General features: G+C 53.4%; 51 protein-coding genes, 1 other RNA gene, 2 pseudogenes and 1 riboswitch (2 of these 55 running past the window's edge). Of the genes and pseudogenes, 30 read left to right on the top strand and 24 right to left on the bottom strand.

Annotated features, from left to right (window positions below; genetic code table 11):
- Positions 1-144 carry the 3' portion of a tetratricopeptide repeat protein gene (locus G7064_RS19820; RefSeq protein ID WP_166074963.1) on the top strand. 1,584 nt of this gene lie to the left of the window's left edge, so 144 of the gene's 1,728 nt are visible here — the last part of the coding sequence; its start codon lies beyond the left edge, outside the window; it ends in the stop codon at positions 142-144.
- Between the two features lie 153 nt (positions 145-297).
- Positions 298-1,281 (top strand): pyruvate dehydrogenase complex E1 component subunit beta, encoded by a 984-nt coding sequence (locus G7064_RS19815; RefSeq protein WP_133273245.1) that lies wholly within the window; start codon positions 298-300, stop codon positions 1,279-1,281.
- Between the two features lie 68 nt (positions 1,282-1,349).
- Here the strand turns inward: G7064_RS19815 and G7064_RS19810 are convergent, their stop codons facing one another.
- Positions 1,350-2,744, bottom strand: a complete 1,395-nt coding sequence (locus tag G7064_RS19810) for a hypothetical protein (protein ID WP_166074962.1) — start codon at positions 2,742-2,744, stop codon at positions 1,350-1,352.
- Positions 2,745-2,899: 155 nt separating this feature from the next.
- On the opposite strand from G7064_RS19810, the gene G7064_RS19805 reads away from it, so the two are divergent.
- Positions 2,900-3,484 carry a DinB family protein gene (locus G7064_RS19805; RefSeq protein ID WP_166074961.1) on the top strand — a complete coding sequence of 195 codons (585 nt, stop codon included), beginning with the start codon at positions 2,900-2,902 and terminating at the stop codon, positions 3,482-3,484.
- Between the two features lie 2 nt (positions 3,485-3,486).
- On the opposite strand, the gene G7064_RS19800 is transcribed toward G7064_RS19805, so the two are convergent.
- The 3 genes from G7064_RS19800 to G7064_RS19790 all read right to left on the bottom strand — a co-directional run bounded on the left by G7064_RS19800 (position 3,487) and on the right by G7064_RS19790 (position 8,578).
- The gene (locus tag G7064_RS19800) at positions 3,487-3,939 is read right to left on the bottom strand and encodes a thioesterase family protein (protein WP_166074960.1); all 453 of its coding nucleotides are present in this window, start codon (positions 3,937-3,939) and stop codon (positions 3,487-3,489) included.
- A 191-nt stretch (positions 3,940-4,130) separates the two neighbouring features.
- Positions 4,131-5,474: a RagB/SusD family nutrient uptake outer membrane protein gene (locus tag G7064_RS19795; RefSeq protein ID WP_166074959.1), complete on the bottom strand. Its 1,344-nt coding sequence runs from the start codon at positions 5,472-5,474 to the stop codon at positions 4,131-4,133.
- A gap of 41 nt (positions 5,475-5,515) precedes the next feature.
- Entirely contained in the window at positions 5,516-8,578 is a 3,063-nt protein-coding gene (locus G7064_RS19790) for a SusC/RagA family TonB-linked outer membrane protein (protein ID WP_166074958.1), read from the bottom strand.
- Between the two features lie 193 nt (positions 8,579-8,771).
- On the opposite strand from G7064_RS19790, the pseudogene G7064_RS23350 reads away from it, so the two are divergent.
- Positions 8,772-9,976, top strand: a pseudogene (locus G7064_RS23350) (anhydro-N-acetylmuramic acid kinase).
- Between the two features lie 22 nt (positions 9,977-9,998).
- Here the strand turns inward: G7064_RS23350 and G7064_RS19780 are convergent.
- Both G7064_RS19780 and G7064_RS19775 read right to left on the bottom strand, forming a co-directional pair.
- The gene (locus G7064_RS19780) at positions 9,999-10,745 is read right to left on the bottom strand and encodes a class I SAM-dependent methyltransferase (RefSeq protein ID WP_166074957.1); all 747 of its coding nucleotides are present in this window, start codon (positions 10,743-10,745) and stop codon (positions 9,999-10,001) included.
- 330 nt (positions 10,746-11,075) lie between these two features.
- The gene (locus tag G7064_RS19775) at positions 11,076-11,225 is read right to left on the bottom strand and encodes a hypothetical protein (protein WP_166074956.1); all 150 of its coding nucleotides are present in this window, start codon (positions 11,223-11,225) and stop codon (positions 11,076-11,078) included.
- Positions 11,226-11,642: 417 nt separating this feature from the next.
- Between G7064_RS19775 and G7064_RS19770 the strand changes: the two genes are divergently transcribed.
- The 3 genes from G7064_RS19770 to G7064_RS19760 all read left to right on the top strand — a co-directional run bounded on the left by G7064_RS19770 (position 11,643) and on the right by G7064_RS19760 (position 17,337).
- Entirely contained in the window at positions 11,643-12,029 is a 387-nt protein-coding gene (locus G7064_RS19770) for a hypothetical protein (RefSeq protein WP_166074955.1), read from the top strand.
- A 449-nt stretch (positions 12,030-12,478) separates the two neighbouring features.
- Positions 12,479-16,636, top strand: coding sequence for a T9SS type A sorting domain-containing protein (locus G7064_RS19765; protein ID WP_166074954.1), 4,158 nt, complete (start codon positions 12,479-12,481; stop codon positions 16,634-16,636).
- 224 nt (positions 16,637-16,860) lie between these two features.
- Complete coding sequence (locus G7064_RS19760) at positions 16,861-17,337, top strand: nucleoside deaminase (protein WP_166074953.1); 477 nt, start codon at positions 16,861-16,863, stop codon at positions 17,335-17,337.
- 56 nt (positions 17,338-17,393) lie between these two features.
- Here G7064_RS19760 and ffh read toward each other — a convergent pair whose 3' ends face one another.
- Complete coding sequence (gene ffh / locus G7064_RS19755; RefSeq protein ID WP_166074952.1) at positions 17,394-18,743, bottom strand: signal recognition particle protein; 1,350 nt, start codon at positions 18,741-18,743, stop codon at positions 17,394-17,396.
- A 252-nt stretch (positions 18,744-18,995) separates the two neighbouring features.
- On the opposite strand from ffh, the gene G7064_RS19750 reads away from it, so the two are divergent.
- Positions 18,996-20,216 carry a glycosyltransferase gene (locus G7064_RS19750; RefSeq protein WP_240935613.1) on the top strand — a complete coding sequence of 407 codons (1,221 nt, stop codon included), beginning with the start codon at positions 18,996-18,998 and terminating at the stop codon, positions 20,214-20,216.
- Between the two features lie 4 nt (positions 20,217-20,220).
- Here G7064_RS19750 and G7064_RS19745 read toward each other — a convergent pair whose 3' ends face one another.
- Together G7064_RS19745 and G7064_RS19740 are read right to left on the bottom strand one after the other, a co-directional pair.
- The gene (locus G7064_RS19745) at positions 20,221-21,576 is read right to left on the bottom strand and encodes a hypothetical protein (protein WP_166074951.1); all 1,356 of its coding nucleotides are present in this window, start codon (positions 21,574-21,576) and stop codon (positions 20,221-20,223) included.
- Between the two features lie 89 nt (positions 21,577-21,665).
- Positions 21,666-22,094, bottom strand: coding sequence for a hypothetical protein (locus tag G7064_RS19740; RefSeq protein ID WP_166074950.1), 429 nt, complete (start codon positions 22,092-22,094; stop codon positions 21,666-21,668).
- A gap of 154 nt (positions 22,095-22,248) precedes the next feature.
- Here G7064_RS19740 and pseB point away from each other — a divergent pair, with 154 nt between their 5' ends.
- From pseB to G7064_RS19670, 14 genes are all read left to right on the top strand, one after another.
- Positions 22,249-23,268: a UDP-N-acetylglucosamine 4,6-dehydratase (inverting) gene (gene pseB / locus G7064_RS19735; protein ID WP_166074949.1), complete on the top strand. Its 1,020-nt coding sequence runs from the start codon at positions 22,249-22,251 to the stop codon at positions 23,266-23,268.
- A 144-nt stretch (positions 23,269-23,412) separates the two neighbouring features.
- The gene (pseC, locus tag G7064_RS19730) at positions 23,413-24,594 is read left to right on the top strand and encodes a UDP-4-amino-4,6-dideoxy-N-acetyl-beta-L-altrosamine transaminase (RefSeq protein ID WP_166074947.1); all 1,182 of its coding nucleotides are present in this window, start codon (positions 23,413-23,415) and stop codon (positions 24,592-24,594) included.
- On the top strand, positions 24,594-25,478 hold the full coding sequence (locus G7064_RS19725) for an aldo/keto reductase (protein ID WP_166074946.1): 885 nt from the start codon (positions 24,594-24,596) through the stop codon (positions 25,476-25,478). The genes pseC and G7064_RS19725 overlap by 1 nt, the downstream gene beginning before the upstream one ends.
- Positions 25,463-26,266 carry an SDR family oxidoreductase gene (locus tag G7064_RS19720; protein ID WP_166074945.1) on the top strand — a complete coding sequence of 268 codons (804 nt, stop codon included), beginning with the start codon at positions 25,463-25,465 and terminating at the stop codon, positions 26,264-26,266. Before G7064_RS19725 ends, G7064_RS19720 begins: the two co-directional genes overlap by 16 nt.
- Before the next feature lie 44 nt (positions 26,267-26,310).
- The gene (locus tag G7064_RS19715; protein WP_166074944.1) at positions 26,311-26,841 is read left to right on the top strand and encodes a cytidylyltransferase domain-containing protein; all 531 of its coding nucleotides are present in this window, start codon (positions 26,311-26,313) and stop codon (positions 26,839-26,841) included.
- 163 nt (positions 26,842-27,004) lie between these two features.
- The gene (gene pseG, locus G7064_RS19710) at positions 27,005-27,724 is read left to right on the top strand and encodes a UDP-2,4-diacetamido-2,4,6-trideoxy-beta-L-altropyranose hydrolase (protein ID WP_166074943.1); all 720 of its coding nucleotides are present in this window, start codon (positions 27,005-27,007) and stop codon (positions 27,722-27,724) included.
- An 8-nt stretch (positions 27,725-27,732) separates the two neighbouring features.
- Entirely contained in the window at positions 27,733-28,494 is a 762-nt protein-coding gene (locus G7064_RS19705; RefSeq protein WP_166074942.1) for a GNAT family N-acetyltransferase, read from the top strand.
- A gap of 100 nt (positions 28,495-28,594) precedes the next feature.
- Positions 28,595-29,629, top strand: a complete 1,035-nt coding sequence (gene pseI, locus G7064_RS19700; RefSeq protein WP_166074941.1) for a pseudaminic acid synthase — start codon at positions 28,595-28,597, stop codon at positions 29,627-29,629.
- Positions 29,630-29,820: 191 nt separating this feature from the next.
- A complete protein-coding gene (locus G7064_RS19695; protein WP_240935611.1) occupies positions 29,821-30,933 on the top strand; it encodes a hypothetical protein in 1,113 nt (370 codons plus the stop codon).
- Between the two features lie 207 nt (positions 30,934-31,140).
- Positions 31,141-32,778: a LamG-like jellyroll fold domain-containing protein gene (locus G7064_RS19690; protein WP_240935610.1), complete on the top strand. Its 1,638-nt coding sequence runs from the start codon at positions 31,141-31,143 to the stop codon at positions 32,776-32,778.
- A gap of 187 nt (positions 32,779-32,965) precedes the next feature.
- Positions 32,966-33,625 (top strand): DUF7033 domain-containing protein, encoded by a 660-nt coding sequence (locus tag G7064_RS19685; RefSeq protein WP_166074939.1) that lies wholly within the window; start codon positions 32,966-32,968, stop codon positions 33,623-33,625.
- A gap of 59 nt (positions 33,626-33,684) precedes the next feature.
- The gene (locus G7064_RS19680; RefSeq protein ID WP_166074938.1) at positions 33,685-34,137 is read left to right on the top strand and encodes a hypothetical protein; all 453 of its coding nucleotides are present in this window, start codon (positions 33,685-33,687) and stop codon (positions 34,135-34,137) included.
- 130 nt (positions 34,138-34,267) lie between these two features.
- Positions 34,268-34,693, top strand: coding sequence for a hypothetical protein (locus tag G7064_RS19675; RefSeq protein ID WP_166074937.1), 426 nt, complete (start codon positions 34,268-34,270; stop codon positions 34,691-34,693).
- Positions 34,675-35,745, top strand: coding sequence for a lipopolysaccharide biosynthesis protein (locus G7064_RS19670; RefSeq protein WP_166074936.1), 1,071 nt, complete (start codon positions 34,675-34,677; stop codon positions 35,743-35,745). Before G7064_RS19675 ends, G7064_RS19670 begins: the two co-directional genes overlap by 19 nt.
- Here G7064_RS19670 and G7064_RS19665 read toward each other — a convergent pair.
- The 5 genes from G7064_RS19665 to G7064_RS19645 all read right to left on the bottom strand — a co-directional run bounded on the left by G7064_RS19665 (position 35,742) and on the right by G7064_RS19645 (position 41,810).
- Entirely contained in the window at positions 35,742-36,605 is an 864-nt protein-coding gene (locus tag G7064_RS19665) for a CPBP family intramembrane glutamic endopeptidase (RefSeq protein WP_166074935.1), read from the bottom strand. The genes G7064_RS19670 and G7064_RS19665 overlap by 4 nt on opposite strands.
- Before the next feature lie 179 nt (positions 36,606-36,784).
- Positions 36,785-38,245, bottom strand: coding sequence for an amino acid permease (locus G7064_RS19660; protein ID WP_166074934.1), 1,461 nt, complete (start codon positions 38,243-38,245; stop codon positions 36,785-36,787).
- Positions 38,246-38,594: 349 nt separating this feature from the next.
- Positions 38,595-38,705, bottom strand: a riboswitch (SAM riboswitch).
- 94 nt (positions 38,706-38,799) lie between these two features.
- Complete coding sequence (locus G7064_RS19655) at positions 38,800-39,549, bottom strand: EcsC family protein (protein WP_166074933.1); 750 nt, start codon at positions 39,547-39,549, stop codon at positions 38,800-38,802.
- Positions 39,550-39,600: 51 nt separating this feature from the next.
- Positions 39,601-40,644 (bottom strand): Gfo/Idh/MocA family protein, encoded by a 1,044-nt coding sequence (locus tag G7064_RS19650; RefSeq protein WP_166074932.1) that lies wholly within the window; start codon positions 40,642-40,644, stop codon positions 39,601-39,603.
- Positions 40,641-41,810: a DegT/DnrJ/EryC1/StrS family aminotransferase gene (locus G7064_RS19645; RefSeq protein ID WP_240935609.1), complete on the bottom strand. Its 1,170-nt coding sequence runs from the start codon at positions 41,808-41,810 to the stop codon at positions 40,641-40,643. Before G7064_RS19645 ends, G7064_RS19650 begins: the two co-directional genes overlap by 4 nt.
- A gap of 164 nt (positions 41,811-41,974) precedes the next feature.
- Between G7064_RS19645 and G7064_RS19640 the strand changes: the two genes are divergently transcribed.
- The gene (locus G7064_RS19640; RefSeq protein WP_133273272.1) at positions 41,975-42,916 is read left to right on the top strand and encodes a hypothetical protein; all 942 of its coding nucleotides are present in this window, start codon (positions 41,975-41,977) and stop codon (positions 42,914-42,916) included.
- Between the two features lie 78 nt (positions 42,917-42,994).
- Here the strand turns inward: G7064_RS19640 and G7064_RS19635 are convergent, their stop codons facing one another.
- The 6 genes from G7064_RS19635 to G7064_RS19610 form a co-directional block, all read right to left on the bottom strand.
- Positions 42,995-43,894: a glycosyltransferase family 2 protein gene (locus G7064_RS19635; RefSeq protein WP_166074930.1), complete on the bottom strand. Its 900-nt coding sequence runs from the start codon at positions 43,892-43,894 to the stop codon at positions 42,995-42,997.
- A gap of 44 nt (positions 43,895-43,938) precedes the next feature.
- The gene (locus G7064_RS19630) at positions 43,939-44,643 is read right to left on the bottom strand and encodes a cell division ATP-binding protein FtsE (protein ID WP_133273274.1); all 705 of its coding nucleotides are present in this window, start codon (positions 44,641-44,643) and stop codon (positions 43,939-43,941) included.
- Positions 44,644-44,732: 89 nt separating this feature from the next.
- Positions 44,733-44,936: a fructose-6-phosphate aldolase gene (locus G7064_RS19625; protein ID WP_133273275.1), complete on the bottom strand. Its 204-nt coding sequence runs from the start codon at positions 44,934-44,936 to the stop codon at positions 44,733-44,735.
- Between the two features lie 86 nt (positions 44,937-45,022).
- Complete coding sequence (gene fsa / locus G7064_RS19620; protein WP_166074929.1) at positions 45,023-45,679, bottom strand: fructose-6-phosphate aldolase; 657 nt, start codon at positions 45,677-45,679, stop codon at positions 45,023-45,025.
- A gap of 83 nt (positions 45,680-45,762) precedes the next feature.
- Positions 45,763-45,859, bottom strand: an RNA gene (gene ffs, locus G7064_RS19615) — signal recognition particle sRNA small type.
- 143 nt (positions 45,860-46,002) lie between these two features.
- Positions 46,003-46,491, bottom strand: coding sequence for a carboxypeptidase-like regulatory domain-containing protein (locus G7064_RS19610; protein ID WP_166074928.1), 489 nt, complete (start codon positions 46,489-46,491; stop codon positions 46,003-46,005).
- A gap of 277 nt (positions 46,492-46,768) precedes the next feature.
- Here G7064_RS19610 and guaA point away from each other — a divergent pair, with 277 nt between their 5' ends.
- Positions 46,769-48,301 (top strand): glutamine-hydrolyzing GMP synthase, encoded by a 1,533-nt coding sequence (gene guaA, locus G7064_RS19605; RefSeq protein WP_166074927.1) that lies wholly within the window; start codon positions 46,769-46,771, stop codon positions 48,299-48,301.
- Positions 48,302-48,371: 70 nt separating this feature from the next.
- On the opposite strand, the gene G7064_RS19600 is transcribed toward guaA, so the two are convergent.
- Positions 48,372-50,255, bottom strand: coding sequence for a DUF4153 domain-containing protein (locus G7064_RS19600; protein WP_166074925.1), 1,884 nt, complete (start codon positions 50,253-50,255; stop codon positions 48,372-48,374).
- Between the two features lie 99 nt (positions 50,256-50,354).
- Positions 50,355-51,053, bottom strand: a complete 699-nt coding sequence (locus G7064_RS19595; RefSeq protein ID WP_166074924.1) for a DUF1361 domain-containing protein — start codon at positions 51,051-51,053, stop codon at positions 50,355-50,357.
- Positions 51,054-51,345: 292 nt separating this feature from the next.
- Here G7064_RS19595 and G7064_RS19590 point away from each other — a divergent pair, with 292 nt between their 5' ends.
- The 6 genes and pseudogenes from G7064_RS19590 (at position 51,346) to G7064_RS19565 (ending at position 57,130) form a co-directional block, all read left to right on the top strand.
- Positions 51,346-52,791: an ABC transporter substrate-binding protein gene (locus G7064_RS19590; protein ID WP_166074922.1), complete on the top strand. Its 1,446-nt coding sequence runs from the start codon at positions 51,346-51,348 to the stop codon at positions 52,789-52,791.
- The gene (locus G7064_RS19585; RefSeq protein ID WP_166074921.1) at positions 52,731-53,249 is read left to right on the top strand and encodes a hypothetical protein; all 519 of its coding nucleotides are present in this window, start codon (positions 52,731-52,733) and stop codon (positions 53,247-53,249) included. Before G7064_RS19590 ends, G7064_RS19585 begins: the two co-directional genes overlap by 61 nt.
- 63 nt (positions 53,250-53,312) lie before the next feature.
- Positions 53,313-54,640 (top strand): annotated as a pseudogene (gene hemL, locus G7064_RS19580) (glutamate-1-semialdehyde 2,1-aminomutase).
- Between the two features lie 259 nt (positions 54,641-54,899).
- Positions 54,900-55,760: a hypothetical protein gene (locus G7064_RS19575; RefSeq protein ID WP_166074920.1), complete on the top strand. Its 861-nt coding sequence runs from the start codon at positions 54,900-54,902 to the stop codon at positions 55,758-55,760.
- Positions 55,761-55,842: 82 nt separating this feature from the next.
- Positions 55,843-56,379: a dCTP deaminase gene (gene dcd / locus G7064_RS19570; protein ID WP_133273284.1), complete on the top strand. Its 537-nt coding sequence runs from the start codon at positions 55,843-55,845 to the stop codon at positions 56,377-56,379.
- A gap of 214 nt (positions 56,380-56,593) precedes the next feature.
- Complete coding sequence (locus G7064_RS19565) at positions 56,594-57,130, top strand: hypothetical protein (protein ID WP_166074919.1); 537 nt, start codon at positions 56,594-56,596, stop codon at positions 57,128-57,130.
- A gap of 76 nt (positions 57,131-57,206) precedes the next feature.
- Here G7064_RS19565 and gldC read toward each other — a convergent pair whose 3' ends face one another.
- Both gldC and dnaN read right to left on the bottom strand, forming a co-directional pair.
- Complete coding sequence (gene gldC, locus G7064_RS19560; RefSeq protein WP_133273286.1) at positions 57,207-57,545, bottom strand: gliding motility protein GldC; 339 nt, start codon at positions 57,543-57,545, stop codon at positions 57,207-57,209.
- A 107-nt stretch (positions 57,546-57,652) separates the two neighbouring features.
- A protein-coding gene (gene dnaN, locus G7064_RS19555) for a DNA polymerase III subunit beta (RefSeq protein WP_133273287.1) crosses the window boundary here: on the bottom strand, positions 57,653-57,671 show its 3' end. The gene runs 1,106 nt beyond the window's last position; only the last 19 of its 1,125 coding nucleotides appear in the window; the start codon falls outside the window, past its right edge — the gene reads right to left on this strand; its stop codon occupies positions 57,653-57,655.

Below are 57,671 nucleotides of genomic sequence, written 5' to 3'. Positions count from 1 at the left end.
GCCCGCGCCCGCAACGAGAGCGTTCTAGGGGAACGGCTACGACAGGCCGTAGCGCTGGATCGAGCCTATGCCCAGCGGGCCGTGGAAGATTTGGAATTTAGTAGCTATGCGAATTCCAAGACGTTTTTGGAGGCGCTGCGGTAAGGCTTTGATGAGATAGAATGCATTGCTTCTAATTAGGAGCATCGTTCTTATATCCTTCATTTGCCCCGGCGCCCTATGCGTTGTAGCTTTACGGGCCGGTGTAGCGCCGGCTTTTCTGTTTTTGACCTCTCGATTTCGTTAACCAGAATAACTATGCGGACCATCCAATTCCGGGAAGCCCTGCGCGAAGCCATGTCTGAAGAAATGCGTCGCGACCCGCGCGTGTTCCTGATGGGCGAAGAAGTAGCCGAATACAACGGCGCCTATAAAGTAAGCCAGGGCATGCTCGACGAGTTCGGTGCCGAGCGCGTCATTGATACGCCCATCGCTGAGTTGGGCTTTGCCGGCATCGGCGTAGGCGCGGCCATGAACGGCTTGTTGCCCATCATCGAGTTCATGACCTTCAACTTCTCGCTGGTTGCCATCGATCAGGTCATCAACTCAGCAGCTAAAATGTACTCGATGTCTGGGGGGCAATATTCTATTCCTATCGTGTTCCGCGGGCCAACGGGCAGCGCCGGTATGCTATCCAGCCAACACTCGCAGAATTTTGAGAACTGGTTTGCCAACACTCCCGGCCTGAAAGTGGTAGTGCCCAGCAACCCCTACGATGCGAAAGGATTGCTAAAAAGCGCCATTCGCGACGCTGACCCCGTAATTTTTATGGAGTCGGAGCAGATGTACGGCGACAAAGGCGAAGTACCTGAGGAAGAGTATCTGCTGGAAATCGGTAAGGCGAATATCGTTCGGCCCGGCACTAGTGTTACCATCGTGAGCTTCGGCAAAATGATGAAAATCGCTTTGGCCGCTGCCGATGAGCTGGCTAAAGAAGGTATCGAAGCTGAAGTCATCGACCTGCGCTCCGTGCGCCCCATCGATTACGATACGCTGATAGAGTCAGTTAAGAAGACCAATCGCATCGTTATTGTGGAGGAAGCTTGGCCGCTGGCCAGCATCAGCTCCGAGCTAACCTACACCATTCAGCGCCGCGCCTTCGATTACCTCGATGCACCCGTTATACGCATCACCTGCATGGACGTGCCCCTACCCTACGCACCTACTCTCATTGAGGCGTCGTTGCCTAATGTAGAGCGCACGGTGAAAGCAGTAAAAGAAGTTATGTATCAGAAAGCTTAGTTAGTCTTTCCTGTTATTTAGAAAAAAGCCCCCCAACAGCTATTGGGGGGCTTTTTTATGCGCTTTCCTCAATACAGCAGCTTACCAACGCAGCCAGGGCAAATTGTTTGCCCTACCGCTTCCGACAACCACCAACAACCCGCTACCCACAGTACCAGCCCAAGCGCAGCTAATACACCAACTGTCGGCCGCGAGCGTAACCGAAGCCACCACTCGACGGGCGAGAACAGGAAGGCGACCATACAGAGCAAAAGCAAGTGCAGCGGCAGCAAAAAACGATTCTCCATTGCAACAGGAATAGCCGCAGCGCAAGGCAACAAAAGCGCTAGCAATACCAGACAGTGTTGTGAGCGTAACTGCTTGGGGCGGATAGTCGTGAAGGCCAGCGCTATCAGCACATAATTCAGCAGCTTCAGAGGAAGTGATTCAGGGCTGTCTGCCGTCAGCCGGTAAGGAGTTGGAAACCGGATATCAAGCCCATTGAACAGGTGGCGGCCATAGCGCAGAAGAAAATCGACGGGCTGCTGAGCTACCGATTGTATATACTGCGCATACGATGTGTATTCGCGTTGCTTCAACCGCTCAAATAGCCTCACGCCCGACTCATCGGCGTAAGGCAAGGCGCTGGGATAAGCCAGAGCGCCGTTAAATAGCTGCACGCGTGTTCCCCAGGCAAGCTGATTCAAGTAAAATGATTCTGTCTGGCCTGGTATGCGAGCCAGAGTCAGGGGCGTATTTTCCTGAAAATGAATGCGGTTGATGGCCCACTGCGGACCGAGAGTAAGGGCCATGCCGACAATAAGAGCGCTCCAGCGCCAGCCGTTGGCGGGGGGCGAGTGCCGACGGCTCCACCACACTGCCAGACCCAGAAACGGCAGCAAGCTCACCAAATACACCGGTCGCATATTAAAGGTGGCTGCCATACTTAGGCCAGCCACCAACCACGCCAGCAGCCCCGGCCGGCTCAGCAACCACAGGCTCAGCAGCAATGTACCCAGCGCCGGCATATCGGTGAGCGTAAAACTGAAAAAGTCTCGCCAGAAAAGAAAGCCCAGCAACACCAACATAAGCCAGCGACCAGCCGCAATCTGACGACCAGTGATGCTTGTCCATACACCCGGAATGAGGAAGCCGAACAATACAGCGGCCCACACGGAGCCCAGCATCTTGGCGGCCGTGAGCATGGAGCAATCGGTAAAAAAGCGAAACGCCAGCGCCGGAAACATCATCAGCGGTCCTATATAGCCCCGAAGTGGGTCGTCGTAATACAGCAGTGAAAATGACTGATGCTGGCGCTGAAACTTCACCGCCATTACCCAGTATTGGACAGCGTCGTGCTGCAGATTGCCACCCTGAAAGTCGTTGAAGGGTAGGTAGGTCAGGTATAGAATCCACACAAAAGCTACTCGCCACCCAACGGCCAGCGGCGTATTCAGGAAATCTCGCACGTTATTCCAACTCATGGTTTAGTCGCAGGCTTTGCACGCGATGCTTCTTATTTAGCTCGGCTTGTGTCCCTGACAAATAGTGCATGACTTACTTGGGGGGCAGATTTTGCGTACCTTTTGCCAAAGCTACGCCGCTGAGCGACACATTCCCTTCCCGCGCACTTGCAACCATGAATCACCGTTTGAACATCCGTTTTGAGCAGCTTGAACGCGCTACTAATCAACTCTTAGCGCAGGTAGAATTGCTGGGCGAACGAGCGAGTACCTCGCCGGGACCCGGGCAATGGTCAGCAGTGCAAGTGGTGCACCATCTGTTGGTCGCCGAAACAGGTATCAATCAATATATCGACAAGAAGCTGGCCCAAACCGAAGACCTGGAGGAAGCTGGGGTGGGCGCATTTTTCCGGGCAAGCTTGCTGCGCCTGTTATTACGTCTACCTTTTTTACGCTTCAAGTCTCCCTCCAGGCTTAAAGCCCTAACCCCAGACGAAGTGCCGACCCTGGCTGTGCTCCAAGCCGAGTGGGAAACCGTGCGCCGCCATTTAGAGCGCACCCTGAATGAATTTCCCTCTAAGCTGCTGAACCGCGCTATTTTCAAACACCCTCGGTCCGGCATGCTCACCATCTACCAAACGCTGGATTTTATGGTAGATCATGTGCTGCACCACCAGCGCCAGATTAGCCGGATTGCGCATGCCGTGGCGCTCCTCCCGCCGCCCCTCGCGGTGGGCCATAATGCGAATCAGCCTACCTAGCGTTACTCTTTCTTCTCGCGCACGATGTCGACGTAGGTTTCGTGGCGGCTAATGTGCTCAAAGGCTGCTGCTATTTCAGCGGGCGGCACCGTGAGCTTGCGCTGCTGCAAATCGAGCCAGGCTCCATCAACTGTTACGGTGGCGGCTAGGCGGCCATCGGCTTTATAAATACTATGAAGGATGCGCCAGCGGCTACCGTCGGCGTTCAGGCCTGCCAGCTCGGCCGTCACCCGAATGGTTTCGCTCATGCCGATTTCTTTCAGAAAACGGGTGTCTTCGCGAAACAGAATAGGCCCAATGCGTAATTCAGCGAAGCGGCGCATAGTAAACCCCTGATCGGCGAGAAAGTCGAGGCGAACCTGGGCGGCGTAATCGGTATAAGCAGAGTGACGCATGTGCACATTGGGGTCCATATCGGCCCAGCGTACGGTGAAGGTTTTTTCGTAAATAGACATTCAGGTGTAGTTGTAAAGGGGTTTTGGTTGACTCGTTTGGGGCAAATTAGGAGCTTTTTGGTTGGCCTCGGTTATGACCTGCCCCAAGGGCATCGCACCGATAACCTGCTCACTAGTGATGGTTCAAGAAATCAAGAAAAAGCCCCCCAACATAGCTTTGGGAGGCTTTTTCAAAAACGATAATTGGCAAGCTAGATGGCCGGGTCGGCGGGCACGTTAGGATTGGTCAAACGCTCCTGCTGCGGATACGGGTAAAAATTGCGGTTGCGCTCGGCCGAAGCAGGCGGTGTGCCAGTGGTGGGCGGCGCCGGACGACCAAACCGACGGCTATCGGGCAGACGCAAACCCGTCAGATACAGCTCCGCGCTGCGCTGCCGGTAGATTTCCAGCAGCAGTGCATCGGCGGTTACGGGGCCACTATAAGCCGGCAAATTGGCGCCCACGCCGTATAGATCGGCGCCGGGAGCCTGGGTGCGCACGGCGTTGATGTCCTGCACGGCCGCCGTCAGGCTACCACCACTGCGCACCAGTGCCTCAGCCCTGCTCAGGCGAATCTCATCGGGCAGATAGGCTGGGATACTGGTATTAATGGTAGCAAAAAAGCCAGTTACTACCGGCTGGGGGGCATTATTGATGGTTTCCTGACCAATATAAAAAGCCACCCGCGCATCGTTGGGATAAGCCAGCGCGGCCGGCAGCCCGAAGCCCGTTAGCTCGCGGGGCCGAAAGTTGCGCGCTACCACCGCCGACTGATAGATTGGGTTGGGGTTTTGATTATTGAACTGGAAAACGGAGCGCTTAGTCAGATCGATAGAGTTGGCAGCGGCCAGCGTAGCGGCGTAAGTACCGGCTTGCAGCGTGTAGCGCACCTGGTATGCCTTGATGGTATTAGCTAAATCGAAGGTTGAGCCGAGTACTTTCGCATTAAAATCGGCGGAGGGCGGCGTGGCGGCAATGAGCTGCTGAGCCTCGTCGAGCAGGCGGATGGCTTCGGCTAAGAGCTGTTCGCGGGGCACAAACGTGGCCGCCGGCCCGCCCTGCCTGCTGGTGGTAAGCGGCGCCTGCTCAAAGTATTGCGACAGTGTGCCCAAGGCAATTGCCCGAAACAGATTGGCGTGAGCCAACACGGCGTCACGGGTAGCAGGGTCGGCACTAAGGACGGTGGGGGCGCTAGCTGTCAAATCTTCCGCCATGCCGGCCACCCGCAACAGCCGCGACCAGAGGTTAGTTACGTTGGCGTTGTTATTGGGCAAGTCGGCACCGCCGGCTTCCACTTCCAGCACGTTGGTAAAGGTTGAAATGCCCCGTAGCTCACGGGCCGTAGCACCGGGTGTCAGAATAACGGCTTCCAGCGCGCTGTTGGCATAAAACTGGCGCATCCCGACGCTCAGGGCGAGCAGCCCGTCGCGGGTAGTCAGCACCTCGGCTTCAGTGGGGTTGTTTGGGTTTGGCAAATCCAGGTCGCAGCCGGGAGCAAGCAGCAAAAGCCCCCCACAAAAGGCGAGCGTAGCCAAACGGCTTTTATATGATTTCATAGTAGTGAAGGCTAGATGAAAAATGAGGCGCGCCGACTAGGTTAAAAAGTAGCACTCAGACCTAGGGTGAGGGTACGCGGAATTGGCACCTCCACGAAGTCGAAGTTGCGTACCACGGTGCTTTGGCCAGCGGCATTTACCTCGGGGTCGTAGCCGCTATAGTCGGTGAAGACGAGCAGGTTACGACCTGTCAGGCTGGCCCGAATATTCTGCAAACCCAGAAACTTAGGAGTGAGCGTGTACGATACCGATGCTTCGCGCAGCTTCACGTAGGAGCCGTCCTCAATGTATTCCTCAAAAATGCCAAACAGCACGGCGCTCGTGCCTTTGGGCACCTCGCCGCGCAACTCGGGCTCGTAGCCTGCCAGGCCGCCATACAGGTCGCGCTCACCCACGCGCCGTGTGAAGTTGAACACATCGAAGCCCTGCACCGCATCGAATTGCAGACGGAAGCTCAGGTTGCCAGCTACAGTTACCTCGTTAATAAGCGACGCTAAATAATCTGGGTTCGGGTCGCCGATAATCTTGCTCAGCACGGAGCCGCGGGGCTGACCTTCGGGTGTACGCTGGGGCACGCCGTTCACGCCTAACTCGCGCTGGGGAAAACCAGCGGGCGTCAGCAGCAACGAGCCGTCGGGGTTGCGGGCGTAGTAGGTGCTATAAAATACGCCCACAGGCGCCCCATTCACAGCAGCTACTTGTCCGAAACCACCCGCAAATGGGAGAATGCCATTGCCTTCAATGCCGTTTACCTCGTTGCGGTTGCGGGTATAGGTAGCAGTTACGTTCCAAACTACTTTCTCCTTTTGCAATGGCACTGCCCGCAACAGCACTTCCACGCCTTTATTAGTCATGGTGCCTACGTTTTGTAGGCCGGTGAGAAAGCCAGTACTAGGCTCAAACGTACGGTTGAGCAGAAGATCATTAATCTTCTTATTATAATAGGTGGCTTCCAGACCTAAGCGTCCGCCAAAAAATCCGGCATCGAAGCCTAGCTCAATTTCCTCTTGCCGTTCTGGGCCCAACCGGGGGTCGCCGAGCTGTCCCGGCCGAAACACGCCCAGAAGACCACCGACGCTTGAGGGTACATAGTTCGTTTGTTTGTCGTAGGCCCCGATAGCAGTCAGATTGCCAGATTGACCATAGGAAGCGCGCAGCTTGAGTGTAGGCACATAATTGGTGAGGGCGCCATTTTTCCAGAACCCTTCCTCCGATAACAGATAGGAAGCACTGCCTTTATAATAGGTTTGCCAATTAGCATCGTCGTTGAGCCTGTCATAAAACGGCGAGGCGGCATCGACGCGCACCGCGCCCGTCAGATACAGACGCTGCCCTAGCCCGAAGGTTTGTTGAGCAAAGTAACCTTCAATTCGGCGCTCCGTCCGGTTTTCCGATGCCACAGACACACCATTGTTGATAGTTTGCCCCCCAATGCCCAGTTGCTGAGCGGTGAGACTGGTACTCTGCACCTGATCGTATTGCCAGGTAGCGCCTACACTCGTCGTCGACTCCAGCCACTCCGTAAAGTTGCGGCGGTAGCCCAGTGTCACATCATTATTATACTGGAACACGGTGCGGTCGGCGCGGCGCGCGAAACCAGTAGCATAGTCGGGAGTAGTGTTGCCGGGCGGAATAAAGGCCGTACCGAGTTGGGTATAAGAATCGACCCCAAATACATAGTCAGCCGTGAAGCCTTCGAAGGGAGTCAGGTTCAGCTGCACATCACCGATAATGCGGGAAGTACGCTGGCGAAAATCGAAGCGGTTGATGGCCTCCAGCGGATTGGTGCGGGTGAGGTTGCTGGGGCTAGTGCTGGGATAAACGCCCGTAACGGGGTTGGGGGCAGGATTTACGAAGTTATTGCTGAAGATGAATCCCGTGAGAGCGCCGTAGGCAGTTACGAGGCCGCCATTCGGAATTTCGCGGCTGTCGCTGAGCGTATAATTGCCCCCAACCGACAAGCTGGCCCAGTTAGTCAGCGTTTGCTGGAGGCGCAAACGTCCCGTTTTGCGGTCGAAGTCAGTGGCATCTACAATGCCTTGGTTCTTGAAATACGAACCCGAAAAGAAGTAGCGCGTGGCCTGGCTGCCCCCAGATACGGAGACGTAATTATCGGTGCCAACGGCGGTGCGGAAGATCTGATCCTGGTAGTCATAGCGCTCCGCCGGCACCTGTGTTATGTCGGTTGCGACGGTATTAGTGAAGCGAAATGGATAGGTGTTTACGTCTAGCGTCTTGCGAATTTTAGACACAATAAAATTGCTCGACACCGTGACGGAGGGCTTGCCTTCCTTCCCGCGCTTGGTAAAAATCTGGACAACGCCATTGGAAGCCCGCGAGCCGTAGATGGCCGCTGCCGCCGCACCTTTAATAATCTCGATGCGGTCGATGTCGGCCGGATTCAGGTCAACAAGGCGGTTCTGAGCATAGCCGCCTAAGTCGAGCAGTTCGGGTGAGTCGTTGTTAACGATAACGCCATCAATGATATACAACGGATCGGAGCTACCAACCACGGTGCTGGTGCCGCGCAACCGCACCGAAATGCCCCCCGCCGGATTGCCGGAGTTCTGCGACACCTGAGCGCCGGCCACCTTGCCCTGTAAGGCCTGATCGATCTGGACGGCGGCACCCTGCGTTAGCTCCCGCGCATTTACCGTGCTGATGGCATTGCCGAGCTGTTGTTTGCTGGTGGCGACGGAGTTACCGGTCACCACTACTTCCTTCAGCCCCACCAAATCCTCGCGCAGCGTAGCATCCGCAGTTATCTGGGTTTCGGTGCCTAGGGTCAGCGGCTGCGCAATGTTGGCGTAGCCTACTGAGCTGATGGCCAATTGGTAAGTGCCAGGCCGAACAGATGCGCGTAGCTCATAGGTGCCATCGGCGCCGGTAGCCGTGGCCAGCACTGTATTGGCGATGCGCACTGTGGCACCGGGCACGCCGGCGCTTCCATTAGCATCGGTTACACGGCCTCGAATTGTATAGGCAACATTCTGAGCCCATGCTGCCGAGCTACTAAGTATCAGCAGCAGAAACCCTAGCCAGGCAACAGTTGTGCTGCCAAACTGCCGAAACCGATTGGCTCCGGGTGAGTACAGGTGTACCATAAAAGGGGGTTTGGTGAAAAGGAAAAATTGAGAAAGCCTCGAAGTAGGTATAGGTAAGATAGCGTCTACTGCCGACACTTAGCATTTTACACCGAAGATTTTAGGCTTATTCCAGTTGAAGCAGACCATTGAACCTTGTTCTTGCTAATCTTAATTTGGACTCCCTAAATGTTTGCCGCACTTTTACCCGTCTATGAACTCCAATCTGCACCACCTCTTCACGATTGCCCAAAAGCCCCAGCGGCGGATCATCGGCCTGATGTCGGGTACCTCGCTTGATGGGCTTGATATAGCCATGTGCCGGTTTGAAGGCAGCGGACCGGCAACCCAGGTGCAGATAGAGCAGTTTGCCACGGTGCCCTACGCTGAGTCGGTGAAGGCCGAAATAAGACGGGTATTTGCCAAGAGTACCATCGACTTTGAGCATTTGTGCCTCCTCAACCCCTGGATAGCGCTGCTGCACGCTGATATGGTGCTGGACTGCCTCCGTACCTGGAAAATTGCCCCCCAGGAAGTGGATTGTATTGCCAGTCACGGTCAAACGGTATTTCACGCCCCCAAAAGCCAGCATGGCAAACCTGATTTTCCAAACGCCACGCTTCAAATTGGTGATGGCGACCATGTGGCCGTGCGCACTGGCATTCTGACAATCAGCGACTTTCGTCAAAAGCACGTGGCCGCTGGGGCGAAGGCGCGCCGCTGGCCGTGTACGGCGATTATCTATTGTTCTCTAAAGCTGGGGAAGACCGCATCCTACTCAATATGGGCGGCATCGCCAACTTCACTTTTTTGCCCGGCTCCCTTGATGTTGGCGCGATGTTCTCGACCGACGTTGGTCCCGGAAATACGCTACTCGACGCCTTCACGCAGCTTTATTTCCCCGACAAAAGCTATGATGTTGACGGCGCCATCGCTGCCCAGGGTCAGGTACACGAATCCCTACTGCGCGCATTGCTCGACCATCCATTTTTCGCCGCAGACTTTCCTAAAACCACTGGCCCTGAGTTATTTAGCCGCGACTACGTAGTGCAGGCCCAGCAACGCAGTGGCTCCGCTGGCCTCTCCCCCGCCGATTTGCTGGCCACACTCGTCGAATTTAGCGCAGCGGGCATTGTAAGGGCTATTCGACGCTGCTTTCCAACCTCCGATGCACCGCTGACAATTTATGCCAGCGGTGGTGGTATGCACAATCCCGTGCTTATGAATACGTTGCGTCTCCAACTTCCGAACTGCCGTTTTCTTACTACTCACGACTTAGGTATTCATCCCGACGCGAAAGAAGCTGTGCTGTTTGCCGTACTTGCAAATGAAAGCCTAGCCGGAAGCAACGCTCCGCTCGGTAACAGCCGACCAGGTATTCCGGCGGTATCGATGGGCAAAATTTCGTTTGCGCAGTAGCTGCTGTCTGCTGTTTCAATTATTAGTTCACCTCATGCGCACCGGCGTTTAGCGTCAAGCAGGCCAGATACTGCTGCTGATCATCCTCGGCAATGATTTCTAACTCGAAGCCGGCTTCTTCGGCATAATCCTGCAGAATGCTGGCTTCCACAAAAAGCCACGGAAAAGGCGCCCCCCTTTCGCCCTCATACGTCATGGCGTAATCTATCTCGCCGTAATAAGGACCGTTCAAATCAATGAGCAGGGCGCCCTCTTCGTCTTCATAGAGATAGGCAACATCCGATGATGTAGCTAAAATTTGCCCCCCAGGCGCCAGAAAACTGCGCGCATGCTTTAGAAAACGCGCCAAGCCTTCGAGTGTGCCCACCAAGCCTAAGCCATTCATCAGCATCAGGATGGTATCGAACTGCTCGCCGGTAGCCGGAATGTCAAAGAGGTTATGATGGGCTACTTCGCGCACGCCTCGTTCCACCATCACCTGCACCGCGCCGGCCGATACGTCGAGGGCGCGCACCGAAAATCCTCGGTTTTGTAATTCTAATGCGTGTGCTCCCGCACCGGCTCCTAAATCCAGCACTCTGCCTCGACACTCTTCCAGAGCACGGCGCTCTAATTCAGGCATTTCCCAAAGCGACCGAAAAAAATAACTAGCAGGCAACGGCTCATCTTCGCTCACATTGGTGTGCACTGTAAGCGTAGCAGATTTATCGCCGCGCAAATACGCAGTTAATGCGCGACCTAGCGGATCAGAGTTAGCGGAAGACGTCATAAGTTGATGATACGCGCAGTTGCTTTAAGGAGATATAAATTATTTGCAAGCTATAACACACTTTAGGGGGCCAAAATCGGGATAAATCAGCAGTTAGCTATGTTTGCTTTTTTATTAACACGAGTGGAAATCCAGCTTTATTTTTACTGATATTTCAGAAATCTGAATAGTGTAAGGGCATAACTATCAGTGAAATTTCAACATTTTCAGATCTTTGCTTATTATTTTATTGCAACGAAAAACTCTTGCACAACGATGAAAATTTATGAAAGAAGCCCCGGTCTAGCTAAAAGACCGGGGCTTCTTAATTCTATACGATTAACGGCTTAATTACTCAGCCGTAGCCTCTTTACGTGGGCGTCCACGACGGCCGCCGGTTCCAGTGCCAGCAGCGCGGGGCTTGCGCTCTTTGCGCTCTGGGGTATAAGAAGGATCCAGCAACGCATTGGTTTCGCTGATAAGGCTGGTTAGCTTTTCCATATTCTTACGAACCTGGGCTAATACCATCTCATTGTCTTCTGCATTTTGGAGAAGTTGCTGTAGTTTGTTTAAATCTGCTGCGGCCATTTTAGGAGAATTTGAAAGAGGAATAAATTAATTTCTTAGGCAAAAGAAAACATTAAATACGACACCAACAAAAAATAAAATTAATGCCACTGCTTTCCTACGAGTAGCTATTGATAAAGGATACATTATTCTTCAATAGGTGAGATATGACGCTATAATTTGGTTATCAACTATACTTAATGTCGAAAATAAATAATCAGTCATCTAAGGTTTCGGGTTAATTTTCTGGTGCCTAAGATTCGTTGTAAATACGATATTCATGTGTCAATATCGCATCCTTGCCTTCCCGGTTTGCGTTGAAATGACTACACCACTTTCATTTTTCCTATTATGGCCAGCAACCTTGATTACCTGAATCCGGCGCTTATTCCACTCGAAGAAAAAGTCAAAGCCTACTTGGAAGCCGAGGAAGAACTGGAAAAGGCTCATATAGAAGCCCGTTCGCTGGCAACCACCAACTTGCCCTCCACCACCGACGGCTTCGAGCAACGCCCACCCACCGGCAGCTTCGATCAGCAATCGGATGAGCTGCAGCAGCGCCTCAACAACATGATCACTGACTTGGATCTGCTTCGCCAAGAGATTATTGAGCTTTTACCCGTCCGCGACGAATTTGTAAAAGTTAATCTGGGCTATGGCCCCAGCCGCGTGGGTGCCTTCACCGTTCCTAACGCCCCTGGTACAGAAACTAAGTATCATCTTCGGGTAATTCATTAGCCACGAAGTAGCGAGCGCAAAAAAGCCCCCCAGATATACCTGGGGGGCTTTTTTGCGCTCGCTACTTCGTGGGACACAAGAAAATGAGGAACAAAAAAAGGCCCCGCTTAGCGAGGCCCCTTTCCACAACCAAAACACCTAAAAAAACTATTCTTTCGGATATGTTTTAAGCAAGCATCGGGCCAGAAACAGCCGTCTTTTCATTTTTTCTAATTACTTATTTTAAAATATCATGTAATAAATTATGAATTGAATTATTAAATCATTCATAATTTCTGGGAGTAAAATTAAGGATATAAGTTTCTTTAGAATATTTTATACTGACCTGGAAGGCAAGCGATTACCAGAACAAATATCCAGCATTTTTCCAGCAAAATGCAATTTAAGACCATTTTTCGGAACCTTCTTTGCTCTAATTAAAAATCAATTCAACTATTCTTTTATCGTTCATGAAAACAACTCTTACCCCCTTCAACAGTCGGTCGGATACTGTTCGAAAGCTATTACGAATAGCTAGTGCGTCACTATTCCTATTATCGTTTGGGCAGCGAGCACAAGCACAGTTTCCACGAGTAGAGTCATTTAAGAATGGCACTGCTAACGGTTTTGACTTGTTTGGTACTGCTATCCTTACAGGTACTGGCACCACTGGCGGTACTGGCTATCTGCGCCTCACTGATGCGGTCGGTAATCAAGCTGGAACAGCTATTGACCAAGGCGCATTTCCTGCTCCCCAAGGATTCAGTATTTCTTTTGAGTTCTTTTCCTACGGCAAAACCTCTACTACTGGTGCTGATGGGTTTAGCGTCTACTTGATTGATGGTAATACTAGTACGTTCCGTATTGGTGCCGATGGCGGCTCCCTTGGTTACGCACAGCGTATTCGAGATGCTAACGCACCCACCGTTATAACCCCAGGCGTATCAAATGGCTACGTGGGCATCGGCATCGATGAGTTTGGCAACTTTTCTAATGCCAGCGAAGGCCGTTCAGGTGGTTTAGTTGCTAGTGGCCTTACCGCGAATGCCATCACCATTCGTGGTAAGGGTAATGGAACGGCTGCAACAGAATACCCATACCTTGCTAGCAGTGGTCAGCTAGGTTTCGACTTGGACGTAGCGACAGCGCGAGCACAGGAAACCAGCGGAGATTACCGCCGTGCTTTCATCGATTTTATTCCCTTCACCAATACGAATGGCACAACGGCTTACCGCATTACGGTTCGCATTCAGCACGGCACATCGGTAACCACTGCTTTAAGCAATATTGAGTTACCGCCTCCGCCACCCACTCTCCGTATCGGTTTTTCGGGTTCTACTGGTGGCTCAAACAACGTGCATGAGATTCGCAACCTCGCTATTGTGCGCCCAACTATCGCCAATAATGATCGGTTTGGCACACGCTACGGAACTGCGGCTTCGTTCGACCTAACTACCAACGATGAAGCACCCGGTAGCAGCCTAGATAGGGCTAGTGTGGATTTGAACCCTGCTACTTCTGCAGTTGAGCAAACCTTAACTGTTGCAGGTAAAGGCACTTTCACAGTAAATGCACAAGGAGTCGTCACCTTTAGCGCCCTCAATACCTTTGCAGGCGTCGTCACTATTCCTTACACCATCCGTGACATTCTAGGCACTCTTTCTAATCAAGCCACCATTACGGTAGACGTTAGCGGAGCCGACTTAGCAAGCAGCGTAAGTGGTCCAGCCACTGCTAATCCAAGCTCTCGGGTAACTTATACTGTGTCTACTAGCAATTTGGGATTGGAAACCGCGCTTAATGTGGCGCCAACCCTGCGTTTGCCTCTTACCGTTACTAACATCAGTTTGCCTACAGGTGCTACCATTGCCACTGTCGGCAGTGAGCAGGTAGTTACATTTGCTTCGGTGGCTAGCTTAGCGGCCAATGATCCGGCTATTTTAAATGCGGTAACCTTTACTACACCCGGCTCTGGCTCCCTTACAAGCACAGCAGGCGTCGCTTCTAGCGTACCTGATCCTACTTCAGCTAACAACACAGCAGTTATAACAACGACCGTTAGCGGTATTGCCAACGTAGCTACTGCTTGCGCAACTCCTGGTAAGGATGGCGTTGGAACTCTTATTAGCACATCTATACCCAATACTTATTTCCCCGTCGCTATTCCTACTACTGTTGCGGTTGATCAAACTAGCATTACGCTCGGAGCATCAGCCGCAGGATCAGAGCCCATTCGTGCCGGTGACTTAATATTGATTATGCAGATGCAGGGAGCTACCATATCTACGGCTAACTCGACTGCTTATGGTACAATTACCAACGATGCTGCATACACTGCTGGTAAGTATGAATATGCCATTGCTACGAATGACGTACCCCTCTCCGGCGGTGTTCTGACGCTGGCTAAAGGAGTAACCAATCGCTACGAAAGCAACGCCGCTGGCACTAGCACTACAAGTCAGCGCCGCTTCCAGGTTATCCGTGTACCACAATATTCTACTGTTACAATCACGGGCACCCTTACCGGACCAGCTTGGAACGGCATTACAGGGGGTGTACTTGTGCTGGACGTAGCGGGCCAGACGAGCTTTACTACTAATGCCTCCATTGATATGACGGCCAAAGGATTCCGTGGTGGTGGTGGCGCTAGCTACTCAGGAACAGCTGCTAATAGAACTGATTACGTTACTGCTGCTGCTTTAGCACACGGTTCGAAAGGCGAAGGTACAGCAGGCTCTCCACGCAACATTTACAATGGCACAGCAGTCATTACCAATACTATCAATGGTATAGTTACAGATGGCTATTTTGGTGGCAGCAATGGGGCCGGTGCTCCAGGAAATGCTGGCGGCGGTGCTACTGATTATGGTGTTACGACTGGTAATGGTGCGAATGCTGTTACTACCTATAATAACTCCGGTAATGCTGGTGGCGCTGGTGGCGGCAATGGTGCCAATGGTGGCGTTGGTGGCTATGGCTTTGGTTCTGGTAATAATGGCTCTGGAACCCGGGCAGAAAGCGGTGCTACCACAACCGATGCCTCTATTTCTCGCATCGTATTAGGCGGTGGCGGTGGAGCAGGCTCTACTAACGATGCAAATGCTACTGCGAGTAGCGGTGGTGTTGGTGGTGGTATTATCATGCTTCAAACTGGTTCACTAAGCGGCACAGGCTTACTGATAGCTAACGGTGGTAATGCACCTGCGGCAAATGGTAACACCTCCGGCGGCGGCGGCGGCGGCGCTGGCGGCACCGTGCTTGTGCGGGCTACACCTCCAACTTCCGTTACCAGCGGGCTGAATAATATTTCGGTACAAGTAAGGGGTGGTAACGGTGGTAATGCAACCAATGGCGGAGCAGAGTTCGGTCCTGGCGGCGGCGGCGGCGGCGGCTTGGCTTACTCAAACGGAACCCTAGCCACTGGCGGCTTTTCCGGAACAGCCGGAGCGGCTGGTATTACAAATGGCAACAGTTTCGGTGCAGCTTCTGGCACTGCGGTTACGAATGCTTCTGTTAGTACCACTGTTGTTCCAACAAATAATATTACCGGGGCTGGTTCTTGCTTGCCTACGCTCGCTGCAGCACTGTCTACCTCTACACCAAATGTCACGCGTAGTGGTGATGTAGTAAATCCTGCAACGTATGCACTTGTTGTCTCAAACACAGGTGGAACCGCCAGGGAAGTAAGCATTGAAACAGTGTTAACCGCTGACCTCTTCAAGTATGACAACACAGTAACTCCCACTGTGACGCTGACACCTGCGAATGGAATCCCTTCGCCCTATACCAGCTACACTGCTCCAACGGCGAGCACAAGCACTCCCACGTTTGGCGGTATAACTATTCCGGCCGGCGCTACGCTCAGAATTTCCTTCCGGGCCACTATCGCCAGCACTGCTGTTAATAACACGGCTTACCAAGCTTCTGCAACTGTTCGGTTCCTCGATCCTACTCGTCTCACGGCTACGAGCACAGTATCACCCGCGAATACATTCGCTGGCGGAGGCACTGTACCGGGTAGTAACTACAATGGCAATATCGCTGCTAACACCGCTGAAGATGTTACGATTGTTCGTCCGTTGCCTGTGGAGCTAAAGCAGTTTACTGCTACGGCCGTGCGCCAGGATGCTCAACTTAACTGGGCTACGGCTTCGGAGCTGAACAATGACCGCTTCGTAGTAGAGCGCTCACTCGATGGCTTGACCTTCAGCACTATCGGCACGGTACGCGGCAAAGGCACCAGCACGCAGCAGTCGAAATACAGCTTCACGGATGCTGGCGCGGCTCGCTTTGGTACGCTTATCTACTACCGTCTGAAGCAGCTGGACTTCGATGGAACAGCAACGTTCAGCCCAGTGCGGACGGTAAAATTTGTTGATGCTATCAAAGTAGATGTGTCGGTGTACCCCAACCCAACGCAGGGCGGTGCTACGCTTGACTTGACTGGCTTACCTGCTGGCGACTACCAGGTGCAGCTACTCGATCTGACAGGTCGCAGCCTACAAATCCTTACCCTCGCTGGTCAGCAAGAACACCCACTGCAAGTGCAGGCGCTACCTCATGGCTCCTACATTGTGCGAGTGCGCGGAGAAGCTGTGAATGTGGCTCTGCCTTTAGTTCGCAACTAAATCGCAGTTCCAGTTCATTAGGCAATAAAAAGCCCCCGAATGCTCGGGGGCTTTTTATTGCCGTTATCTTTCGGTTATCTAATGTAATTGCCATTAGTAACCAACCGCTTATCTAAAAGCAGGTAGTTGATTTAAGCTGTATTTCCTCAATACACTGTAACTTCATCACTGGGGGGCTTTTTTGGCCTTCTCACATCGGTTTCTCTCCTCCCGCTCTTCATATTATGGAAGCTCCCCGCGAAGAATTTATGCGCGAAGCCATTCGCCTATCGGTTGAAAAAATGCAGGCTGGTTACGGCGGTCCTTTTGGGGCAGTAGTCGTGAAGGATGGCCAGATTATCGCGCGCGGCTTTAATCAGGTTACCAGTACCAACGACCCCACCTGCCACGCCGAGGTAGATGCCATTCGGAAAGCTTGTGTTGCCCTAGGCAGCTTTCAGCTACAGGATTGCGACCTATACACGAGCTGCGAACCCTGCCCTATGTGTCTAGGGGCCATTTATTGGGCGCGTCCGCGCCGCGTATTCTATGGTAACACCAAGCAGGATGCCGCCGCAATCGGTTTCGACGACCAATTTATTTACGACGAAATAGAGAAGCCGCTGAGCGAGCGACAAATACCGATGCAGGAATTCCTGGGGACTGAAGCTAAAGAAGGTTTTACAGCTTGGACAGAACATGAAGCACGAACGGAATACTAGAGCATAAAAAAGCCCCCAGAAATTCTCTGGGGGCTTTTTTACATAGTTCAGGCTGCTTATTTCATGCCGCCGCGCATGCCCATCATTTTGGCCATTTGCTGCATGCCACCTTTTGTGCTACCCATTTTATTCATGGTACGCATCACTTTACGCATGTCTTCGAATTGCTTCATCAGGTTATTCACCTGCTGAATATCAGTACCGCTACCCTTAGCCAAACGACGACGGCGCGAGCCGTTCAGCAGTTCGGGCTGGGCGCGCTCCTTGGGCGTCATGCTTTTGATAATGGACTCGATAGGCTTGAAAGCATCGTCGTCGATGTCAACATCTTTGATGGCCTTGCTCATGCCTGGAATCATCCCCACCAAGTCCTTCAGGTTGCCCATCTTCTTGATCTGCTCTAGCTGCGAGAGGAAGTCGTCGAAGTTGAACTGATTCTTGCGGATTTTCTGGTTGATACGCTTGGCTTCGTCCTCATCGAACTGCTGCTGTGCGCGTTCTACCAACGAAATCACGTCACCCATGCCCAAGATGCGCTGGGCCATCCGGTCGGGGTAGAACATGTCCAGCGCCTCCATCTTCTCACCCGTCGAGATGAACTTGATGGGTTTCTCCACCACGGCCCGAATGGAAAGAGCTGCTCCACCGCGCGAGTCGCCATCAAGCTTAGTGAGCACCACGCCGTCGAAGTTGAGGCGGTCGTTGAAGGTCTTGGCCGTATTTACCGCATCCTGACCTGTCATGGAGTCAACCACGAACAGCGTTTCGGAAGGGTTGATAGCCTTTTTAACCTGCTCAATTTCACGCATCATCTGCTCATCCACGGCCAAGCGGCCAGCGGTGTCGATGATGACTACTTTCTTGTTGTTTTTCTTGGCGTAGGCAATGCCGTTCTGCGAAATCTCAACCGGATTCTTATTGTCCGGCTCCGAGTACACCTCCACTCCTACTTGCTCGCCCAGCACTTTCAGCTGGTCGATAGCGGCCGGACGATACACGTCGCAGGCTACGAGCAAGACGGTGCGGTTTTGCTTTTTAATGAACGTGGCGAGCTTACCGGCGAAGGTCGTTTTACCTGAGCCCTGCAAACCTGATAGCAAAATCACGGCCGGGTCGCCTTTCAGTACTACATCCTCTTTTTCGCCGCCCATGAGCAGCGTTAGCTCATCGTACACGATTTTGGTCATGAGCTGGCCCGGCGAAACGGCCGTCAGCACGTCGCGGCCCATGGCCTCGTCCTTTATTTTGTCGGTGACTTCCTTGGCCACCTTGTAGTTCACGTCGGCATCAACTAGTGCTCGGCGAATTTCCTTGATGGTCGCGGCAACGTTGATTTCGGTGATGCTACCCTGACCTTTCAGGGTTTTGAAGGCCCGATCGAGCTTGGTAGAGAGGTTATCGAACATCTTGTGATGTAGTGATGTGTAAGGTGCTAGTATGCCGAACTGCCTGATTAAGAGGCCTGAGGCAATACAATGGGTCGCAGCGGCAAGTTCGCTTCCCCAAAATTAACCCAAAAAACCCTGAAAGCCCACGGCTACGTACCTTCGCGTGCTCAAACCTGCTGTAAAAATGCCCCCAAGCCCCTGCGTCTGCTTGTTATTACGTATTACTGGCCCCCATCCGGCGGGGCGGGCGTGCAGCGAAGCTTGAAATTTGTGAAGCACCTGCCAAGCTTTGGCGTGGAGCCAACGGTGATTACTGTGGATGCGTCGCAGGGAGCTTATCCGGTAATTGATGAGTCGCTGGCGGCGGAAGTGCCGGCTAGCGTGCGTGTGTTTCGCACGAATACAAGCGAGCCATTTGACTCCTATAAAAAGCTCACCGGTCGCAAACAGATTCCGCACGGCGGCTTTGCCAACGAAAGCAAAAGCAGCTTGCAACAGCAGGTTTTCAAGTTTCTACGGGGCAACCTATTTATTCCTGATCCGCGCCGAGGCTGGAATCAACACGTTCTGCGGCAGTGCGCTGAGCTAATTGCCCAAGGCCACACTTTCGACGCCGTACTGACCAGCAGCCCACCCCACTCCACGCAGCTTATTGGTCTGGAGCTAAAAAAGTGCTACGGCCTCCGTTGGATAGCCGATATGCGCGACCCTTGGACGGATATTTATTACTACAGAGAGCTCAACCACACCCCGCCCGCGCGTTGGCTCGACGCTTGGTACGAACGCCGAGTGCTGGAGCAAGCCGATGAAGTGCTAGTCACCAGTCCCGATACCAAGCGCCTGTTTTTAGGGAAGTCGCCGCGCCTTACGGCCAGCAAATTTCACGTGCTGCCCAACGGCTACGATGAAAGTGATTTTCGGGAACCTAGCTCTCCACCCACTGATTGTCTGCTCATTACCCACACGGGCACTATCTCCGAGACGTATCATATTGAACTGTTTCTGGCGGCCTGCGCCACCTGTACCACGCGCCATCCGGATGTACCACTTAAGCTGCGCTTTGTGGGCACCGTGTCGGCGGGCGTGCAGGAGCAGATCCGGGAGGTAGGCTTAGGCAAGCACACGGAATTTGTGCCTTTCGTGCCACACGACGAGTCAGTGAGCTACTTGCTGCGGTCCACGGCACTGCTCATGGCCATTCCGGATGTAGCGCACAACTTCGGCATTCTACCAGGCAAAGTATTTGAGTATCTAGCTTCTAACAAACCTATTATCTGCATTGGCCCCGTAGGTTCCGATGCCGATAATCTGCTGGAGGAGTGCGGGGCCGGCCGCGCCCTGCCCTACGATACTTATAGCGGTATGCTCGACCATTTGGACAATCTGTTTGCGGCTTGGCGAATCAATTCTAACCTTGATTTGCCGGCTATCAATCACGCGCAGTATTCGCGGCGGGCGCTTACGCAAAAGCTATCTAAGCTGATCAAATAGGCTTTTACTTTTGGAGCTTTTCCCAAGCATTGCGCAGCTTACTAGACAGGTGGCTAGCTACTTGTGCCCGCAAATCGGTCCAGACAGAGTGGGGCAGCTGGCGACCATGCCAAGCACCTAAAGCTTGAGCTAGGCGCTGGGCGAGTGTGCGGTAATGTGCGCGCTGATAATGGCGCAGATTATTGGTGACATCCGCCGGCGTGCGCACAAAGTCGCGCACATCAATGATGAAGCAATTATCAGCGCTGGCGATGAACTTAGCCAACGCTTGGTTCATTTGCGCGTGACGCTGCGCGGCGCCCGTTTCGGCGGAGCCGGGAACTTCTATTTCAGCCCCGTTGAGGAAGAAAATGGGAATAGCCGCCGGCAACTGGCTCCGTAGCCAGCGCAGATTCGCTTGAAAGTCAGCAGGCGAAATTTGCCCCCCAAACTCGAATTCAGATTTGAACCGACGCAGAAAGTCCTCGTCCATTCCCCGGAAGCGGCGTTGCACATATTTGGCCCCCAACGTAGCTGCATCAGTAGCCAGGATATTCTGGTAGCCGCCGAAAGGAATGGCAATGCCCGTTGCCTTTTCGCGATATAGCTCCTGGGTGTAGTCCATAAGCGGACTATACACTAAGGCATCAACTTCGGCCGTCCACAAGTTAGTAGAGAAGGCTTCTTCTCCCAGAAAAGGCAGCTTGCTTGCTAGGCGCTGCTGCTCGCTGGGGGGCAATTCACGGGTCAGGCGGAGCAGAGACGTATGCTCCACATGCACCGGGATTTGGTGCTCGTTTACATAGTTAAACTCCTCTTGTACGTCGATAGCAAAGGCCTGCAAGAAGGGCGTCAGCTGCCCTAAATCACAGCCGCCTTTGAGCAATACCCGCAGCTTGGGGCGGTTTTTATCTGGAATTTGCCCCCCAACGGAAACACGCTCGTTACCAGTGCCCGTAGAGGTTGTGGTTGACGCCGTATCCTTCTCAGCACCCGGCGAATCCAGCGTAATCCAGTCGGGCTTATCCGTCCCATTCAGCTCCGTAGCCACTTCGCCCTGCACTTCCAACGCCGGAAAACCGAGCCAGGCATAGGTGAACTGCTCAACGCCCAGATGCAGGATACGGCAGGAAAACACCAGTTGCTCCAATCGGTTTTCCGGCAAATTCAGGCAGTACACGCCCACCAGACCATAGTCGCCGAACCGGTCGCGCACCCGTACGGTGCCCCAACGAAGTGCAGCGTCCGTGAAGCTGGCTCCTAGCTCATCTTTGGCAACACGCTTCTTCGTGAAATTGAGTTGGTTGGAGCGGTTAATCAATTCCTCAATTCGGCTCAGATCAGCCGGCACGGCAGCTCCTTCTCGAAACTCAATGCGCACCTGCGAATCGCGTAGAAACTCCAGATTGTCCTGGTAAGCGGCGCGAGCCTGCTGCTGGCGCTCCAGCAGTTTGTACTGCTCCAGGCGCGTCAGGCCAGGGTCGGGTTTGCCGCTGAGCAGCAGTTGGGGGCAAATGTTGGCAAGTCGACTGGGTCGGCCACCTGAAGCTGAGGATTATAATACTGCGCCTCCGCCCGATTAATCGGATTATCGTCCAGAAACAGCGCGTTTGGGGCCCGCAGCTGCATTTGCGCCAGTAGCTCCTTGATAATAGGCCCTTTCGGCTGCCAGCTTATTTGGGGGAAAACAAATAAGTCACGAATACCCAACTCCACCAGTTTGGCCTCGGCGGCGGCAAAATCGTTTTTGGAAACGATGGTATGCACAATGCCACAGGCCGCGGTAGCGCGCACTAGTTCCAAGTTATCAGCAATGGCTTCTACGGCTCCTTCCGATAGCGTACCGCGCCAAAAAGTATCATCCAGATCCCAAATAATGAGCTTGATAGGTTCGGACATGAAGAGACGCAGTAAAATAAAAGATGGTCATGCGCGGAATACTCGGCATGACCAATAACCAACAACAGTGCAAAAGTACGTAACCCCGGCGCGGATTGCCTACTTTTGCCCCCCAGCGTCTTTTTCCGGATGGCTGACCTCTCTTTGTCTTTCTATGGCACTTGATTTAAATAACAAATCCATCCTGGTTACCGGTGGTACGGGCTCTTTCGGTAAGCAGTTTGTGCATACCGTGTTCGAGAAATTTCCGCACGTAAAACGCCTGGTTATTTACTCGCGCGACGAGTTGAAGCAGTACGAAATGTCGCAGATATTTCCGCACTCAAAATACCCAGCTATTCGCTATTTCATTGGTGATGTGCGTGATGCCGAGCGCCTCAAGCGGGCCTGCGAAGGCATTGATGTATTGGTGCATGCCGCCGCTCTCAAGCAGGTGCCCGCTGCCGAGTACAACCCGATGGAGTGCATCAAAACCAACATCTTCGGGGCCGAAAACGTCATTAATGCCGCCCTTGACTGCGGCGTGAAAGAAGTGGTGGCCCTCAGCACCGACAAAGCCGCGGCTCCTATTAACCTTTATGGCGCCACCAAGCTCTGCTCCGATAAACTTTTTGTGGCCGCCAACAACATGAAAGGCAAGCGCGATTTGCGCTTTTCTGTGGTACGCTACGGCAACGTAATTGGCTCCCGAGGCTCGGTAGTGCCGTTTTTCCTGCAACAGCGCGAAACCGGCGTGCTGCCCATCACGCACCCCGATATGACGCGCTTCAACATTTCGTTGGAAGAAGGCGTCGATCTGGTGCTGTACGCACTGGAGCACGCCTGGGGAGGTGAAATTTTTGTCCCCAAAATCCCAAGCTACAAAATCACGGAAGTAGCTGAAGCCATTGGCCCCAATTGTAAGCACGAGGTGGTTGGCATCCGGCCCGGCGAGAAGCTGCACGAAGCCATGATCACCGAAACCGACGCGCTGAGCACGGTGGAATTGGAGCGTTACTACGTTATTCTGCCCTACACGCCGCAGTGGGATGTGGAGGAATTCATTCGGCACTTCAAAGGGAGCCGCGTTCCCGATGGCTTTTATTACGACTCAGCCAATAACGACCATTGGTTGAATGCGGAGCAAATCCGGGAGGAAATTCGCCTGCACGTCGATCCAACGTTCATGGCGTAGCAAACCCAACTGATACTTCACAAGAATGTCGCTCTGCACTAAGAGCGGCATTTTTTGTTTTACGCTATAAGCTTTCTTAACCCTAATCATTGTACAGATCCGGTTACTACGCCAAGCGCCCCGGCTGTGTATATTTACCAGACTATGACCAACGCCACTGTCACCTTTCAGCCTACGCGTCCTATTCCCTATGGCCGCCAGCACATTACGCAAGAAGATATACAAGCTGTTACGGATACACTCCAGTCCGATTTCCTGACACAAGGCCCGAAGGTGGCGGAGTTTGAGGAGAAATTTGCGGCTTACATCGGGGCTAGGTATGCCGTGGCCGTGAGTAATGGTACGGCGGCTTTGCATCTGTGCACGCTGGCCCTAGGCGTACAACCTGGTCAGCGCGTCATTACCACGCCCATCACGTTTGCCGCTTCCGCCAACTGCGTGCTTTATTGCGGTGGCGAAGTTCATTTTGCTGATATCGACCCCGCCTCCGCGCTCATCGACTTGCAGCAGGTGCGGCGGTTGCTGGAAAGTCATCCGAAAGGGCATTTTCATGGTCTGATTCCTGTCGACTTTGCGGGTTTGCCCGTGAATATGGAGGAAGCGCGGGCGCTGGCTGATGAGTTTGGGCTATGGCTGATTGAAGATGCCTGCCACGCGCCGGGGGGCTTTTTTGTCGACTCGACAGGCCAGGAGCAGCGGTGCGGCAACGGGGCGTTTGCTGATCTGGCCATTTTCAGCTTCCATCCCGTCAAGCACATTGCCACCGGCGAGGGTGGCATGATAACAACCAACAATGCGGCACTCTACGAAAAGCTGCTGATGCTTCGCACGCACGGCATCACCAAGAACCCGGCGCATCTTATCCAAAACCCCGGCGGCTGGTACTACGAGATGCAAACCTTGGGCTACAATTACCGCATGCCCGATATGCTTACGGCCTTGGGAATCAGTCAGCTCCAACGCGCTGATACCGGACTTGCCCGACGACGCGCGCTTGCTGCTCGCTATGATGTAGCCTTTGCCGAAATGCTTCCCGTACGCACGCTAGCTGCCACGGATGGTCACGCCTTTCATCTCTACATTATTCAGATTGAGAATCGTAAAGGCTTATATGACTTTCTGCGCGAGCGCCAGATTTTTGCCCAGGTGCATTACATTCCAGTGCATACAATGCCTCACTATCAGGAGATGGGCTGGAGGCTGGGTGATTTTCCCCGGGCAGAAGCCTATTATGCACACTGTCTGAGCCTGCCAATGTTCCCGGATCTGACTGACGAGGAGCAACAGTATGTAATTGACTGTGTGCGGGAGTTTATAAATGGCTAATGATAGACGTTCCATTTGTACAACGACTAGCACTTGGCACAGCGCAGTTTGGCCTTGCCTACGGCATTAATAATAACGTTGGAAAGCCTGCTTCAGCCATCGTAGCTGAGATTTTACTTGAAGCAGCTAATGCTGGGATTACGACGCTTGATACAGCGGCTGCTTACGGCGACAGCGAAACTGTGATAGGTACCGAATTAGCTGCTCATGCATTGACATTCGAACTCATTACCAAAGTAGGTGCCGCTCCTCGACCTAATGTGACTCGACAAATTGATGATTCGCTAGCTCGTTTGCGTCAATCTACTATCCATGGGGTGCTATTCCATAGCTTTACGGCCTTGCAGCAGCATCCTGATGCCTATGATGCCCTATTGGATGCAAGAGCCTCTGGACGTATTAAATGTGTGGGAGTTTCGCTTTATCATCCTTGGGAGGCCGAATGGTTGCTGGATAAGGGTTGGCCACTAGACATAGTGCAGGTACCATTTAATGCGTTAGATCAACGATTTGCTCCTCTGATGCCTGAACTAGCCCATCAAGGAATTCAAGTGCATGCACGTTCTGCTTTTTTACAGGGCCTACTTTTGCGGCAGCCTGCCACAGTGCCCCCATTTTTTGAACCCTTGAGGCCTAAACTTGAATTATTACATCGTATCGCAAACGAGATTCAAGTTCCATTAGCGGCAGCGCTCTTATTATTTGCAGCCTATACACCAGGAGTAGCACGGGTGGTTATTGGTGTGGATTCCAGAGTTAATTTGCGCGAAAATCTTGCAGCCGCTCAGTATGTATATGCAGTAAAAACGCTGTATGCTGCCTTCCAGCCTTTAGCTGAGAACTCAGATTCTTTCATTTTACCTTATACATGGCCACCCCGCTAACAACCAAAAAATCGCTGTTTTCCCTTGAGGATAAAGTCGTTCTTATAACAGGTGGCTATGGGCACTTGGGACGCGCGATTGTGGCAGGACTGCTAGATCAGGGTGCGACAGTAGTTGTTTTAGGCCGTGAAGAGGCTTCCTTTAATGCAGCATTCGCAGAGCTTGAGGATAACTCAAAAGCCCACTTTATTCCATGTGATGTAGCTTCAACACATTCTGTAAAGGCGGCTTTCAAGCATAGCAGTGCTACTGTCGGACTACCGTCAGTACTCATCAATAACGCATTTTACAGCCGTGGCAACCAGCCTGAAAGTTTGACTGATGAAGAATTTGCTTTTGGATTAGATGGCTCGCTAGGCAGCACCTACCGCTGCATTCAAGCTATTATTCCTTTTTTTCGTGAGAGTGGGGCTGGCAAAATCATCAATGTGGCCTCCATGTACGGCATAGTTGCTCCAGATTTTGGTGCCTATACAAGTACCCCGCAATTCACAAATCCTCCTCACTATGGCGCTGCCAAAGCAGGGGTAATCCAACTCACGCGGTATTTCGCCTCGTATTTGGGTAAAGAAAATATTCAAGTTAACTGTGTAACGCCGGGTGCCTTTCCAAGCCAGCCGGTACAAGCACATGAAGCGTTTGTAGCGGAGTTGACACAGCGTATTCCTTTAGGCCGAATTGGTCAACCGGAGGACCTTCAAGGGGCGTTTGTATTTCTAAGTTCTCAGGCTTCTAATTTCGTTACCGGACACAATCTGGTAGTAGACGGCGGATGGACGATACGCTAATTTTGCCCCCCAAGCCCCGCGTCGGAGCTGTTATTCAAGCTCGTATGAGCTCAACCCGGCTGCCGGGTAAAGCGTTGCTCGCATTGCCTCTCCATATTCCTGAAACAACGGTTTTGCACCATGTTATTCATCGTGCGCGGCAAGCATCCGCAGTTCATCAGGTTATTGTAGCTACTTCTACCCAACCTTCTGACGACTTGCTAGCAAAGCTGGCGACGGAGGCAGGCACTACCGTTTTTCGTGGTGATGAGCAGGATGTGCTTAGCCGTTTTTACCAAGCGGCGGAGCTACATGAAGTAGACGTAGTGATACGCCTTACCGGTGATAATCCAGTAATTGATCCTGCCTACATAGATGTAGCAATAGCCCACCATTTTGCAGAACAGGCTGATTACACGTTGACTACGGGCTTGCCGCTAGGAACAAACTTGGAAGTTATTAGCACACCAGCTTTGGGGCGCGCGCATGAGCAAGCTACACGGCCAGAAGAGCGCGAACATGTGACACCTTATTTGCGTCGCAACCCTGGGGGCTTTTTCGGATCCAAACGATGCCATTCATTTTACCCGGCTTAGTTCAAAACCTGCGTCTAACCTTGGATTACCCCAGCGATTATGCATTGCTGCATCTACTCTTTTCGCATCTGCCTACCAACTTCGGTTTAAGTGAAGTGGAGGAATTAGTAGTGAAATATCCATGGCTTACGCAGATAAATCACGAAAACGAGCAGCTAAAACCATGACCACCAGTCCCACCTCGCCCCGCCTCGTGCTTCGTGCCGATGGAAATCCGCGTATAGGGCTGGGCCATGTGATGCGCCTGTTGGCTTTGGCCGATATCCTGCGCGACCAGTTCGGGTGCGTATTCGTTATTCAGGAGCCTGACCATGTGCTTCTCAGCCAGCTTCAAGAGTCCTGTTCGGAAGTCGTAGAAATGCCGCCGCAACCGGCGGGCGGTGAGCCGGCGTGGCTGGCTCACCACGTATTGCGCCCCACCGACATCCTTGTACTAGATGGCTACGGCTTCGAATTCAGCTACCAGGAGGCCGTGCGCCCCTACGTAGCTAAGCTGGTTTGCCTAGATGATTTGCACGCCTTCCCCTTTGCCGCCGACGTGGTGCTGAACCCTGCGGGGGGCATTTCTGAAGCCAATTACGACTTGCGGCAGCCGCAGGCCCGACTGCTGAGCGGCCCAAAATATGCGCCGTTGCGGGCTGCATTCCGCTCCAATTCAGCTTCCCACACAATTGCTTCGCCCTCATCGGTGCTGGTTTGTCTGGGCGGGGCTGACCCTACCCACCAGACGCAGCGCGTGGCGGCCACCTTGCTCACGCTACCTGTCATTGAGCAGGTGCAGATCGTAGTAGGCAGTGCTTATACCGGTTGGGAATCGTTGAGTCAGTGGGCGGAACACGAAGGCAAAGTTACGCTGCACCGAAATTTGCCCCCGACGCTTTAGCCGAGCTCATGCAAAGTTGTGGGGCGGCGGTGTGTTCACCCAGCACTATCAGCTACGAGTATTGCGCGGCTGGTGGTGGCTTGCTTTTTCTGTTGCCCACTGCCGCCAATCAGCATGATCTGCACGAATTTTTGCGGTCAGCAGGCATGGCCCTACTGTACCCCAGCGCCGCCAACGTACTGACTTCACCAGAAGTGCTGCGCATTGCTGAGCAGCTACGAGCAGCTCAGAATCAGTATTTCGACGGCCACGCACCGGCGCGTTTACGGCAGGCATTCAATGCCTTATGCATACCCGATGCGCCTTTTAATCTGCGCCTAGTCACCGCTGCCGACTCTGATCTACTGCTGGCTTGGACGAACGAGCCAACCGTTCGGCAGGCTTCTTTCAACCCACAGCCTGTTCCCGCCGAGTTTCATGAGCGGTGGCTAAATGCCCGTCTTACTGATCCGTATGCCCTGCTGCTTTTGGCCGAAGAGGAGTCCACGGGCGCGCCCATTGGGCTCATTCGCTTTAGTGTTGCGCACGATGAAGCCACTTTGAGCTACCTGCTCGACCCTACGTATCGGGGGCGTGGCTGGGCGGCCCCGCTGCTAGCGCTGGGCACAGCGCATCTGGCTCAAAGTTATCCGCAGGTACGACGAATAGTGGGGCATGTGCAGCGCCGAAACCAAGCTTCATTGCGCGCATTTGAGCGCGCTGGCTACACGCTGCTACCCACCCCATTATCCGGCGAGCCCGATTCGGTTACCTTTGTGTGGCTTCTTTAGGGGGCAAATTTTTAGTCTTAAAAGACGCTCATCTTTAACTGGCTTCAGCAACGCACCGGCTGACAGAAGAATTGAGTAGCAGCGCCTAACCTCTTTATCTATGCATATCGGCTCTCGCCCTATCGGCCCCGACCAACCGCCTTTCGTCATTGCTGAGCTTAGTGGCAATCATAACCAGTCGTTGGAGCGTGCCTTTGCCATTATTGATGCAGTAGCGGCCGCCGGCGCGCATGCTATAAAGCTCCAAACCTATACCGCCGATACCATGACGCTGCCCGGGGCCTACCGCATCGACGACCCGAACTCGTTGTGGTTTGGCCGGGAGCTGCACGAGTTGTATCAGGAAGCTTACACACCCTGGGAGTGGCACCAGCCGTTATTTGAGCGCGCGAAATCGTTGGGAATGCTAGCCTTTAGCTCGCCCTTCGACGAAACAGCCGTCGATTTTCTGGAATCGCTCGACGTGCCCGCCTACAAGATAGCATCCTTCGAAAATACGGATTGGCCCCTGCTGCGGCGCGTAGCCGCCACCGGCAAGCCCGTAATTATGAGCACTGGTGCCAGCACTTTAGCCGAAGTAGCGGAGGCGGTAGATGTACTCCGTCAAGCCGGTTGTCAGGAGTTGGTCTTACTAAAATGTACCAGCACTTACCCCGCCACGCCCCAAAATACCAATCTGCGCACTATTCCCCATCTGACCCAGCTTTTCCCAGAATGCCCCATAGGCCTCTCCGATCATACTATGGGCGTGGGTGCTGCGGTAGCGGCCGTGGCGCTGGGCGCCTGCGTTATTGAGAAGCACGTAACCCTCCGCCGCGCCGACGGTGGTGTCGATTCGGCTTTTTCTCTGGAACCCGAGGAAGTAGCTGCTTTGGTCACTGAAACGGAGCGGGCTTGGCAGGCATTGGGCCAGATTCAGTATGGAGTGCAGCGGGCCGAGGAGAAAAGTCGTCTGTACAAACGCTCCTTATATGTGGCTCAGGATATACGAGCGGGAGACGTATTTACGAAAGAAAACCTGCGGGTAGTACGCCCCGGCGACGGCCTGCCGCCGCGCTACTATGAGCCCTTGCTGGGTAAGCCGGCGCGCCAGAACTTGCGAGCAGGCACACCGCTCACCTGGGAAGCACTGTAACCCAACATCATGTCGTATCTGGCTCAGCTCGTTGCCCGCACCCGCGACATTTTGCAACTACGCTTCACCGATTTGTTTGCCCAATTGCCTCCCGCAATGTTGGGGGCATTTCACCGCTCAATCCCGTAAAGCGACTCATAAAAGTGTTGGGTTACGCGGGTGTTCGGCTGGTCGGAAACGCTCTGAAGCCCGTGCACAATGCCGAAAATCTGCGGGGGGCAATTTGGCTGTATGTCGTAAGTCAGAACAACTACGAAGCCCTAGAATTTATTCGCACAGGCTTACCAAACAGCGTATTTGTTGCTGGTCAGAGCAAACAAATCGGGCGGTATAATAGCCACGTAAACCGGCTTTCTCTCCGCCGCAAGCTGCTATATTACTGGCAATTCCCATTGGTCCTGACGGGGCTTTGGCGCACAGAAGGAGGCCGGGCGCTACGCTTTTTCGATTTGATTTTTAATGCCATCGGCTACTATGAAGTGTATGTGCGGGCGTTGCGTCATTACAAGCCCAAAGCCATCATCTTTGCCAATGACCACAACGACGACGCCCGCGCACTACTACTCGCCGCTCGCACCTGCCGGATACCCACTGCTTATGTACAACACGCCAGCGTAAGTACCTACTTTCCGCCCCTGAGCTTCGATTTAAGCCTTCTGGAAGGTCAGGATGCCTTGGATAAATACCGGCAATGCGGCCCAGTTCAGGGCCGCGTAGAGCTAGTAGGTATGCCCAAAGCCGATGCTTTTCTACGTCAGCGCAATACGGCTCCGGTAGTGCAGCGCGTGGGTATTGCCGTCAATTTGCTGGATGACACGGAAGCAATACGAGCAACCGTAGCTGCTTTACTCCAAGCGTTTCCTAGAATCACATTCACTTTCCGCCCTCATCCCGGCGACACCCGTGATTTCGGTTTTTTACGGGAGCACCCGCAGCTGCTTTTTTCAAATGCGCGTCAGCAAAACGTGTTTGAATTTTTGCAGCACCAAGACGCTCTTATCGCCGCCGACACTTCAACGCATTTAGAGGCTACCCTCCTCAATTTGGCGAGTATATACTATCGCTTTGGCACCCACACTGTTGCCGATGACTACTATGGATATGTGGCGAATGGTCTGGTAGAAAGAGCGGCTACTCTACCGGAATTGGGTGAATTATTGTGGCGCTATGAACAGCACAAGCCTGCTAGCCTTTACCAACGGGCTGCTTACTATAATTCAACTTTGGGCACTCCCCATGAGGGCCACAGTAAAAATATTGCTTTAGATAAATTGTTAGACTGGATAGCTAAACCGTACTTTTAGCCGTCTTTTCCTTAAAATATTTCTATGAGAAATTGTTTACTCAGAGTATCACTTCTTTCTGCTATCATACTTTTCGCATCCGGCCTATTTAGCATTAGCTTACAAGCTCAGACCTTAGCTGGATCAGGTAACAAGCTGAATTTTAATGGATTTAGCACATACATAAACTGTGGTACCAGTAACCGCGGCATTACTCAGCAAGTGAGTGTGGAGGCATGGGTTCGCACCACCAGCAGTAGCTACCAATGGGTAGCGGGGAAATACTCAAACTCACTAGTAGAGGAAAAAGGTTTTCACTTGTACACCAACAATGGTGCGGCCTATTTCAATGGACGCACCAGTGTAGGTTTGTATATGTCCTCGGGAGCCTCACGCACGCGCGTTGACGATGGGCGTTGGCATCATTTGGCAGGAGTATGTAACATCAATTCCTGGCAAATCTATGTAGATGGAGTACTGGAAAACAGTGCCACCTATCCTTTCTCCCGAGCAGACCTGACTACAAGTTCAGCCCTAGCTATTGGCGAGTATATTGTACAGGCAGAAAACCTGTTTTTAGGCGACATTGACGAAATCCGGGTGTGGCGCACGGCCTTGACTGAAGACCAGATCCGGACCAATATGTGCCGCAAGATTTCGCCTGTACCTGCTGAGCTAGTGGCCTATTATAACTTCGATCAGACCTCCGGCACAATAGCGGTTGACAAAGGGAGCGTCCCTGTCAACGGTACGCTAAGCAACTTTGCTAGCGCTGCACTCTGGCAACCATCCGGAGCCGCCATCGGAGATGCCAGCACCTTTGCTTACGGAACCGACTTGCGGACGACACGTCTCCGCATAAAAGCGACCAACGGCGACTCGGCCATCGTCAACAATATTAGAACCCAAACGGATGGCGTACAGCTGTATGTTGTAAATCAGGAGCCTTCCATTAAGCCTGCTGCAGTAACTAGTGCGGCTGTGTACTTTGGGGTGTTTAGCCGAGGACTAACTGGCGCCTATGATTTTCGGCTTCGTCCTGTGGGCGGTTTGGGTTGTTCAGGTCTCTCTGTGCGGCCAGCTAATGATGGTATTTGGTCAACTCTAACCACAACGACCTCAACCCCGACCTCAGTGCTTGCCACGCAGCAGACCTACCGTGCCGAGTATATGCAGACGGGAATTGTGCTTAACGTACCCGTAGTTGCTATTAGCGGCGACTCTGTAATATGCCTTAACAGCAATACGCAACTCACTGCTGCTGCTGCCGGAGCTCAATCCTACCGGTGGAGCAACGGTGCTACTACCCCCACTATTAGCGTATCACAACCGGGTACCTATACCGTAACAGCAACCTTTACCGCTGGCTGCACCACTACGCGCAGTCGGCAGGTGGTATTGCGCGCATCCAGTCCAGTGCCTGCTTTTGCTTTGGGCCCTGATACTACCGTATGCGAGGGTACTCCTTTGCTATTGCGAGCGCCAGTAGGTAATGCGTATTCCTACTTATGGTCGGATGGCTCGACGGGCAGCACGCTTCTAGCCCGGCAGGGCGGCACGTATAGCGTAACAGTGCGTAGTGGTTGCAACACTCAAACAGCCAGCAGAACGCTGACCGCTCAACTCTGCGTGCCCAACATTATCACGCCTAACAAAGACGGTCGCAACGATGCCTTCGTAGTTGCTTCTTATTCCGTAGGCGAATGGTCGTTGGCAATTTACAACCGTTGGGGCAAGGAAGTGTATCAAACGGAGCGCTACCTCAACGACTGGGGCACCAGTGCTGCGCCGGGCGTTTATTACTATATGCTGCGCCGCAGCAGCACCAACAGCGCCATTAAAGGGTGGCTGGAAGTAGTTCGCTAAAAAATGCCTAATGCAGTAGCCATCAGCTCCAACTCGTATTTTCGTGCTGATGCCTGCTTCTCCTTCTGCCCTTTTACCCCCCATAGTCAGTCGAGCGCTTTCACGAGAAGTCCGGCTGGCTTATGTTCTGCATCACTTCAGGCAAGCCTATTCGGTGGTGCCGGAGCTGACAATTGGCTACTCAGAGATGCAGCCACAGCTCGAAATAGCAGACCAAGCAGATGGCTTTTTTCAGCGCCAGCAACCGTTTCCACCAGCACCAACCTGGCGCGAGTGGCAGGGTAAGCGTATTGCCTTCTTTTTCGATACTAAGCCAGAGCACCCACTGTTGGAGCTTCTGCCCGGCGGTCGGGCTATCATCCATGCGGATATAATTTCGGCCGCCTTTTATCTGCTCAGCGGCTGGCAGGAGTATTTTTCTGAGGAGCGCGACCAGCACGGACGGTTTCCCTACGCAATCAGCGTGCAGCAGCAGTACGGATTTGTGGCGGTACCGGTAGTCAACTACTATTTTGATGTATTGCGCACAGCCGTAGAGTATATTACTGGCCAAAAGTTACAGCTACGCGGCTGGGGGGCAAATCAGGCACCATTCGCCACGTTTATAACCCACGACATCGATAATTGCCTCAGCGCCTGGAAGAGCGAGGGCAAAGCGGCCCTGCATAAAGGGCAGTTGGCCTTATTCGGGCGCTTATTGTGGCGGCGGCTACGAGGGCAGGACGACTGGAATAACCTGGAAGAAGTGCAGGCCGAAACCGAGCGCTGGGGGCAAAATCCACGTTCTTTTTTCTTGGTAATCCAGAGCGAGCCGCCAACGGCATCCACAATGCAGACTACGATCTGACCACGCCACACTTCCAAAAACGCATTCAACGCCTAGCTCAGAACGGTGCTGAAATAGCCGTGCATGGTAGCCTCGGGACGTCTCAAAATGCCCCCCGGCTCCAACAAGAGAAGGGAAAGCTCCCCGTAACAGCACTAGGCAACCGTTTTCACTACCTCAGTTGGGAGCCGCACCAGTCGCCGCACACTGTAGCAGCGGCCGGGTTTGCTTACGATTCTACGCTAGGATTTGCGGAGCATTATGGCTTTCGACATTCTTACTGCTTACCGTTTTATCCCTTCAATTTCGAGGTGGGCAAAGCGTTTGAATTTCTGGAAATCCCGCTCCATGTGATGGATGCCACCTTACATCATCCTAACTATCTGCAACTGGCCCCGCACGAAATTCTGCCAGCTCTGGTGCCCATGTTTCAGGAAATTGAGCGCTTTGGCGGGGTATGCACCGTGCTTTGGCACAACGAGAATTTTGCCCCCAGAATCAAAAAAACGGGCCTCGGCAGTTCCAAGAACTAGTACACTACCTTCGCAGCCGCAACACAGCATTCGTAAATGGCGCAGATATCCTAGCCCATCTGAATCCTCCTACGGCGTCGGCATCAGCCTGACAATTAACTACAAATCAACTAATTAGTATACAGCACACTTGGGCATCGTTCAGCGGCAGGGACTGCGCAACACCATTATTGCCTACATCGGGTTAGGCCTCGGCTTTGTAAATACTGTGCTGGTGCTGCCCAACCTGCTGGCCGCCGACCAGATTGGGTTGACTCGGGTGCTGGTGTCATTAGCGACCATTTACGCGCAGCTGGCGGCCTTTGGGTTTGCAAGCACTGGCATTCGCTTTTTCCCCTATTTCCGCGATAAAGACACTGGCCACCAAGGGTTTCTGCCGATGCTGTTGGGCGTTCCGCTGCTGGGATTTGCCGTCATGACCATCATCTACGTACTGGGCAAACCCTTTCTGTTGGCTCAATATGAACGAGATGCGGCGCTGCTCAATCCGTATTACTTCTGGGGGCAATTCTGGCGCTGTTTACGCTGTTTTATTCCTTGCAGGATGCGTACCTGAAGGCGCTTTATCAAACGGCTTTTTCATCCTTTGTGCAGGATATTCTTCTGCGCGTGCTCACGGTGGTAGCGGCGCTTTTATTCTCGTTGGGGTATTTAACCTTTCATCAGTTTGTGCTGGCTTTTATTGGCAGCTATGGATTCGCTACGCTGCTGCTGGCGCTCTATGTGATGTACTTGGGTGAGTGGCACTTGCGGCCTTCCAAGGCGGCATTGAGGGTAGTGCCCGTGCGCGAAGTGCTCAGCTTCAGCGGGTTCGTGATTCTGTCCAGCTTGTCGGGCACCATCATTGGCTCCATCGATTCGCTGATGGTAGGTTCTAGTATAAGTTTGGCGGCTACGGGCGTGTATACCACCGCGTTTTTTATTAGCACCGCGCTTACTATTCCGGCTCGCTCGCTGAATAAGATTGCTTTTCCGCTGCTGGCGGAGTACTGGAAAGCGCAGGATATGCCGCGCATGGCCGACTTTTACCGCCGCACTACGCGGCTCAACACGGTGGTGGGGTGTTGGCTGGCGCTGGGCATTGGCTTGAATCTGGACTTCATTTACTCGCTGATGCGGCCCGAATTTGCGGCTGGCGCCACGTCCGTGTTGCTGCTGCTGGCCGGACGCCTTTTCGATAGTATAACGGGTGTCAACGGCTTGATTCTGGTCACCTCCCCCCGTTACCGCTTTGATTTGGTGTTCAATGTGTCGCTGGCCGTAGCTACGGTGCTACTCAATCTGCTCCTGATTCCGTTGTACGGCCTCACCGGCGCCGCGCTTGCCACCCTCCTGGCCATGACTGGCATCAACGTGGCGCGCACCTGGTTTGTGTGGCGCGCTTACGGTTTGCAGCCCTTCGATTTTCGGATTCCGCTGGTTTTAGCAGTTGCCGCAGTTGCTGGTTTAGCGGCATGGCTGGTGCCGATTACTCACTCGGTGTTCGTCACGATGCTCGTTCGCTCTACAGTGCTTACGGGTGTATATGGGGGGCTTTTGTTGCTGACACGGGCCGTACCAGAGGTCAGCAACCTGTGGCAGCAGGTGCGCCGACGGCTCCGTTTTTAACGCTCTAGGCTGTCTATCGACGTCTCTCTCATAGCAACGCTCTGCTGCGTGGCCCGCCAGATAAGCCAGGTTCCGCCAGCGAAAATGACGGCCGCTATGACTATCATTAAAAGTAGTGTCGAGCCACCGGGTAATAGGGCGATTGGGTCGTCTACATTCTGCCACTTCGGATTTTGCAAAGCCTTCCAAGCCACAGCATTATTAAGGAAATGCACCACGATGCACGCCGCCAATGAGTGCGTGCGGTAGTACAGCCAACCTAAAAAGAGCCCTAACAGAAACGCCGATACAACCTGGGCCGGATTCAAGTGGATAATCCCGAATAATAAACTGGACTGTATTATAGCTTTGCGGGGACTGTAGTTTTTGAGTAGCCCCGGCAGCAGCAAGCCCCGAAAGAGTAGCTCTTCCAGAATGGGAGCCGAGATGCAAATAACAAAAAATGATAGCCCAGGAAATGCACTTAGCTTCTGCATAGAATCGCTCATCCAGTTGGGCAGATGCAGGAACACAACCAACGTGCGCAGGGCCATCTGCGCGAACACCAGTAGCGGCAGCAATAGGTACACCAACGGAATTTCGCGCGACGCCAGCAGCCGAATTGGCTGACGGCGCACCGACGGAATTTTCCAGAGCAGAAATACGATGATCAGAGCCTTGGCCAAATCACTGGCTACCACAGTCACAATGATGGCTTGCGCGTGGGTTGTAAAGCGAAGGAAGGGAATGGACAGAAATCCTAAAACGAGTGCCAGTAGCATAAACCAGCCGAGCGCCCCCCAACTTTCCTTCACGGTTGGGTACGCAGCAGGTTGATTTATAGAAGCTTGAATTTCGGATTCGGGTAGCGTTTCGATCATCGGATAGCTATAGAAAAGATAGATGCTTAAAGCTACCTAAAACTGCTTCATTGCTGTGTTACTTTGCTTGAATCAGGTTTTAAAAATTCGGTATTGCTGTCGGAAGGCATCCGTTCATAAGGCATAAAAAAGCCCCCCGCTATGATGATGCGGGGGGCTTTTTTGGGGAGTGTAATTCGTTAAGCCTTCACTTGGGCTTGTTCCTGTGCTAGTCGCAGTTTGCTGTGCTTTTTACCATAGAGGTAATAAATCACTAATCCGGCCGCAAGCCACACAATGAGGCGCAACCAGGTATCCCAGGGGAGCGAAAACATCATTAGTAAGCAGGTCAGGATGCCCATAATGGGCACTAGCGGCACCCACGGCGTACGGAAAGCGCGGGGCGCATCGGGCTGCTGCTTGCGCATAATAAGTACGCCGAGGCATACCATCACGAAGGCCAGCAGCGTACCGATACTGGTCATTTCGCCTACTACCTGAATGGGCACCAAGCCTGCAAAAGCGCTGATTAGGCCGGCCAACAAGATGTTTGATTTGTAAGGCGTCTGGAAGCGAGGGTGAATTTCAGAGAAGATCTTGGGCAACAGGCCGTCGCGCGACATGGAGAAAAACACCCGCGACTGCCCCAGCAAATCCACCAGAATGACGGAGGTGTAGCCAATCAGAATAGCGATAATAATGGCCTGACTCAACCAAGCATACGGCGTTTTCTCGATGGCGATGGCTACCGGCGCGGCGCTATTTTTGAACTCCGTGTAGTTGGCCAGGCCCGTCATTACGTGCCCAAACAGCACGAACAGAATAGTACACACGACCAGCGAGCCGATGATGCCGATAGGCATATCACGCTGGGGTTTTTTGGCTTCCTGCGCCATTGTGGCCACAATATCAAAACCGATGAAGACGAAGAAGATAACGCCGGCTCCGCGCAGAATGCCGCTCAAGCCAAACTCGCCAAACGTGCCCGTATTGGCCGGGATATAGGGCTGATAGTTGGCCGGATCGATGTACTGCCAACCCAACGCAATAAACACCAGCACTACCGATACCTTCAGGGCCACAATAGTTGCGTTAACCCAGGCCGAGCCCTGCGTACCCCGAATCACGATGGCTGTGATGGCCAGCACGATCAGAATAGCGGGCAGATTGACGAACCCGTGCACCACCGAGCCATCGGCCAAAGTAGACGTCTCGAAGGGCGACATAACCAGCTGAGCGGGAATATGCAGGTCGTATTTGGCTAAAAACCGCGTCAGGTACTGCGACCAGCTGATGGCAACGGCGGCGGCGCCCACGGAATATTCGAGCACCAAATCCCAGCCAATAATCCAGGCAAACAACTCACCCAGCGTAGCGTAGGAATACGTATAGGCCGAGCCAGCGACGGGTACCATGGACGCAAACTCCGCGTAGCACAGGGCCGAAAAGGCACAGCCAACGGCTGCTACCAAAAATGAGAGCGTAACGGCTGGTCCGGTATGATTGGCGGCCGCAATGCCAGTAAGGGAAAAGAGTCCCGCTCCAATAATAACCCCTACCCCAATGGCAACAAGGTTGAAGGCACTCAGACTGCGCTTGAGGGTGTGGGTGCCGGTTTCGGCCGCCTCTTGTCGCAGTAATTCCAGTGATTTTTTGAGCATAAAATGTAGCACGAAGCCGCGCCTCGTGGTGGATAAAAAGAATGGAGATAAGAGAAAGAATATCCGCCTATAGAGCAGACAGACCACAAAGCTGACGCCGTTGCTACCGCTTCGGCAAATTGGGCAACTACCTGATCCACAGCCAAAGCAAAGGCTGAATCAGAGCAGAAATGCCCCCCAGCGGCTATTTACAGCTGCAGATTGGCAAAGCCAGGAAAATGAGAGAATGTTCGAACGCTCAACAACAGCAACAACCCATACCCAAACAAGCAGCCCAACTCAGCATGTGGAGCGGCAGGGTGGCGAAGGAAAATAGAGCAGGTTGCAGCTGAATGTTCACGGCAATTTGTTTTTATATAGCCAGTCGATACTTGCGCTGACCTCGGTTGGCACCGTTCCAGTTGTGCTGGGGGTTGCCGGCGTTTCATTGAGCCTTTCTCTCCACGCCTCGGTATAAAAACAATCCTTTGATCAGAAAGAATTGGGGTCGCAAAGGTAGACTGCCGGCATGCGTACTTGCAAATGGGGCTATTCTTTCTCATTTACCGTGTGGCTTAACCGGCGCTGGGGGGCAAAATAGTACCCTTCGGCTCAAGATGGCGCATGCGGTAGCAGTTCACAGCTGTTTCGCCGAGCTGCTCGATGAGGCGGTAGTTGGCCACCGCTCCCACCGCTGCTCCAATCACGGGCACCAGTTGGGCCAACTTCGCCAAGTCGATGTAGTCGCGGTACTCTTGCTGAAAGGTGCGCCAATCGAACTCATTTACATCGGTGGGCAGCGTGTGGCGGTACGTGTCCCAATTAGCAATGCGACGATACACCTCATTGCGGGTGTGCTGACTGGAAAAGGCTAACTGGAAGATGTGCAGTAGATACAGCCGCTCGGTATAATCACGCACGTCGTGGCCGTAGAGGGCGGCTACGTCGAAGAGCAGTTTAAGCTTGAGGCCCAGCAGCAGCGGAAAATCGGCCAGACCCAGCAAAAAGCCCCCCGCCCCCGTCACGGCGCCTTCGGCCGACGCGGTGTTGCGGTAGTAACGAATGCGGGTTCGCACCGCCGTTTCCCGTTCCGCCCACGGCGCTTCCAGCAGCGGCTGGCGCGTAGTGTGCATCGACCCAAACAACACCCCGCGCACCATTTGCCGAATAGCCGTGGTAATGGCCTCATGCACCCGCTCGGGCAGCAACGCATTCAACCGAATCTGTACCCGGCGCGTGAAGCGGTTCAGCAGCGTCGGCGACTTCTGCATGCGCTGTTGCCAGGCGCGGAGTTCAGTGAGGGCTTGTTGGTCGGGGGAGTTCATGTAAGTAGTTACGTAAAACTGATAAGTAGTTTTTACCTACGCTTCTCCACGTTACTTTAAGCCATAAATCCGCTCAATAATCTCCACCACTTTCACTCCTTCCCGAGCATTCGTTTCACATAAACCACCGCTTCTAACTGCCTCAACCACCTCTTCTATCGCCTGCACATGATTGGCGGCGCTGCCTTGGTAGAAGCCGTAGTGATTGGCGGGGTTGGTCGGCAGAAGCGGCGGGCATTCGTAGTCGCGGATGTGGCAGTGCTCCACTTTATCCATGTATTGCCCACCGATGCGCAGACTGCCGTGCTCGCCGATGACGGTGAGGCTGCTTTCGAGGTTGCGGTCCCAGACGGCGGTGCTGTAATGCAGAGTGCCAGTACCGCCGCGCACGAGGTCAAAAGTCACGAGGCCGCTGTCCTCAAACTCGGTGAGGTGCTGGTGGTTGAAGTCGTGGAAACGGGCTTGCAGATTAGTTACGTCGCCGAAAACCCAGTAGAGCAGATCGATGAAGTGGCTGAACTGAGTGAATAGCGTGCCACCGTCTTGGGCGCGGGTGCCGTGCCAACTGCCGGGGCGGTAGTAGCGGGCGTCGCGGTTCCAGAAACAGTTTATCTGGACCATAAAAATGCCCCCCAGTCGTTTTTCCTCAATCACTTGCTTCAGCCAAACGGCCGGCGGCGAGTAGCGATTCTGCATTACTCCAAATACCAACCGGCCCGCCTGCGAGGCCGTAGCCACAACTTGTTCCGCGTCAGCGGTGCGCAGGGCCAGCGGCTTTTCTACCAACACATGTAGCCCGTGGCGTAAGCCGGCAATTGCCTGAGACGCGTGCAGATGATTAGGCGTGGCCACGGTGAGCACATCGGCGGCGGAACCATGGGTGAGATATTCTTCGAGAGACGTGAAGAAAGGAACCCCCACAAATTCGGCGGACAGCTCCAACTCCAGCTCAGCCCGGATATCAACTAAGGCTGCAAGCTTTGCGCCCGGCTGACGCTGCACCAGCGCCGCGTGGCGACGACCAATGTGGCCCACACCACAAATAGCAAAGCTTACCTCGGGCTGCTCGGCTCCGGAGTGTAACGGTATACTCATGCAGCAGAGCGGGTTAAAGCAAAAAACGCCCGGATAGTCGTAATGATATAGTCTTGTTGCGCCTCAGTAAGCATCGGATGAATGGGTAGCGACAGCACCGTACGGCACAGCTGCTCAGCTACCGGGAATTGCCCAGCAGGGTAGCCAAGGTAGGCATAGGCAGGCTGCATGTGCACAGGCACCGGATAATAGACCATGCTCGGCACGCCACGCTGCCCCAGGTATTCCTGAAGTTGGTCGCGCTGGGGGGCTTTTTCCAGCGTTAAGGTGTACTGATGAAACACATGACTGCTGTTAGCGTCGCGGTGTGGAACACGGAGACCCGAAATGCCCTCCAGCGCGGCATCGTAATAATCGGCGATGCGCTGGCGGATAGCGGTCCAGGCGGGCAGGTGTGGCAGCTTCACGCGCAGCAACGCAGCTTGCACGGTGTCGAGGCGAGAGTTAAGGCCGATGTGCTGGTGATGGTACTTGCGGGTTTGGCCGTGGTTGGCAAGCTGACGCAAGTAAGCGGCGCGGTTAGCATCCCGGGTAAAAAGAGCACCACCATCGCCAAAGGCACCGAGGTTTTTCGCCGGAAAGAAGGATGTCGTTCCCACCTCGCCTACTGTACCAGCGTAAGCTTGCTGGCCGTCGGCAAACCGATAAGTAGCGCCAACAGCTTGGGCATTATCTTCAATCAGCGGAATGGCCTGTCTGGTTGTAATCTGTTTCAACGCCTCTAAATCAGCGCATTGCCCAAACAAATGCACTGCTAATATTGCACCCGTACGCGGTGTAACGGCGGCCTCCACCGCTGCTGGATCGAGGCAGAAAGTAGTCGGCATTACATCGACAAAAACCGGACGCAAGCCTAGCACAGCAGCAGCTTCAGCGGTAGCTACGTAGGTAAAGGCGGGCAGAATAATTTCAGCGCCGGGGGGCAAATCCAGACTCATCAGCGCCAGTTGGAGCGCGTCGGTACCATTGGCGCAGGGTATTACGTGGGGGCCACCAAGGGTAGCGCTTAGCTCCTGCGCAAAAGCTGCTACGGCCGGCCCATTGATGAACTCTGCTTCCCGAAGCACTGTACTCAGCGCCTCGTCGAGGGCGGGCTGAAGGGGGGCGTGCTGAGCCGCCAGATCCAACATGCGAATGGGGGCGGACGGTACAAGGTCAGTGGGCAATGGGGAGACGAATGAAGAGTGGGTGCTAGGCATCAAATATAGCGGCAACGCCCAAACCAGCAGCCCATGGCGGCACGCAACCCCTGCCCTGATGCTTGCGTTTAGCCAAGCAAGGTCAGACTTCCACACTGATCATTCCACATCAGCACTAACTCCCTACTGCCATGTTTAAGAAACGAATAACCATGCATACCCTGGCCCTCTTGCTGATGGCTGGTGGTATCACCTTCACGCAAGCTAGCTGTTCGCGTCAGGACCGTGCGGAGGTTTCCCAGGAAAGCGACCAGGCATATAACGACTTCAAGAACTTTGTCTCCGAATCGGAAGCAAAAGCTCAAGCGGCAAGCAACCAAGCGGAGGCCGATTATGAGCGTGAAACCACGCAGATGAAGGCCGATTACGATGCTAAAGTTGCGGCCGTAGATCAATACGCCGACCAGTACGACGAGACCCGGCGTCAGGAAATTGAGCAGCTCCGGACCCGCTACACTACCGCCTACGATCAGCGCGACCAAGCGTGGCGCAACAAAGCCAATACGGCCGGCACTACTACTGGCGGCACCGATGCAACGACAGGTGTGGCCAGTGGCGCCGGCACCATGAAGATGGGCAAATACTACAAGCCTACCAGTCCGGCTGCTCAGCTCACTGCCGCCAACGCCCGTCAGACGTATGAGAACTTCACGCAGATGATCAAGCAGAACGAGGACCGCTACGACATCGACGATTGGCGCAACATCAACGCCGAGTGGCGTGCTCTGGATGAAGCCTATGATGCCGTAAAAGGTGATATCAGCGCCAATGACTTAGCAGCTATTCAGAAGGAAAAGCTGAAGTATGCGGCCTTCAAGTCGTACGACAAAACCGAAGCCCGAGTATCCCAAGGCGCTGATGCCGTTAGTGGCGAGGCTAAAGAAGTGAAAGAAGAAACCGCCGATGAGCGCAGCAAAGTAGGTCAAGCCGTCAGCAACACCGCGTCTGATGTGAAAGAGACCGGCAAAGATGTTGGTAAAGGCGCGGCTAAAGTCGGCAAGAAAGTAGGCAGTGCCGTGAAAGGCGCCTACAAAGAAGTGAAGTCGGAGGTCAAAAATACCGACAACGACTAAGTTGACTTTATAGGTCTTCAGTTAATAAAAAGCCCCCAGAAATATTCTAGGGGGCTTTTTTGTGCTGGTTTAAAATGCCTACTGTTTCATTGCCCGCAGCGCCCAAAGTAGCTTCAAGCTATCTAGGTTACGTAACCGCGGAGCAGGGCCCAGCACCTGCCGCCACAACAACGGCTCTACTATACTCAACAGGATACGCGCAGCGGCGCCTATGCCAAGGCGCCGTAGCTGCAGAGTCGTACGCAGCAGCTTGGTATCCGCGCCTAATGCTTCCGTTTGGTGCAAGTGGACTAGGTTCTGCACAGCTTGACGCGAATTCCGCAGGAAAACCTCATTCGTTTCCAACCCATCATGCAACACAGGATTATCTAGATGCTGCACCGCAATGCCCGCCGCCTGTAAGCGCCACCCGAATTTGGTATCCTCATGCCCATAGCGCGTAATGGCTTCATCCAGTTTTATCTGGTTGAACACCTCCGCTCTCAGCAATACATTCTTTAGTTTGAATTGATGATGAGGCTTTTGCTGGCGCGAGGCTGCCGCAAAAGCCTCTCTCCTGCGCCCGTAGTGCCAGCGCAGAAAAGTAGCGGCATCGGCCGGCGGGGTTAGGCCATACCTGGTTCCGCCCACTAGCACGGGTGCCGTAAACTGGAGAATAGCTGCACTATAGCAGGCCAAAAAACACGTATCTGGCAGGCTTACATTATTATCAAGGAGCAATAACCATGGTTGGCTGGCGCTAGCCGCCAAATGATTCCGCGCTGCTGAGCGCCCAATGTTGTGAGGTAATTCCTGATAAACTACTCGGGGCCAATCGGCTATTACTCGGTTAAGAAGTTTATAGCGCTCCTCAGAACCATCATCCAGACAGAGAATCTCCACGGGTCCGGCCCAATCTGTTGCCTGCTCCGATAATGCCCGTACCAGTGTGGTGACATCGCGGTTATAAACAGGAATCAGAATGGACAGACCGGTCATACACGTGAACGGAGCATGTTGTGGACTGGCTCTCGGCTGACCTATTATTCAGTCAGCTTGAAGGAAACTTGCGTTGAGTCAAGCAGTTGCCCGTTTTCGCACTTCAGCACCCGCTTCGGGTACTGCCGAATAATCTGGTAATTGTGCGTAGCCATCAGCACGGCCGTACCGGCATTGTTGATTTCCACGAACAAGCGCATGATATCAGCAGCCACCTCGGGGTCGAGGTTGCCGGTAGGCTCATCAGCCAGCAGCAATAAGGGTTCGTTGAGTAAGGCGCGGGCAATAACCACACGCTGCTGCTCTCCTCCCGAAAGTTGGTGGGGCATTTTGCTGGCCGAGTTGGCCAACCCCACACGCATCAGCACTTCCGACAAGCGATTCTGAATGCGGGCCTTGCCGCTCCAGCCTGTTGCTTTGAGAACAAAAATCAGGTTTTCGGCTACGGTACGGTCGAAAAGCAGCTGAAAATCTTGGAAGATGATACCTAGCTTACGCCGCAGATACGGCACCTTGCTGGAGCTAAGTTTTTGCAATGGGAAACCAGCTACGGTACCCACGCCTCCACCCAGCGGCAGATCGGCATACAGGGTTTTGAGCAAGGAGCTTTTACCCGAACCTGTGCGCCCGACCAGATATGCGAATTCGCCTTTCTCGAGAGTAAAGGTGATCTTTTGCAGTACCGTATTCACGTCCTGCATAATGTAGGCGTCGTGGAGCTCAACAACGGGTACGGCGGAATCTGACATAGTTACGGTAACGCGAAATGAATCTGAGTCGAATGCGGCGGGCAACTCAGTGAATACGAGAGCTGGGGGGCTTTTTTCGAATTAAGAACTCAAACTTCCAGCTTTTGTAGCTTTCCAAACTCCAGCCCGGCAATAACTCCAGCCAAGGCGGTTTCCTTCCCTTCCAACCCGTAGCGGTGCAGATCTTTCAAAGGGCGGTCGGCGCGGAAGTAAGCAATCAGCACAAATTCCTCGTCGCGGAGCTGTATATAGTCCGGGATTTTTGCCTTGCCTTTTACTTTGATGATGTACATGGAGAGAAGAGCCAGGATATATAAACGGAGAGTTGGAAGCAGAAAGTACTCCTCTTTGCTCCCAACCGCCCCAGTGCCTAACAGAATTATCCGTTCACCTTTTTATGGTCGGCCAGAAACTGCGCCAACCCTTTGTCGGTAAGTGGGTGATTGAGCAAGCCGGTAATAACGTTGAGCGGGCAAGTGACCACGTCAGCTCCAATTTCAGCGCACTGAATCAGGTGCGGCACATGGCGCACCGACGCGGCCAATACCTGCGTTGGATAACCATAGTTGCTGAAAATATCTACAATCTGCTGGACCAGCACTAGACCATCATGCCCGATATCGTCTAAGCGGCCCACGAAGGGGGAAACGTAGGTAGCTCCGGCTTTGGCGGCCAACAGCGCTTGACCAGCTGAGAAAATCAGGGTGCAGTTCGTTTTGATGCCCTTTTCAGAGAAGTGCTTGATGGCCTTTACCCCGTCGCGGGTCATGGGCACTTTCACCACAATGTTCGGGTGCAGTTCGGCAAACATCTCGCCCTCGCGGACCATGTCATCGAAGGTGATACCGATAACTTCGGCCGACACATCGCCATCTACCATCTCGCAGATCTGCCGATAATGGGCCATAATATTGTCCATGCCCTTGATGCCCTCTTTGGCCATCAGGGAGGGATTGGTAGTTACTCCGTCTAGTACACCGAGTTCAACGGCTTCCTGAATTTCACGGAGGTTAGCGGTATCAATGAAGAATTTCATGCGGCAGGTTATTACAAAAGAATGCCCCAAAGCTACCCATTTGCCAGCAAACGCGGCACTGAGTTTCGTTGGGGCATGGGCAAAAAAAAGCGAGCCAAAATCGCACCGCTCAACCGCCTACCCTTGCTACCTTCCGGTCCTGGGGGAGTTCAGCAGGAGCTGGTCGTTCTGACTCGCCGTTGCAAAGATAGCCTACAGATTCTGCAGATGAAGCCATTTGCCCCGATTATTTTAAGCTAAAGCAGCTAATCGCAGATTATCAATTACTTCCTGTTGCGATTAGCTGCTTTTAGTAGTCAACTACTGCTTAACGTGCAAACGAATTACGGTTTGCGGTACGCCTTCTCGGCCGCTTTCAGATTTTTCTTTACCTGGCGCTCGTAATGATCAATGGGTGTCATTTGCACCAGTAACGGACTTGTATCATTCACTTCCACGAGCGCATCTTGGTAGCCGGCGTAGGTTACACGCAAGGAAAGGCTAGTAGAGGTAGATTTGATCATGTAGCCACCAGACGAATTGGTAATGCCTCCCTCCTTAGGATCCGAAATAACCGTGATGATAGCGCCGGCCAAAGGGTCGTTCCAGGCACCTAGTACAGTACCGGTAAATACCCGTGTAATAACCTCGGGTTCAACAATGATAGCGGCGACTGGCTGAGCAACTGATTTGTTTGCCTTTGCTTTGGGCGTTGCCACAGCTAGAGCTTTGCTCGATAGTTGGGAACTACGAGCCGTTTTTGATTGTGCGTTGCTCAAGGCAGGTAGCAGGAGGCATAGCGCGCTGGTGAGGAGGTAGGTAGAGATTTTCACAAAGGTGGTTGTTAAGAAGGAGCAGAAAAGAATGTAACTAAGCTGAATTGATCATCTTCTATACATAGTGCATAAAAAACTTATACAAATATAATGATCATAAATTATAATACAATTTACTCAACAAAAAATATGACTAAAAACATTAGCGGTCTATTTTTATTCGCTTTAGATCATGTTTTGAATCAGAAGCCACTACTTATTACTGATCTGGTATTTTTTGAACCATGCTTTCGGCACTTTTTGCAAGCTCGACCTACCCTCCTTACCTTTGCCCATGCCCCAACAGATTCTGATTCTTGATTTCGGCTCCCAGTACACGCAGCTCATTGCCCGACGCATTCGCGAGCTGAACGTCTACTGCGAGATTCATCCCTTCACGCACGCCCCGGCCCTCACTGAGGATATCCGGGGCGTGGTGCTTTCAGGCTCCCCCTGCTCCGTGCGCGATCCTGAAGCTCCTAACCCTGATTTGAGCCAATATCTTGGCCGCGTGCCGGTGCTGGGTGTATGCTATGGCGCGCAATTGCTGGCTCAGCAAGGTGGCGGCGAAGTATTGCCTGCTACCATCCGGGAGTATGGCCGCGCCCGCCTCAATCATATCGAAAAGAGCAGCCCGCTGATGCGTGAACTCAGCCTCGATTCGCAAGTATGGATGTCGCACGGCGACACTATAAAGGTGTTACCAACTGGTTACGAAGTTATTGCTAGCACCCATGAAGTAGAAGTAGCTGCTTACCATATTAGCGGCCAAGAAACCTACGGCATCCAGTTTCACCCTGAGGTAACGCACTCTACAGAAGGCAAAACGCTGATGCGCAACTTCGTAGTCGATATTTGCGGCTGCGACCAAAGCTGGACGCCCGAGCACTTTGTAAGCAGTATGGTCGCGGCCTTGCAAAACACCATCGGCGCAACCGACCAGGTAATTCTGGGCTTATCCGGCGGCGTCGACTCCAGCGTGGCGGCGCTGCTGCTACACGAGGCCATCGGGACGCGCCTGCACGGCATTTTCGTGGATAACGGCTTGCTGCGCAAAGATGAGTACGAAGGCGTACTGGAAGCGTACGAAGTGCTGGGCCTGAACGTGCGCGGCGTGGATGCCTCCCAGGAGTTCTACTCGGCCCTGGCTGGGCTGTCTGACCCCGAGCAAAAGCGCAAAGCCATTGGCCGCACGTTTATCGAGGTATTTGAGCGCGAGGCCAAAAAGGTAGAAGGCGCCACATGGCTGGCCCAGGGCACCATTTACCCCGACGTAATTGAGTCGGTGTCGGTCAAGGGGCCGGCCGTGACCATCAAGAGCCACCACAACGTGGGCGGCCTGCCGGAGCTGATGAACCTGAAGGTGGTGGAGCCCCTGCGCATGCTCTTCAAGGACGAGGTGCGGGAAGTAGGCGCGGCCCTGAATTTGCCCCCCAACATCCTCAACCGTCACCCCTTCCCTGGTCCTGGCCTGGCCATCCGCATCCTCGGCGACATCACGCCCCAGAAGGTACAGCTGCTCCAGAAAGCCGACGCCATTTTCATCGATTCCCTGCGTGAATACGGCCTATATGACCAGATCTGGCAGGCGGGCGTGATGCTGCTTCCCATTCAGAGCGTGGGCGTGATGGGCGACGAGCGCACTTACGAGCAAGTAGTAGCCCTGCGCGCCGTTACCAGCGTAGACGGCATGACCGCCGACTGGGCTCACCTCCCTTACGACTTCCTGGCCCACGTTTCCAACAAAATCATCAACCAGGTGCGCGGCATCAACCGCGTAGTGTACGACATCAGCTCCAAGCCGCCCGCTACCATTGAGTGGGAATAGATTGAAAGAGTAATTTCATAAAAAAGCCCCCTAGACATTATCTAGGAGGGCTTTTTTGTGCAAGCTGCGTCTACTTAAAGGTTAAAATTGCATCGCCCTCGAAATAATACGTGGGCTTTTGCTTGGGCTGCTTCTCCCGGCGAATGTGCGTGAACAACACGCGTAATTGCATGGTGGAGTTGGAGGCCGTAAGGCTAAGGCTTGGCAGCTCCACGCTTATGTAATTTGTGGGTTGTTTAACCCGAATCAGTGAATCGGCCAGGGCGGCGGATGAGACGGAAAGCACCGGTTGCCACGCGTCGGGTTTGGTAAGCTGCTCCAGATGGATTTGACCAGTATCTTCCTCATTCCGGAGCCGAAATGTGCCTTCCGCTATGGTAAAGGTTTCTATTTCCGCACCACGGCTACTGTAACTTTCAAGGTCGCGTAGCAGATAGCTCCCTGGGCTTAGTTTTGTCACGATAGTTTGATCAGGCTCAAAGTTGAAGCTCTGGCCTATCTCTTTACCAGCCTCGATTTCCGTTTCGGAATAGCGGTAGTCAACCCTCTCTAACCCACTCACGGCGAACAGCCGCTCCCCCTGCCACCGCTGCTGCTGCCACTCCTTTTTGCTCCGTAAGGAATCAGGTGGGGTAAGCGAGGCGGTGAAGAAGGGTTGAATGGCCTCCAGATTATTGCGCTCCGTGAAAAAATCAAAAATGGATGTGATGCGCCGGCCTGCTTCCTTGGGCAACTTGGGTACCCGCTTGCCGGCCCCGTCGAGTTTACCGTTTTGCAGGAGCTTGTACTCTTCGCTGACTTCGCGCAGTTGGGCCAACTGGCTCCGCTCGGCCACTGAAAAAGCCCCCCAGGGCCCACCCGAGGCCAAAAACGCTACTACCGCCAACGAAGCCGGAATCCAGATGATGCCCCGCCCCTGCCGCAGCAGGAAGTAAATGGTAATTAGCATAAGCCAAGCGGCCAGCACCAGCACGAAGTAACGCTCTTCCGTAATGCCGTACGCCCGGATGCGAGTGCCAATGGCTACAGCCAACAGCCCCAGCAGCGGAAACAGAGACCAATAAAACCACCGCGCGAAGGTGCGAATCCAGGTGTTTTCGGCGGCGTCGCGGATGGGGTGAATGAGCAGTAAAGCAAAAATACCCGCCACGGCCAAGGCTAGCACCAGCGTCGATACCCAACCTTTGGGCAGTTCCCACAGCCCCAGAATTCGGGCGAGGTAAGCATACAAGATGGCCAGGTACAGCACCACCAGCGGCAGCAGTACAAACTGTGTAAACAGCTTCAGCCCCTTCGGGTAACCGGTTTGTAGTTCCAGAGCGGTGAAGTCGCGGGGCACGCCGGCCAGAAAAAACCACGTATTGAATACCGTAGCCAACACGACGAATAAGTACGCATAAAGCTTATCATCCAGCTTCACATCAAACAGGTTGTCGATTGCCAATAAAGCCAGCGAACAACCCACGAACAGCACGCCCGAGTACAGGCCCGCGGTGAGAATGCGCAAAAACAGCGTCTCGTTGTAGCGCCAGAAGCCAGGCGTATCGGCGCGGCGACGCAGCTCCAGCAAATACGGCACCGCGGCCACCAGCAAATGTTGCCCGACAAGCAAAAGAAATAGCCGCATTCCCCAACGCAGAGTAGGCTCAGGTGGGCAGCTAACGTACCATAGTGCGAGCAGCGCCACGGCCCCGGCTTGCGTCAGTAGGCGTAGCCACATGGGCCAGCGGTAACGCTCAGCAGCCAGGGATGCGCTCAGCGTAAGGGTGAGGCCTAGCACCGCCGCCGAAGCCAGCGGAAAAAGCCACTCGTGCCACCTTGTATCGGTATCGCTAAACCGGATTGCGTAAATAATGGAGGCGCATAGTATCAGCGCGCAGAGGAGCGTAAGCGGAAAGCGGCGCACCACGCGGGCCGCTTCGCGGCCGAGGTTGTTGAGAGAAGGGAGTTGCATGGAAGCGCGGAAACAGCGCGGCCAAATAACGTGAATATCCTTTGCTTTATATATTAAGGAAACCTCTTCGCAAGCCCGAAAGGTGGCTATACAAGGTGCTTACCGCTCCTGCTCTTCTTTATGCAGGCCTGCCAGTTGGCGAACAGTAATATAGCCCAGCAGCAAAAACGCAGTAAATAGAATAGTGACGCCGTAGGTGCGCGGGTGAGCCATGGGGTGCAGCACCCGATTGAGAATATCGTAGAAGAGCGTAAGCGGATTAGTGAATACATCCCAGCTATTCCAGCGCAGATAGCGGCCCAAATAAATTCCGAAGCTGCTCAGAACAATGGCCGCCGTAGCAAACCCCCAGCCGACGACCGCGCCCATACGGCGGCGCACCAGGCCTTGCATTTCGATTAGAGAAGCATAGGCCAGCATCAGCCCATTCCAGGCGCACGTCAGGATGAGGGCCAGATCGTACCAATAAGGCACGCCGGGGCGAGGCGCCAAGTGAAACAAGTCGGTGAGAATGTAGGGCGCGTTCGGGAAAAACAACAGCCAGATAGCCCCCGTAGGCAGTAGCAGACGTCGGCGAACCGGGCCGGCAGCTAAGCCGAGCATGGTGCTGAAGCCGAAGGGTATCAAAGCCAGAAACAGATTCCAGAGCAGGAACACAAACGTCAGCTCCTGCGTCATAAACACCCGGAACGTAATCAGCACGACGCTCAGCGTAATAGACGCGCCTAGCACTAACAGCAGCCCCAGACGTTGACGCAAATAAGATACGGAGGGCAGCTGAGGCAGAGAAACAGGCATAAGCAGGCAGAGCAATGTGGCAAATACCGTAACGACCAAGCACGCCGTTTGGGTATAGATGGGTACCGCACCCTTGCTAAAGATAAGATACGGCCCTGAAACTCCCAGCTCTATTACAGCAACCACGGTTCGCGCAGCTTGCGCAGACTTGCCCCCAGCGGCCACAGCAGCAACTCAGACGAGTGCAAGCAGATATCATCCCCGCCGATCCTGCGTACCTTTGTAGGGCACGCATGGTGGCATCGCTCACTACCGCGTTTTTTCTCCCCCTATATTCCATTGCCCCTCCTCTATGAGGCACTTGCACTCTCTTCGCTTCGCTAGCTGGCTTTGTTGTTTTTGGTGGCTGACCGCCCTGCCATCGATGGCCCAAACAACGCCGACGCGACCGGTCAGCAAGCCAGCCGTTACGAAGCCGGCTACCACAAAAGCCCCCCAGCCAGCTAGCACTGCTTCCAACAAAGCTGCAACACCCAGTAAGCCAACGACTACAACGACGGGCAGCAAATTGCCCTCCACGGCACCAAAGTCGACGGCTAAGCCTCGCCCCGCCCTACCTACCAATCTTAACTCCTCCGATCAGAACACGCGCTACCAAAATGGCAAGGTGCTGCTCGATCAGGGCCGCTATGACCTGGCAATGCAGGAGTTGGCACCCCTTACCCCGCCTGCCGCCCGCTTCGAGCGTGGTGCTGAGGCCGCTTACTTATACGCAGTAGCAGCCACTCGCGCCAAGAAATGGGCAGAAGCGGAGCAAATGCTCAATTTAATTCGCTCTGAATATGCCAAGTGGGAGAATCTACCCGAGGCGTTGTACTTGCAGGCGCAAGTATCGTTTGAGCAGGGCGAGCCCGACAACGCTTTGAAAGTGCTCGAACAGATTCCGAACAAGACGCTTGCCACCGAGCAGAACGCTATAAAGGCTACCTACTTGGCTCGTATTCAGGATAAGGCACTGTTTCAGACTCTATTGCAGCGCTATCCTAAAGATGAAGCCTTAGGTCGGGCCTACGCTGACAAGCTGATAGCTGGCGGGTGGTACACGGAGGCTGACAAACCGGTGCTGGAGCAATTAATCAGGGATTTTTCCCTCGATCGGGCCCGCTACTCGGCTATTCCTCAGGCTCAAAAGAAGGCCATTTATCGAGTAGGGGTACTTCTTCCTTTCGAGTTTAATGACCCAAGCTGGGAGAAAGTACGTCGAAACCAATTTGTGACTGACCTGTATGCGGGTTTGCTCCTCGCACAGGATTCGCTGCAGCGCGAAGGTCGCCCCGTTCAGCTTTTTGCTTACGATACGGGTGCCGATACCATCCAGCTCAAGCAAGTGCTGGCCTTGCCTGAGCTAGCCAGTATGGATATGATTATTGGGCCCATTTATAAGTCGGGCAGTAAGTTGCTGGCGCGCTATGCCCAACAGCGCCAGATTATTACCATCAATCCGCTTTCTCAGGATGGCAACCTGACCATCAGTAACAACTGGCATTATCTGTTCGAGCCCAGCATGGCTACGCAGGCTCAAGTGGCCGCTCAGTACGCCTTCCGCACCTTTAGTGGACGCACGGCGGCTGTTCTTCACGAGGACACCAGCGACGATCTGTCCTTCGCCCAGGCCTACAAGACCGCTTATGAAGCGCTGGGGGCAAAGTACAGGTATTGCGGCGCCTCAACTCCAACATGGAAGAATCGTTGGCAGCGGGCTTTGGGGGCATCGATTTCGCTACCCTGGGCCACCTAGTTGTTGCTTCCGACAATCGGAAGGCCGGAGCATTTACGCTCAAGCAGCTGCAAACCCAGGCTGCCCAACTGCCCCTTATTGCTTACGGCTCATGGCTGGAAAATCCATCGGTGAGTCCCAGCCGCCTCGATGCGCGCGACGTATATCTGATTCATCGCAAGTACATTGACCCGACCAGTTTTGGCGTGCGCCGCTTTCGTCAGTTGTACGTGCAACGCCATAATTTGCCCCCCAGCGTTTTTGCCCATTCAGGTTTCGAACTGTTGTATTACTTCGGCCACCAACTTCACCAGCACGGCCCCGCGTTTCAACAGGGCTTGGCCACGTCGGGTCCAATTTCGGGGTCACTATTTCAAGGTATCGGCTACCCTAATGGTGCCCACGACAATCAGTACGTACCGCTTATCAAGCTTGAACGATTGGAGGTAGAGGTGCAGAACCCGGTGGGTAGCCGCTAAGCTCCGCCGCTGTTTTAGCACTACTTTCCCTAGACTTTTACGCCCGTTGCCTGTTTTACATGTATGAATTCGACTTCTCTTTCTCATGCTCCTGAGCTTACGCTTGCCAAAAGTGAAGCTCTTTTTTCCCGCGCCAAAAACCATATTCCCGGTGGTGTTAATTCGCCGGTACGTGCCTTTCGAGCCGTAGGCGGCCATCCGGTATTTATGCAGTCAGCTCAGGGCGCTTGGCTGACAGACGTTGATGGCAACAAGTACATTGATTTTATAAACTCCTGGGGCCAATGATTTTGGGTCACGCCCCCCAAGTGGTAGTGGAAGCTGTTCAAAAAGCTATTCCCAGTTCTTTGTCATTTGGCGCGCCCACCCAACGTGAAGTGGAGATGGCCGAATTGATTAAAGCCATGGTGCCCAGCATTGAAAAAGTGCGACTGGTAAACTCGGGTACGGAAGCCACCATGTCGGCTATCCGCGTGGCGCGGGGCTATACGGGGCGCGACAAGATCATCAAGTTTGAGGGCTGTTACCACGGCCACGGCGATTCATTCCTCATTGCGGCGGGTAGTGGTGCCCTCACCCTAGGCACACCCGATTCGCCGGGCGTAACCGCCGGCGTAGCGCGCGATACCATCACTGTTCCCTACAACGACACCGAGGCTGCGCGCCAGGCTATTGAGGCCAACGCGGGCCAAGTGGCGGCGCTTATCCTAGAGCCGGTAGTTGGCAATATGGGACTGGTAGAGCCCGCACCTGGCTATCTGCAAGCCCTGCGCGACCTGTGCACCGAGCATGGCATCGTCTTGATTTTTGACGAGGTAATGACTGGCTTCCGCCTTGCTCGTGGTGGCGCGCAAGAACTGTTCGGCATCAAGCCCGACATGACGACCTTAGGCAAAATCATCGGCGGCGGGATGCCCGTTGGTGCCTATGGCGGCCGTCAGGATATTATGGATAATGTGGCGCCCGCTGGCAAAGTATACCAAGCGGGTACGCTCTCCGGCAACCCCATCGCAACGGCGGCTGGTATTGCTCAGCTAACGTATTTGCAGCAAAACCCTGGCCTGTACACCGAACTCGACCGCATTAGTGCCCGCTTGGCCGATGGCACCCGCCAGATTGCTGCCGATCTCGGCCTAAATTATACAGTCAACCGGGTTGGCTCCATGTTCAGCGTATTTTTCACGGATAAGCCAGTTCATAATCTGGAAGATGCTAAAACCTCTGACACAGAAGCTTTTGGCCGCTATTTCCAGGCGATGCTGCGCCGGGGCATCTATCTTGCTCCGGCTCAATACGAAGCACTATTTGTAAGCACCGCTATTACCGACGAGTTAGTAGATCTATATCTTACAGCCTGCCGCGAATCTATGCGGGAAGCGCATGGGTTATAAATGGCCCCATTTACAAGCTAAAAAAGCCCCCAGAGAATATCTGGGGGGCTTTTTTAACATAAAAAGAGCGGCAGACTGGGCAAGTAAGAAGCCTGAAAGAGTACAAACAGAGATGCTGACGATGGCAAGGCTCAGTCTTAGCACTTCCCACATACATCGGTTATTCGGTAGGGCTGGGCGCATTTTACTCAAATCTTTTCTTTCTCTATCGTAGCCATGTGCTAGCGGTTACCTTTGCGGCCAAACTGTAGCTCCTCTTATGGCCCAACTTCGTCTCTTTTCTTCATTGTTCGTGTTGTGGTGCCTGCTCGCGCCTGCCCTTCAGAGGGCACAAGCCCAGACGCCAGCGGAGGCCAACAAGCGCTTGTTTGACCGTAGCATTGATGAGTTGAACTTTCGTACCATGGAAACCGTGTACGACAAGTCGTTTACCCGGCGCAAGTTTCCGGTTACGCTTCGCACCTATCAGGCCCGCCGCGAGTTTGACGACTTCAACAATAACGCCGACCTAAAGCGGCTGTTTCAGAACTACAACGACGTATCGGAACGCTATAAGAATCGTTTTGGTAAGGGTCGTCGTGATTTGGCGGAGTTTCAAAAACAGCTTAACTCCGTTCTGATCGACAAAAACTTTGAGTTCTTTATCCGCGTGCTGCCCCGCGACGAGCGAGTGGCGCTTATTCGGTCGTTGCAACGGACTGTCAAACAAGCTACCGCCCAATTTAACGCCTCCGAAGATCCGGCCCCGGAAGACTTAGCAGCTGATGGCGCAGCCGTGCCCCCCGCTGATGTTGATGCCGACCCGGAGGCAGCATCAGCCGCTGAGCCGCCCGTAGATCCTGCGCCGCAGCCAGAAGCTGGTATCCAGGAGTCAGCTTCCCCTGCGCCCACCCGCTCTGCTGACGCTCCAGCTCGCCACGATTGGGTTGACTACTTTACGTTGCTGCTGGCCGGTACTTCTACCCTGCTTTTGGTATATCTCATCGTGAGTGTGCTGCCCGACCTACGGGCTCGCCTCGACGGATTAGCCGACCAGATAGATCCGCAGGCCCAGCGCCGCACACCGCGCCGCGATGCGATGGACCTGCCCGAAGACCGCTACGAAGAGGAAGATAATTAACAGCTAAGAATATATCAGGTGGTGTACACCCCACACTCATCCTGCTTACTCTAAGCTGTTTACTCATTTTATTTTTTGAAATATGATTCTTACTGATCAGCAGATCCTGGCCGAAATAGAGCGGGGCAACATCGTGATTGAACCCTACGACCGGGCTTGCTTGGGTACCAACTCATACGACGTCCACTTGGGCCGCTACCTGGCTACTTACCGTGATGCGGTACTTGACGCCCGTGCCCACAATAAGATTGATGTGTTTGAGATGACTGAGGAAGGCTTCGTACTTCAGCCCGGCACCCTTTATTTGGGCGTAACGGAGGAGTACACAGAAAGTCATGCGCAGGTACCCTTTCTAGAGGGAAAATCCAGCGTAGGTCGCTTAGGAATTGATATCCACGCCACGGCAGGTAAGGGTGACGTCGGCTTTTGCAACACCTGGACGCTTGAGATATCCGTGACCCAACAGGTGCGCGTTTACCCAGGCATGCCCATCGGTCAGCTTATCTATTTTGCCGTGCAAGGCGACGTACAGACCTTCTACAATCGCAAAGCCAACGCCAAGTACAATGAGCGCACCGACAAGCCCGTTGAGTCGATGATGTGGAAGAACGTATGGTGAGAATGACTCGCAGAGCCTACGCCAAATAATTACGTCGGTGTGTGCGTTTACTGCATAATAAAAATAAAAATTAGGCTCTAACTTATGCGTTCATCAAGTCAAGCCTGAACCCACTGGCACAGTTTTTCGTTAATAACCTATACAACTGCTATCGTAAACCTTTACTGGTCCGATTGGTAGTTTGATAAATTGAGTTGCTAAACGACTGACACTGATGAGAAAGAAACTTGCCACCGCTACCCTGGCCCTCACCGTCGCTCTCGGTGTGCAGGCTCAACAGAAGCCTGTCGCTACCGTTATGCCCCAGGACCAGACCCGCCCTACACCACGGCTAAATGCGGTGCAGGAGCGTGCCCAACGCCTCTCCGACCAGATGGCTAAGGAATTGCGTCTCAATGGCTATCAAGCCACTAAGCTACGCGCCATCAATGAGGATAAAGTGGCTAAAATGGCTGCCATTGAACAGCAGCACGCTGGCAACCCCACCCTTATAGACGAGAAGTGCAAGGGCGTGTGCAAAGAGCGCGATAAAGAGTTGACCGCTGTGTTGACGACCAACCAATACAGTGACTATTATAACTCCCGCAGTTCCTACTATAAGTACGATAAAGACTATGCGGCCACTGCTTCCGATTTCCTTTTCGTAAATTCGGTGAAGAACCCGCTACCAGCTAACAGCAAGGGTGCCACTATTGGTCCAGGAAAAACTACCACACCTACTCGTTCAGCTTCGAGTTCTGGCAACAGATAAGCTTAATTTTTGATACTAAAAAAGCCCCCAGAAGATCTCTGGGGGGCTTTTTTTATGGTACAGGTTATAAGGCAATCTATTTACTCTTACTTTCCTCATCTTCCAAGTGCTGCATAAGCGCTCGGCACAATTCCTGCATTTTGGCAGCCATTACTTTATCATTGGTAGCCGTGGTAATGCTTTCGGCCATTGCACCGATGGTATCAACGTAGAAGCGCTTCATTTCATCAACGGGCATTTCCTTCGTCCAGAGGTCAATTTTCATGGTGCCTCGCTCATCACGGTCCCAAAGGGCGATGTTGATAGCTTTGGCGAAGTGAATATCGGGACCAGCATCGGTAGCCTGCCAGCTAATGGCTTCCGGCACTTTCTGGTCGTCGAGGGCGATACTAAAGCGAATTTCAGATTTCTTCATTGCTTGAATTGCTAAACGATTGTGGGTTAAATAGCTGATTGTTTGTAGCTGCGTCGATATCAGCACAACAATCAAGTATTTAACCCACAGCTATTTAACCTTGAAATTTAAACGTAGTTATTAAGC

The organism is Hymenobacter sp. HDW8, assembly GCF_011305775.1.
In the GTDB taxonomy this organism is placed as follows: domain Bacteria; phylum Bacteroidota; class Bacteroidia; order Cytophagales; family Hymenobacteraceae; genus Hymenobacter; species Hymenobacter radiodurans.
The sequence above is the reverse complement of the archived record's forward strand: the minus strand, read 5'-3'. Positions and strand labels throughout refer to the sequence as shown.

What these genes read in the sequence shown, in the direction of transcription:
- G7064_RS19815 (WP_133273245.1), top strand. Translation starts at nt 298, where the DNA reads ATGCGGACCATCCAATTCCGGGAAGCCCTGCGCGAAGCCATGTCTGAA.
- G7064_RS19810 (WP_166074962.1), bottom strand. Translation starts at nt 2,744, where the DNA reads ATGAGTTGGAATAACGTGCGAGATTTCCTGAATACGCCGCTGGCCGTT.
- G7064_RS19805 (WP_166074961.1), top strand. Translation starts at nt 2,900, where the DNA reads ATGAATCACCGTTTGAACATCCGTTTTGAGCAGCTTGAACGCGCTACT.
- G7064_RS19800 (WP_166074960.1), bottom strand. Translation starts at nt 3,939, where the DNA reads ATGTCTATTTACGAAAAAACCTTCACCGTACGCTGGGCCGATATGGAC.
- G7064_RS19795 (WP_166074959.1), bottom strand. Translation starts at nt 5,474, where the DNA reads ATGAAATCATATAAAAGCCGTTTGGCTACGCTCGCCTTTTGTGGGGGG.
- G7064_RS19790 (WP_166074958.1), bottom strand. Translation starts at nt 8,578, where the DNA reads ATGGTACACCTGTACTCACCCGGAGCCAATCGGTTTCGGCAGTTTGGC.
- G7064_RS19780 (WP_166074957.1), bottom strand. Translation starts at nt 10,745, where the DNA reads ATGACGTCTTCCGCTAACTCTGATCCGCTAGGTCGCGCATTAACTGCG.
- G7064_RS19775 (WP_166074956.1), bottom strand. Translation starts at nt 11,225, where the DNA reads ATGGAAAAGCTAACCAGCCTTATCAGCGAAACCAATGCGTTGCTGGAT.
- G7064_RS19770 (WP_166074955.1), top strand. Translation starts at nt 11,643, where the DNA reads ATGGCCAGCAACCTTGATTACCTGAATCCGGCGCTTATTCCACTCGAA.
- G7064_RS19765 (WP_166074954.1), top strand. Translation starts at nt 12,479, where the DNA reads ATGAAAACAACTCTTACCCCCTTCAACAGTCGGTCGGATACTGTTCGA.
- G7064_RS19760 (WP_166074953.1), top strand. Translation starts at nt 16,861, where the DNA reads ATGGAAGCTCCCCGCGAAGAATTTATGCGCGAAGCCATTCGCCTATCG.
- ffh (WP_166074952.1), bottom strand. Translation starts at nt 18,743, where the DNA reads ATGTTCGATAACCTCTCTACCAAGCTCGATCGGGCCTTCAAAACCCTG.
- G7064_RS19740 (WP_166074950.1), bottom strand. Translation starts at nt 22,094, where the DNA reads ATGTCCGAACCTATCAAGCTCATTATTTGGGATCTGGATGATACTTTT.
- pseB (WP_166074949.1), top strand. Translation starts at nt 22,249, where the DNA reads ATGGCACTTGATTTAAATAACAAATCCATCCTGGTTACCGGTGGTACG.
- pseC (WP_166074947.1), top strand. Translation starts at nt 23,413, where the DNA reads ATGACCAACGCCACTGTCACCTTTCAGCCTACGCGTCCTATTCCCTAT.
- G7064_RS19725 (WP_166074946.1), top strand. Translation starts at nt 24,594, where the DNA reads ATGATAGACGTTCCATTTGTACAACGACTAGCACTTGGCACAGCGCAG.
- G7064_RS19720 (WP_166074945.1), top strand. Translation starts at nt 25,463, where the DNA reads ATGGCCACCCCGCTAACAACCAAAAAATCGCTGTTTTCCCTTGAGGAT.
- G7064_RS19715 (WP_166074944.1), top strand. Translation starts at nt 26,311, where the DNA reads ATGAGCTCAACCCGGCTGCCGGGTAAAGCGTTGCTCGCATTGCCTCTC.
- pseG (WP_166074943.1), top strand. Translation starts at nt 27,005, where the DNA reads ATGACCACCAGTCCCACCTCGCCCCGCCTCGTGCTTCGTGCCGATGGA.
- G7064_RS19705 (WP_166074942.1), top strand. Translation starts at nt 27,733, where the DNA reads ATGCAAAGTTGTGGGGCGGCGGTGTGTTCACCCAGCACTATCAGCTAC.
- pseI (WP_166074941.1), top strand. Translation starts at nt 28,595, where the DNA reads ATGCATATCGGCTCTCGCCCTATCGGCCCCGACCAACCGCCTTTCGTC.
- G7064_RS19685 (WP_166074939.1), top strand. Translation starts at nt 32,966, where the DNA reads ATGCAGCCACAGCTCGAAATAGCAGACCAAGCAGATGGCTTTTTTCAG.
- G7064_RS19665 (WP_166074935.1), bottom strand. Translation starts at nt 36,605, where the DNA reads ATGATCGAAACGCTACCCGAATCCGAAATTCAAGCTTCTATAAATCAA.
- G7064_RS19660 (WP_166074934.1), bottom strand. Translation starts at nt 38,245, where the DNA reads ATGCTCAAAAAATCACTGGAATTACTGCGACAAGAGGCGGCCGAAACC.
- G7064_RS19655 (WP_166074933.1), bottom strand. Translation starts at nt 39,549, where the DNA reads ATGAACTCCCCCGACCAACAAGCCCTCACTGAACTCCGCGCCTGGCAA.
- G7064_RS19650 (WP_166074932.1), bottom strand. Translation starts at nt 40,644, where the DNA reads ATGAGTATACCGTTACACTCCGGAGCCGAGCAGCCCGAGGTAAGCTTT.
- G7064_RS19640 (WP_133273272.1), top strand. Translation starts at nt 41,975, where the DNA reads ATGTTTAAGAAACGAATAACCATGCATACCCTGGCCCTCTTGCTGATG.
- G7064_RS19635 (WP_166074930.1), bottom strand. Translation starts at nt 43,894, where the DNA reads ATGACCGGTCTGTCCATTCTGATTCCTGTTTATAACCGCGATGTCACC.
- G7064_RS19630 (WP_133273274.1), bottom strand. Translation starts at nt 44,643, where the DNA reads ATGTCAGATTCCGCCGTACCCGTTGTTGAGCTCCACGACGCCTACATT.
- G7064_RS19625 (WP_133273275.1), bottom strand. Translation starts at nt 44,936, where the DNA reads ATGTACATCATCAAAGTAAAAGGCAAGGCAAAAATCCCGGACTATATA.
- fsa (WP_166074929.1), bottom strand. Translation starts at nt 45,679, where the DNA reads ATGAAATTCTTCATTGATACCGCTAACCTCCGTGAAATTCAGGAAGCC.
- guaA (WP_166074927.1), top strand. Translation starts at nt 46,769, where the DNA reads ATGCCCCAACAGATTCTGATTCTTGATTTCGGCTCCCAGTACACGCAG.
- G7064_RS19600 (WP_166074925.1), bottom strand. Translation starts at nt 50,255, where the DNA reads ATGCAACTCCCTTCTCTCAACAACCTCGGCCGCGAAGCGGCCCGCGTG.
- G7064_RS19595 (WP_166074924.1), bottom strand. Translation starts at nt 51,053, where the DNA reads ATGCCTGTTTCTCTGCCTCAGCTGCCCTCCGTATCTTATTTGCGTCAA.
- G7064_RS19590 (WP_166074922.1), top strand. Translation starts at nt 51,346, where the DNA reads ATGAGGCACTTGCACTCTCTTCGCTTCGCTAGCTGGCTTTGTTGTTTT.
- G7064_RS19585 (WP_166074921.1), top strand. Translation starts at nt 52,731, where the DNA reads ATGGAAGAATCGTTGGCAGCGGGCTTTGGGGGCATCGATTTCGCTACC.
- G7064_RS19575 (WP_166074920.1), top strand. Translation starts at nt 54,900, where the DNA reads ATGGCCCAACTTCGTCTCTTTTCTTCATTGTTCGTGTTGTGGTGCCTG.
- dcd (WP_133273284.1), top strand. Translation starts at nt 55,843, where the DNA reads ATGATTCTTACTGATCAGCAGATCCTGGCCGAAATAGAGCGGGGCAAC.
- G7064_RS19565 (WP_166074919.1), top strand. Translation starts at nt 56,594, where the DNA reads ATGAGAAAGAAACTTGCCACCGCTACCCTGGCCCTCACCGTCGCTCTC.
- gldC (WP_133273286.1), bottom strand. Translation starts at nt 57,545, where the DNA reads ATGAAGAAATCTGAAATTCGCTTTAGTATCGCCCTCGACGACCAGAAA.